This window comes from Janthinobacterium aquaticum, from assembly GCF_009208565.1.
In the GTDB taxonomy this organism is placed as follows: Bacteria; Pseudomonadota; Gammaproteobacteria; order Burkholderiales; family Burkholderiaceae_D; genus Janthinobacterium.
Map to the genome: position 1 here is coordinate 168,238 of NZ_WFLK01000009.1, position 56,836 is coordinate 225,073.

At 61.5% G+C, this 56,836-nt stretch carries 48 protein-coding genes and 1 tRNA gene (2 of these 49 running past the window's edge); 26 read left to right on the top strand and 23 right to left on the bottom strand.

Annotation, left to right across the window (positions count from 1 at the left end):
* Window positions 1-2,885 carry the 3' portion of a sensor domain-containing diguanylate cyclase gene (locus GCM43_RS15680; RefSeq protein ID WP_152245891.1) on the top strand. It extends 190 nt beyond the left edge of the window, so only the last 2,885 of its 3,075 coding nucleotides appear in the window; its start codon lies off the left edge, out of view; the stop codon is at window positions 2,883-2,885.
* On the opposite strand, the gene GCM43_RS15685 is transcribed toward GCM43_RS15680, so the two are convergent.
* Window positions 2,854-3,183, bottom strand: a complete 330-nt coding sequence (locus tag GCM43_RS15685; RefSeq protein ID WP_152245893.1) for a hypothetical protein — start codon at window positions 3,181-3,183, stop codon at window positions 2,854-2,856. The two genes, GCM43_RS15680 and GCM43_RS15685, sit on opposite strands and share 32 nt — an antisense overlap.
* A 260-nt stretch (window positions 3,184-3,443) precedes the next feature.
* Here GCM43_RS15685 and GCM43_RS15690 point away from each other — a divergent pair, with 260 nt between their 5' ends.
* Window positions 3,444-3,686, top strand: a complete 243-nt coding sequence (locus GCM43_RS15690) for a hypothetical protein (RefSeq protein ID WP_152245895.1) — start codon at window positions 3,444-3,446, stop codon at window positions 3,684-3,686.
* A 57-nt stretch (window positions 3,687-3,743) separates the two neighbouring features.
* Here GCM43_RS15690 and GCM43_RS15695 read toward each other — a convergent pair whose 3' ends face one another.
* Window positions 3,744-4,376, bottom strand: a complete 633-nt coding sequence (locus tag GCM43_RS15695; protein WP_152245897.1) for an Npun_F0296 family exosortase-dependent surface protein — start codon at window positions 4,374-4,376, stop codon at window positions 3,744-3,746.
* Window positions 4,377-4,709: 333 nt separating this feature from the next.
* On the opposite strand from GCM43_RS15695, the gene GCM43_RS15700 reads away from it, so the two are divergent.
* The gene (locus GCM43_RS15700) at window positions 4,710-5,231 is read left to right on the top strand and encodes a hypothetical protein (RefSeq protein ID WP_152246034.1); all 522 of its coding nucleotides are present in this window, start codon (window positions 4,710-4,712) and stop codon (window positions 5,229-5,231) included.
* An 85-nt stretch (window positions 5,232-5,316) separates the two neighbouring features.
* On the opposite strand, the gene GCM43_RS15705 is transcribed toward GCM43_RS15700, so the two are convergent.
* Window positions 5,317-6,840, bottom strand: a complete 1,524-nt coding sequence (locus GCM43_RS15705) for a C13 family peptidase (RefSeq protein ID WP_152245899.1) — start codon at window positions 6,838-6,840, stop codon at window positions 5,317-5,319.
* Window positions 6,841-7,014: 174 nt separating this feature from the next.
* Here GCM43_RS15705 and GCM43_RS15710 point away from each other — a divergent pair, with 174 nt between their 5' ends.
* A complete protein-coding gene (locus tag GCM43_RS15710) occupies window positions 7,015-8,958 on the top strand; it encodes a GAF domain-containing sensor histidine kinase (RefSeq protein WP_152245901.1) in 1,944 nt (647 codons plus the stop codon).
* 82 nt (window positions 8,959-9,040) lie between these two features.
* On the opposite strand, the gene GCM43_RS15715 is transcribed toward GCM43_RS15710, so the two are convergent.
* Window positions 9,041-10,546, bottom strand: a complete 1,506-nt coding sequence (locus GCM43_RS15715; protein WP_152245903.1) for a response regulator — start codon at window positions 10,544-10,546, stop codon at window positions 9,041-9,043.
* Window positions 10,547-10,950: 404 nt separating this feature from the next.
* On the opposite strand from GCM43_RS15715, the gene GCM43_RS15720 reads away from it, so the two are divergent.
* The gene (locus GCM43_RS15720; protein ID WP_152245905.1) at window positions 10,951-11,493 is read left to right on the top strand and encodes a DUF3016 domain-containing protein; all 543 of its coding nucleotides are present in this window, start codon (window positions 10,951-10,953) and stop codon (window positions 11,491-11,493) included.
* Between the two features lie 19 nt (window positions 11,494-11,512).
* Here the strand turns inward: GCM43_RS15720 and GCM43_RS15725 are convergent, their stop codons facing one another.
* On the bottom strand, window positions 11,513-11,956 hold the full coding sequence (locus tag GCM43_RS15725; RefSeq protein WP_152245907.1) for a thioesterase family protein: 444 nt from the start codon (window positions 11,954-11,956) through the stop codon (window positions 11,513-11,515).
* A 124-nt stretch (window positions 11,957-12,080) separates the two neighbouring features.
* Entirely contained in the window at window positions 12,081-13,547 is a 1,467-nt protein-coding gene (locus GCM43_RS15730) for a PQQ-dependent sugar dehydrogenase (protein WP_152245909.1), read from the bottom strand.
* A 318-nt stretch (window positions 13,548-13,865) separates the two neighbouring features.
* Between GCM43_RS15730 and GCM43_RS15735 the strand changes: the two genes are divergently transcribed.
* Both GCM43_RS15735 and GCM43_RS15740 read left to right on the top strand, forming a co-directional pair.
* Complete coding sequence (locus tag GCM43_RS15735) at window positions 13,866-14,972, top strand: S-(hydroxymethyl)glutathione dehydrogenase/class III alcohol dehydrogenase (protein ID WP_152245911.1); 1,107 nt, start codon at window positions 13,866-13,868, stop codon at window positions 14,970-14,972.
* A 113-nt stretch (window positions 14,973-15,085) separates the two neighbouring features.
* Window positions 15,086-15,319, top strand: coding sequence for a hypothetical protein (locus tag GCM43_RS15740; RefSeq protein ID WP_152245913.1), 234 nt, complete (start codon window positions 15,086-15,088; stop codon window positions 15,317-15,319).
* Window positions 15,320-15,334: 15 nt separating this feature from the next.
* Here GCM43_RS15740 and GCM43_RS15745 read toward each other — a convergent pair whose 3' ends face one another.
* Window positions 15,335-16,339, bottom strand: coding sequence for a GlxA family transcriptional regulator (locus tag GCM43_RS15745; protein ID WP_152245915.1), 1,005 nt, complete (start codon window positions 16,337-16,339; stop codon window positions 15,335-15,337).
* A gap of 122 nt (window positions 16,340-16,461) precedes the next feature.
* Here GCM43_RS15745 and GCM43_RS15750 point away from each other — a divergent pair, with 122 nt between their 5' ends.
* From GCM43_RS15750 to GCM43_RS15760, 3 genes are all read left to right on the top strand, one after another.
* A complete protein-coding gene (locus GCM43_RS15750) occupies window positions 16,462-19,671 on the top strand; it encodes a DUF6701 domain-containing protein (RefSeq protein WP_152245917.1) in 3,210 nt (1,069 codons plus the stop codon).
* 79 nt (window positions 19,672-19,750) lie between these two features.
* Window positions 19,751-20,449 (top strand): dienelactone hydrolase family protein, encoded by a 699-nt coding sequence (locus GCM43_RS15755; protein ID WP_152245919.1) that lies wholly within the window; start codon window positions 19,751-19,753, stop codon window positions 20,447-20,449.
* A gap of 108 nt (window positions 20,450-20,557) precedes the next feature.
* Entirely contained in the window at window positions 20,558-20,974 is a 417-nt protein-coding gene (locus GCM43_RS15760) for an SRPBCC family protein (RefSeq protein WP_152245921.1), read from the top strand.
* Window positions 20,975-21,123: 149 nt separating this feature from the next.
* Here GCM43_RS15760 and GCM43_RS15765 read toward each other — a convergent pair whose 3' ends face one another.
* Complete coding sequence (locus tag GCM43_RS15765; RefSeq protein ID WP_152245923.1) at window positions 21,124-22,752, bottom strand: M28 family peptidase; 1,629 nt, start codon at window positions 22,750-22,752, stop codon at window positions 21,124-21,126.
* Between the two features lie 133 nt (window positions 22,753-22,885).
* Here GCM43_RS15765 and GCM43_RS15770 point away from each other — a divergent pair, with 133 nt between their 5' ends.
* The 3 genes from GCM43_RS15770 to GCM43_RS15780 all read left to right on the top strand — a co-directional run bounded on the left by GCM43_RS15770 (window position 22,886) and on the right by GCM43_RS15780 (window position 28,000).
* Window positions 22,886-23,770: an alpha/beta fold hydrolase gene (locus tag GCM43_RS15770; protein WP_152246036.1), complete on the top strand. Its 885-nt coding sequence runs from the start codon at window positions 22,886-22,888 to the stop codon at window positions 23,768-23,770.
* Window positions 23,771-23,991: 221 nt separating this feature from the next.
* Complete coding sequence (locus GCM43_RS15775) at window positions 23,992-26,136, top strand: DEAD/DEAH box helicase (protein ID WP_152245925.1); 2,145 nt, start codon at window positions 23,992-23,994, stop codon at window positions 26,134-26,136.
* Window positions 26,137-26,359: 223 nt separating this feature from the next.
* Complete coding sequence (locus tag GCM43_RS15780; RefSeq protein WP_152245927.1) at window positions 26,360-28,000, top strand: methyl-accepting chemotaxis protein; 1,641 nt, start codon at window positions 26,360-26,362, stop codon at window positions 27,998-28,000.
* 80 nt (window positions 28,001-28,080) lie between these two features.
* On the opposite strand, the gene bamE is transcribed toward GCM43_RS15780, so the two are convergent.
* From bamE to GCM43_RS15800, 4 genes are all read right to left on the bottom strand, one after another.
* Window positions 28,081-28,371: an outer membrane protein assembly factor BamE domain-containing protein gene (bamE, locus tag GCM43_RS15785; RefSeq protein ID WP_193315635.1), complete on the bottom strand. Its 291-nt coding sequence runs from the start codon at window positions 28,369-28,371 to the stop codon at window positions 28,081-28,083.
* 8 nt (window positions 28,372-28,379) lie between these two features.
* Window positions 28,380-29,111 carry a hypothetical protein gene (locus tag GCM43_RS15790; RefSeq protein ID WP_226929506.1) on the bottom strand — a complete coding sequence of 244 codons (732 nt, stop codon included), beginning with the start codon at window positions 29,109-29,111 and terminating at the stop codon, window positions 28,380-28,382.
* A gap of 130 nt (window positions 29,112-29,241) precedes the next feature.
* On the bottom strand, window positions 29,242-29,592 hold the full coding sequence (locus GCM43_RS15795) for a nucleotide pyrophosphohydrolase (protein ID WP_152245933.1): 351 nt from the start codon (window positions 29,590-29,592) through the stop codon (window positions 29,242-29,244).
* A gap of 6 nt (window positions 29,593-29,598) precedes the next feature.
* Window positions 29,599-31,068 (bottom strand): cytochrome P450, encoded by a 1,470-nt coding sequence (locus GCM43_RS15800; RefSeq protein ID WP_152245935.1) that lies wholly within the window; start codon window positions 31,066-31,068, stop codon window positions 29,599-29,601.
* 111 nt (window positions 31,069-31,179) lie between these two features.
* Here GCM43_RS15800 and GCM43_RS15805 point away from each other — a divergent pair, with 111 nt between their 5' ends.
* From GCM43_RS15805 to GCM43_RS15820, 4 genes are all read left to right on the top strand, one after another.
* Window positions 31,180-32,049 carry a helix-turn-helix domain-containing protein gene (locus tag GCM43_RS15805; RefSeq protein ID WP_226929507.1) on the top strand — a complete coding sequence of 290 codons (870 nt, stop codon included), beginning with the start codon at window positions 31,180-31,182 and terminating at the stop codon, window positions 32,047-32,049.
* Window positions 32,050-32,155: 106 nt separating this feature from the next.
* Window positions 32,156-32,773 carry an AIM24 family protein gene (locus GCM43_RS15810; protein WP_152245937.1) on the top strand — a complete coding sequence of 206 codons (618 nt, stop codon included), beginning with the start codon at window positions 32,156-32,158 and terminating at the stop codon, window positions 32,771-32,773.
* 9 nt (window positions 32,774-32,782) lie between these two features.
* Entirely contained in the window at window positions 32,783-33,424 is a 642-nt protein-coding gene (locus GCM43_RS15815; protein WP_152245939.1) for an AIM24 family protein, read from the top strand.
* Between the two features lie 3 nt (window positions 33,425-33,427).
* Complete coding sequence (locus GCM43_RS15820) at window positions 33,428-34,165, top strand: AIM24 family protein (RefSeq protein ID WP_152245941.1); 738 nt, start codon at window positions 33,428-33,430, stop codon at window positions 34,163-34,165.
* Between the two features lies 1 nt (window position 34,166).
* Here the strand turns inward: GCM43_RS15820 and GCM43_RS15825 are convergent, their stop codons facing one another.
* From GCM43_RS15825 to GCM43_RS15835, 3 genes are all read right to left on the bottom strand, one after another.
* The gene (locus tag GCM43_RS15825) at window positions 34,167-34,967 is read right to left on the bottom strand and encodes an enoyl-CoA hydratase (RefSeq protein WP_152245943.1); all 801 of its coding nucleotides are present in this window, start codon (window positions 34,965-34,967) and stop codon (window positions 34,167-34,169) included.
* A complete protein-coding gene (locus GCM43_RS15830; RefSeq protein WP_152245945.1) occupies window positions 34,964-35,716 on the bottom strand; it encodes a DNA-formamidopyrimidine glycosylase family protein in 753 nt (250 codons plus the stop codon). Before GCM43_RS15830 ends, GCM43_RS15825 begins: the two co-directional genes overlap by 4 nt.
* A gap of 80 nt (window positions 35,717-35,796) precedes the next feature.
* Complete coding sequence (locus tag GCM43_RS15835; protein WP_152245947.1) at window positions 35,797-36,432, bottom strand: GIN domain-containing protein; 636 nt, start codon at window positions 36,430-36,432, stop codon at window positions 35,797-35,799.
* Window positions 36,433-36,577: 145 nt separating this feature from the next.
* On the opposite strand from GCM43_RS15835, the gene GCM43_RS15840 reads away from it, so the two are divergent.
* Window positions 36,578-37,135 (top strand): flavin reductase family protein, encoded by a 558-nt coding sequence (locus GCM43_RS15840; RefSeq protein ID WP_152245949.1) that lies wholly within the window; start codon window positions 36,578-36,580, stop codon window positions 37,133-37,135.
* Here GCM43_RS15840 and gdhA read toward each other — a convergent pair.
* The 5 genes from gdhA to trhP form a co-directional block, all read right to left on the bottom strand.
* On the bottom strand, window positions 37,132-38,475 hold the full coding sequence (gene gdhA / locus GCM43_RS15845; protein WP_152245951.1) for an NADP-specific glutamate dehydrogenase: 1,344 nt from the start codon (window positions 38,473-38,475) through the stop codon (window positions 37,132-37,134). The two genes, GCM43_RS15840 and gdhA, sit on opposite strands and share 4 nt — an antisense overlap.
* Before the next feature lie 144 nt (window positions 38,476-38,619).
* Complete coding sequence (locus GCM43_RS15850) at window positions 38,620-39,009, bottom strand: hypothetical protein (protein WP_152245953.1); 390 nt, start codon at window positions 39,007-39,009, stop codon at window positions 38,620-38,622.
* The gene (locus GCM43_RS15855) at window positions 39,003-39,335 is read right to left on the bottom strand and encodes a hypothetical protein (RefSeq protein ID WP_152245955.1); all 333 of its coding nucleotides are present in this window, start codon (window positions 39,333-39,335) and stop codon (window positions 39,003-39,005) included. Before GCM43_RS15855 ends, GCM43_RS15850 begins: the two co-directional genes overlap by 7 nt.
* A 312-nt stretch (window positions 39,336-39,647) precedes the next feature.
* A complete protein-coding gene (locus GCM43_RS15860; protein WP_152245957.1) occupies window positions 39,648-39,845 on the bottom strand; it encodes a hypothetical protein in 198 nt (65 codons plus the stop codon).
* 317 nt (window positions 39,846-40,162) lie between these two features.
* Window positions 40,163-41,521, bottom strand: a complete 1,359-nt coding sequence (gene trhP / locus GCM43_RS15865) for a prephenate-dependent tRNA uridine(34) hydroxylase TrhP (RefSeq protein WP_152245959.1) — start codon at window positions 41,519-41,521, stop codon at window positions 40,163-40,165.
* A gap of 314 nt (window positions 41,522-41,835) precedes the next feature.
* Here trhP and GCM43_RS15870 point away from each other — a divergent pair, with 314 nt between their 5' ends.
* The 7 genes from GCM43_RS15870 to GCM43_RS15900 all read left to right on the top strand — a co-directional run bounded on the left by GCM43_RS15870 (window position 41,836) and on the right by GCM43_RS15900 (window position 51,969).
* Window positions 41,836-42,324, top strand: a complete 489-nt coding sequence (locus GCM43_RS15870) for a sigma-70 family RNA polymerase sigma factor (RefSeq protein ID WP_152245961.1) — start codon at window positions 41,836-41,838, stop codon at window positions 42,322-42,324.
* Entirely contained in the window at window positions 42,306-43,274 is a 969-nt protein-coding gene (locus GCM43_RS15875; protein WP_152245963.1) for a FecR domain-containing protein, read from the top strand. Before GCM43_RS15870 ends, GCM43_RS15875 begins: the two co-directional genes overlap by 19 nt.
* Window positions 43,275-43,421: 147 nt before the next feature.
* Window positions 43,422-46,202: a TonB-dependent receptor plug domain-containing protein gene (locus tag GCM43_RS15880; RefSeq protein WP_193315636.1), complete on the top strand. Its 2,781-nt coding sequence runs from the start codon at window positions 43,422-43,424 to the stop codon at window positions 46,200-46,202.
* Window positions 46,192-49,005, top strand: a complete 2,814-nt coding sequence (locus GCM43_RS15885) for a M16 family metallopeptidase (protein ID WP_193315637.1) — start codon at window positions 46,192-46,194, stop codon at window positions 49,003-49,005. Before GCM43_RS15880 ends, GCM43_RS15885 begins: the two co-directional genes overlap by 11 nt.
* A 176-nt stretch (window positions 49,006-49,181) precedes the next feature.
* Entirely contained in the window at window positions 49,182-50,024 is an 843-nt protein-coding gene (locus GCM43_RS15890) for an alpha/beta fold hydrolase (RefSeq protein WP_152245969.1), read from the top strand.
* Window positions 50,021-50,428 carry a BlaI/MecI/CopY family transcriptional regulator gene (locus GCM43_RS15895; protein WP_152245971.1) on the top strand — a complete coding sequence of 136 codons (408 nt, stop codon included), beginning with the start codon at window positions 50,021-50,023 and terminating at the stop codon, window positions 50,426-50,428. Before GCM43_RS15890 ends, GCM43_RS15895 begins: the two co-directional genes overlap by 4 nt.
* The gene (locus tag GCM43_RS15900) at window positions 50,428-51,969 is read left to right on the top strand and encodes a M56 family metallopeptidase (RefSeq protein ID WP_152245973.1); all 1,542 of its coding nucleotides are present in this window, start codon (window positions 50,428-50,430) and stop codon (window positions 51,967-51,969) included. Before GCM43_RS15895 ends, GCM43_RS15900 begins: the two co-directional genes overlap by 1 nt.
* 62 nt (window positions 51,970-52,031) lie before the next feature.
* On the opposite strand, the gene GCM43_RS15905 is transcribed toward GCM43_RS15900, so the two are convergent.
* The 3 genes from GCM43_RS15905 to GCM43_RS15915 all read right to left on the bottom strand — a co-directional run bounded on the left by GCM43_RS15905 (window position 52,032) and on the right by GCM43_RS15915 (window position 55,046).
* Window positions 52,032-52,107 (bottom strand) — tRNA-Phe (locus tag GCM43_RS15905).
* A 104-nt stretch (window positions 52,108-52,211) separates the two neighbouring features.
* The gene (locus GCM43_RS15910) at window positions 52,212-54,593 is read right to left on the bottom strand and encodes a S9 family peptidase (RefSeq protein WP_152245975.1); all 2,382 of its coding nucleotides are present in this window, start codon (window positions 54,591-54,593) and stop codon (window positions 52,212-52,214) included.
* A gap of 144 nt (window positions 54,594-54,737) precedes the next feature.
* Window positions 54,738-55,046: a PsiF family protein gene (locus GCM43_RS15915; protein ID WP_152245977.1), complete on the bottom strand. Its 309-nt coding sequence runs from the start codon at window positions 55,044-55,046 to the stop codon at window positions 54,738-54,740.
* A 266-nt stretch (window positions 55,047-55,312) separates the two neighbouring features.
* Between GCM43_RS15915 and ggt the strand changes: the two genes are divergently transcribed.
* Window positions 55,313-56,836 carry the 5' portion of a gamma-glutamyltransferase gene (gene ggt / locus GCM43_RS15920; RefSeq protein ID WP_226929513.1) on the top strand. 138 nt of this gene lie beyond the right edge of the window, so 1,524 of the gene's 1,662 nt are visible here — the first part of the coding sequence; the start codon lies at window positions 55,313-55,315; its stop codon lies off the right edge, out of view.

The following is a 56,836-nucleotide window of genomic DNA, read 5'->3' on the forward strand; positions in this document are numbered from 1 at the left end:
ATATCAACCATCGCATGCGCGCCTACAGCGAAGTGCTGTACGGCGTGCAGGGGCTGTACGCCAGCTCCCGGGAAGTCACGCGCAGCGAATTTCACGCCTATCTGGCGGCGCAGGATATTGCCCGCCACTTCCCGGGCATACTGGGCATCGGCTATGTACCGCTGTTGCCCGGCGCACAGGGCATGGAGCACGAAGCCCTGGCGCGCGCGCAGGGCGTGCCCGACTACCATATCCACCCGCCGGGCCAGCGGCCCTGGCTTGCGCCGGTGACCTATCTGGAACCCGACAGCGCCGCCAACCGCAGCGCGCTGGGCTACGACCTGTGGTACGAGCCGGTGCGCCGCGCCGCGCTGGAAGAAGCGCGCGACAGCGGCCAGGTCGCGATGACCGGCAAGCTGCACCTGGTGCAGGATGGCGAGGCACGTGACACCGGCGCCGGCAGCTATGGCTTCCTGCTGGTGATGCCCGTGTATGACAATGCGCTGGCGCATGACAGCGTGCCGGCGCGCCGCGCGGCGCTGCGCGCCTGGATATTTGCGCCGTTTCGCATGGCCGACCTGATGGCCGGCGTGGGGGGCGAAGCGTCGCGCCTGCTGGACCTGGAAATCTACGACGGCGAGCAGGTTGCGCCTGCTGCGCTGATGCTTGACAGTATTGCCGATCCGCCTGCGGCGGCGCCCGCCGATCAGTTATCGTCGCAGCAGGTGATCCGGCCCGCCGGCCATGCCTGGACGGTGCGCGTGCGCGCCATGCCCGGTTTCGATGGCGATATCCTGGCGCGGCCGCGCGGCGTAGCCTGGACCGGCCTGCTGGTCAGCGTGGTGCTGGCGCTGGCCACCTGGCTGCTGGCGGCCAGCCGCACCAACGCCAGGCTGGCGCTGGCGCGCGCCAGCGAACTGGCGGCGCAACTTGAACAGGGGCAGGCCAGTGTGCTGGCAATGGCCGAAGCCGCACAGCGCAGCCAGGCCATGCTGCGCAATATCCTTGACGCCACCATCGACGGCATCCTGGTCGACAATGGCGACGGTCGCATCGTGACCTCGAACCGGCGTTTTCGCGATTTGTGGCAGGTGCCCGATGCACTGGACTGGCAAGCCGACGGGGCTGAGCTGGTGCGCCATGTGCAAAGCCAGCTGGAGCAGGCTGCGCCGTTTCTTGGCGCCGGCCTGCCACCGCCGCATGGTCATCGCGAACAGCGCGAGGTGCTGCAGCTGCGCGACGGTCGCGTCATCGAGCAATATATGCGTAGCATGCAGCTGGGCAATGAGCAGGCGCGCCTGTGGACGTTTCGCGATATCAGCGAGCGCAGCGTGGTCGAGCGGCGCGAAAGCACGCGCCGCCAGGTGCTGGAAATGCTGGCCACCGGCGCGCCGCTGGAGCGGGTGCTCGAAAGCGTGGTGCTGGCGTTGCAGGCCGAGCATCCGGCCATGCTGTGCAGCATCTTGCTGCTCGATGAAAGCCGGCACCGGCTGGTGCTGGGCGCCGCGCCTGGCCTGCCGGCGTTTTTCAACCTGGCCAGCCATGGCCATGGTCTCGACATGCTGCAGGGCGTGCATGGCATTGCCGCCCAAAGCGCGTGCAGCGGCGAACGCCTGTGCGTGTCCGACTTGCGCAGCCTGGCGCAACCGCCCGAAGCGATGGAGCTGGCCTGGCGCGCCCAGTTGCAAGCTGCCTGGGCCGAGCCGGTGCGTGGTGCTTCGGGCAAGCTGCTGGGCGTGCTGATGGCTTACCACCGCCAGCGCGCCACGCCTGGTGCTGCGCATCTGGCGCGCCTGAGCGAGGCGGCGCAGCTGGCCGGCATGGCCATCGAGCAGGCGCAGGTAGCGCTGGCGCTGCGCGCCGGCGAAGCGCGCTTTCGCAGCCTGTACGATCATGCGCCGGTGGCCTTGTGGGAGCAGGACTGGTCGGCCGCGCGCGCTGCACTCGAGGCGCTGGCGCAAGCGGGCGTGCAGGATATGGAGGCCCATTTCAAGTCGCATCCTGAAGAGCTGGTCCGCTTGGCGGGGCTGGTGCGCATTATCGACGCCAATGGCGCGGCGCTGGCGCAGGTGCGCGCCAGTGCCGACCAGCAGCGGCGCGGCGTGCTGAGCCTGGCGCAGAACTTTGACGGCAACGCCTTGTCCGGCTTTGGTTCGGCCTTGCTGGCGCTGGCCGGCGGCGCCCATCTGTACGAGTGTGAAAGCAGCTTTGTACGGCTCGATGGCGCGGTTCGGCAAAATGAACTGAGCATGCTAGTCATGCCCGGCCATGCCGATACGCTTGATTTCGTGATGCTCTCGTCGCTCGACATTACCGAACGCAAGCGCATGAATGAGGAACTGCTGCAACTGGCGACCACCGATTTCCTGACGGGCCTGCCGAACCGGCGCCAGTTCATGACCATGCTGGAAAACGAACATGCACGCCTGCAGCGCGAGCTGGCCAGCAGTGCCACCGTGCTGATGCTCGATATCGATCATTTCAAGCGCGTCAACGACGAATACGGCCATGCGGTCGGCGATATCGTGCTGCGCCACCTGGGGGCGCTGCTATGGCAGCAGTTGCGCAAGGTCGATGTGCCGGGGCGCGTGGGCGGCGAGGAGTTTGCCGTGCTGTTGCCCGGTACCGAACTGGCGCAAGCGGCGGTGTTTGCCGAGCGCCTGCGCCGGCGTGTTGCCGACAGCACGGTGGCGCTCGATAGCGGCATCGTGCTCAATGTCACCATCAGTGTCGGCATGGCCGCCATGTCCGGTACCGATGCGCATTGCGACGCCGTGCTGGCGCGCGCCGACGAAGCCCTGTACCGCGCCAAGCGTGGCGGACGCAACCGGGTCGAACAGAATCACGACGGCGCCAGCGCGGTGCTCAGCAAGTTCATGGCTGGTTCTGACGGCGATCGCGTCTGACCAGCATCCAGATCAGCGCCACGGCCAGCAAAGGCAGCAGCAGGGGCGAACTGAACACCAGCGCCAGCAGCACCAGCATGCCCAGCACGCATGCCAGCAGCAGACCCACGCCCGCCGCCACCACGCCGACCAGTATCGCCGCGCCCAGCAATGCTGCGCCCGCCACCACCATGCCGAACAGCCATTCAAAAGGTCCGTCGAGATCGTTGCCGTTGATATGCAGGTCAGCCGTGCCGACTTTGTCGAGGAACAGGCAGAGCAGCATCAGGATCAGGGCGAAAGTCAGGATTTTTTTCATGGCGGGCCTCGTTGCGTTCAAAGTGGTGATGAGGCCACTGTAGCGCTGCACCGGCATGCCTGCCAGCCGCGTGCGACAGACGGTCATTTTGCAGGAATGGAATGAATATTATCGGATGGATTGCCGGTTCGGCCTGGGTAGGTTGCCTGCCGCAACTTTCTTTTCCGGACCTTATCGTCTTGTAATACCGGCAGGGCGTTCTATACTGAATGCCTGATCCGCCGTCTTGATTCCTGCCTCAACCCAGCAAGGAGGACGTCATGCCTGTGTTTGCCGTTGCAGGGGCTCAATCGCTAGCCCCGCACCTGTTTTCCAACCTTCGTCACACGCGCCAGCGTAGCGCCGTGCAGTCCTGTGCCGAGCCTGTCGGCGCGCCATCGGCCATTCCGCCGATTATTATCAATCCTTTCAATTATCATGTGCCGCTGCCGGCCATCGATCCCCGTTGGACGCCGCCCGGACCGCCGCTGACCTGGCCGGCGCGGCCGGCCAGGTTGATGTAATGAAAATCGTGCTGCGGCCATGCGGGCCGCAGCACGATATTGCTCAGGTTTTATCGCTCAGGTTTTGCGGCGCAGCATAAAGCCCATCAGTCCCAGGCCGACCAGCAGCATGGCGTAGGTGCCTGGCTCCGGCACGGCGCTGATCAGCGCGTGGTTGTCGGTTTCAAAGGCATTGCCAGTCGAGATGAACTTTACCGACGTAATATTCTGACCCTGGCTGGCAAAGGCATTGATGTACATGCCGAGCGAGCGGTCGCCATTGGCGGGATTGCCTGCCAGTGCGGCCAGCTGCGTGCCGGTCATGGTGATGGAAGACTGGTCGGAAAAATTGTATTGCACGCTGTTATATTTGTCCGGCGAGCCCATGTAGAAGCCGAAATAGCTGAGGCCGCCGGTAAACGTGGCAATCACCGGCGAACTCTGGTTCGATGAAATGCCGGCCGACATATATGGCGAGGTATCGTTCGGCAGCGCCGCATGATTGCCGGTGGTGCCGCTGAAGATCGTGGCGCCAGAGTAGTTTGCCGGAATGATGTTGTCGTTGAAGTCGATGGTGGTGGCGCCGGCAACCGAGGTGACCAGGCCTTCGCCGGCAAGTGCGGTGCCGCCGGAGGTAAAGGTTGGGACGGCGCTGGCTGCGCCTGCTGCGGCTGCCAGTGCCAGGAAAGCCATGCTAGGCAAGAGTTTCATGTTTGTTCCCTCTGTAATGGTTATGATTTTTTGACGCAATTGCGGTATAGCGCGTGCGGCGTGCAGGGACGGGGGACGCCGGAAATTACTCTTGGCCAATTAATGTAATTATGAAACTTTTTAATATAAAAATTATAATTTTAAATTGCGTTTTTATAATAGTTCGCTTTGCGCGATATCAAAGGCAAATTGCTAGAGTCTCGCTACTAGATTGATCGCTTGCATATTTGGCGATCTCGGCTATGGCGCCATGCGCCGCGCTTTGCCAAACAGCGGCATAAGGCCCCGATTTGGACTATCATGCTAGCCCCGAACCATCTGACGAGCAGCGCCATGAGCAGCGAAATTCCCGAAGTTCCCGAACATGATTCCGAGAGCGATGTCGAGCAGCACAACGATGCGCCGATCCAGGAGCCGCGCCTGTGGGTGGGCAACGGCTGGACGGCGCGCGTGATCAAGAATGAAGAAGACGAAGGCTGGGCGGTGGCCATGATCAAGGACGGCGAGCCGGAACCGGCCCTGGTCGGCCCGTGGACCATGGGGCGCGACAAGAAAAACCCCAAGCCGCTCGATGTCAACGCCTTCAATACGCTGGTCAAGACTGCTTCCGAAGTATTGCGCCGCCACGAGCAGCAGCTGCATGCGCAGCTGCATAAAAGCCTGTATGTCGGCACCGACGACGGCCAGGTCAAGGTGATGTTCGACATCGTGCCCGACGAAGATCATCCGTACGCCGAACTGAGCGCCTACGACGCAGACGGCGAGCAGATCGCCAAGGTGCGCACTTCGGCCGCCTTCAAGTTCAACGCCACGTCGGCGGCGAACTGGATCGAAGGCGGCTATCGCAAGGTTTAAGCGGCGCTTGCCGTTGCCGGGCGCGTCGGCGCGGGCCAGGCATGGCGCCGATGACCGCGCAGGTCAGCCGCCATAGTTGCCATGCCTACCTGTTTTGTTCCCGCCAGGCCTTGAGCTGCGCGCCGATCGCCTTGCCCTGGTAGATCTGCGGCTCAGAATGCTCTTCCTCGCCCAGGCCTTGTTCCTGGAAGTCAGCTTTTTCACGCGCGCGCACCAGTGCCCGGGCCGTGTCGAAGGCAGCCGCAAAGCTGCTGCTGCCAGGCAGCGCCTGCTTGAAATAGGCTTCGCTGAAATAGGTGAAGTCGTTCTGATCGTCGCAGCCAAACGAGGTGCGGTCAGCGCGCGCGGCCGTGATGATCAGGGTATTGTCGTCTTTCAGGGCATCGATAAAGCCGCCCGCATAGCAGGCTGAAATGACGATCACCTTCCAGCGGATGGCGCTGTGCTTGAGCATGGCGGCCAGTTCGGTTGCAGGCAGGTTGTGCAGATCCATGCCGTTTTGCGCCAGCGCCAGTTCATGGCCGGGCGAGCCGTGGCTGGTCAGGAACAAAAACAGGATGTCCTGCTGCGTGTTCATTTTCGCCCCCAGCGCATCGAGGCTGGTGCGGATGCTGGTGCGGGTGGCCATCGGCTGCTGCGCTACCGTATTGCGGCTGTTGACCAGCGCCAGCGAACGGCCAAGCGTGCCATAGTCGCGGTCGAACTGCTGCTGCACGAAAGCCGTTTCACGCCGGAACACTTCCTGTGCGCCATCGCCGCCCACTGCCAGCAGGTACAGATTGATCGCCTTGGCCGGATCGCGCGGCAGCACATTGGCAAGGCTGCGTTCGAGCAGCGCCTGCTGGCCGTACAGGGCCAGCTCGATATTGTCGCGCGTGAGCTTGTCGGCCGCAGGATCGTCGAGCTGGCCTTCGACCCAGTTGCCGCTGTCGCTGGCGCGCCCGTCGGCATGGTGCAGCACGCCAGCGCCATCGAACAAACCATTGCTGAAGTGGCCTTCGTAGCGGTCACCGTCCGGCGTGCGCAGCACGCCCACGCCATCGAATTTCCAGTCTTTCAGTTCGCCTTCATAGACGATGCCGTCGGGCGTCTTGACCTGCATCGGCCCTTGCGGCTGGCCTTGTGCGAACTTGCCCTTGAAGACCACGCCGTCGCTGTCGGTCAGGATGCCGGCGCCATGTGGTTTCCAGTTGCGAAACGTGCCGACATAGCTGCCGCCATCGGGGCCGCGATAGCTGCCGGCCCCGTCGAAATTGCCGTTGACAAAGGTGCCGGCATACACTTCGCCCTTGGGCGAGGTATAGCGGCCCTGGCCATCGAAAGCACCCTGGCGGAATTGTCCTTCGTAGCGCACGCCCGACGGCTGGCGCAAGCTGCCTTGGCCGCTGAATACGCCGCGCGCAAAGCCCCCTTCGTAGTAGGCGCCGCTCGCATATTCGAGCCGGCCTTTGCCGTGCATCCTGCCGTCGACCAGCGGACCGAAATAGCGGCCGCCATCGGCTGTCTGGGCGTTCGGTGCGGCACTGGCCGCCGCTGCAAACAGCGGGGGCGCGGCCAGCAGCAGGGCGGCAAGCAAAGCGCAGCGCAAACGGGAGGGCGAGGCATTCATGGGTATCGGCCGGCAAAAAGAATCGCCTAGTCTGCCATTGTCTGGCCCGGGTGGCAAATGGCTGTTGCGGTAAAAGTGCTTTATGAAAAAACGCTGCCTTTATGTCGTGCCAGGCAGAAGGTGAACTGCTAATATTGTTTTTTGGAATCTAAGTAATCAAGGGCAAGGAACTGTATGGAAAGTCGTCTCCGCCGTCTCGAAGCTGTGCAAACTGTATTGCTGGAAATTGGCCAGCGTTCGAGCACCTGCAGCGATGTCCGCGAATTTTTGCAGGCCGTGCATGCGGCGCTGGGCCGTATCATGTATGCGGCGAACTTTTATGTGGCGCTGAGCGACCATGACGACGGCCTGGTGCGGTTTCCGTATTTTGTCGATGAATTCGATCCGGCGCCCGATCCGCAAGCCGGCGTGCGCCTGGCTAGCGCCAAGCAGTCGCCTACTGCCTGGGTGATCGTCAACCGCAAGCAGCTGGTGATGACGGCCGGTGACGACGCCATGCGCGCCATCGATGGCGGCGCCTGGGGCGGCGGCACTGCCGCCGAACACTGGATCGGTTGTCCGCTGCTCGACCAGCAGCACCAGGCGCTGGGCGCCATCGTGATCCAGAGCTACGATGCGCAACACCGCTACAGCCAGGAAGACCAGGCGCTGTTTGCGCTGATCGCCACCCATGTGTCGAGCGCGCTGGCGGGCATGCAAAGCCTGGATCGGCTGGAAAAGGCGGTGCAGGAGCGCACGGCGCTGCTGGCCCATGAAGTGGCCGAGCGGCGCCGCGCGGAAAGCCTGCAGCATGCACTGTACGAGATTGCCAACCTGTCGGCGCAAACCTCGGACGCCAGCACCTTGTACAGGAAGTTGCATGCGATTATCAGCGAGCTGGTCTCTGCCAAGAATTTCCTGATTGCCCTGTATCACCCCGATAACGCCGAGATCACCATTCCGTACTTTGTCGATGAAAAAGATGCGCAGGCGCCGGTCCAGCGCTTCGATTACGGCGTGGGCATGAGTTCGTATATTCTGGCGCGGCGCCAGGCCTGCCTGCTCGACGCCGCCAGCTACGCCGCGCTGGTGGCCAGCGGTGAAATCAATGAGCCGCTGGGCAACGCCGGCATTGCCAGCTGGATGGGCGCGCCGATGCTACTGGGCGAACGCGCGTATGGCGTGCTGATCGTGCAAAGCTATGACAGTTCGGTGGTGTATGGCCAGGCCGAGCTCGATGTGCTGGCCTTTATGGCCAGCCATGTGGCGGTCGCCATGGCGCGCATCCAGGCCGAGCACGCCAGGCGCCAGGCCAAAAAAGCGCTGGAAGAGCAGAACGCGGCGCTCAACAGCGCCTTGAGCGCGCTGCAGGAGGCCCAGTCGGAGCTGGTACGCCAGGAAAAGCTTGCTTCGCTGGGCCGCCTGGTGGCCGGCGTGGCGCATGAAATCAATACCCCGCTGGGCATCTGCGTGACCGCCACCAGCCACCTGGTGCAGGAGCTCAAACTCACGCGTGAAGACCTGGACGCCGGCCAGCTCGACGAAGACGGTCTGCAGCAGTTTTTCGAGATTATCGACCAGACCTTGCGCATCATGACCACCAATACCCAGCGCGCCGCGGCGCTGGTGCGCAGCTTCAAGCAGGTGGCGGTGGATCAGTCATCGGATGAACTGCGCAACTTCAACCTGCGCAAGTATATCGATGAGGTGCTGCTGTCGCTGCAACCGAAGCTCAAGGGCAAGCCGATCACGGTGGAGGTCGAATGCCCGCCGGCGCTGCAACTGCGCAGCTACCCGGGCGCGGTGTCGCAGATCATCACCAATATGGTGGTCAATTCGCTGGTCCATGGTTTTGCCGAAGGCGAGCCGGGCGTGATCCGCATCCATGTGCGCAGCGAAGCAGAGATGCTCGAGCTCGATTACAGCGACGATGGCCTGGGCATGGACAACACCACGCTGGCGCAGTTGTTCGACCCCTTCTTTACCACCAAGCGCGGCTCGGGCGGCAGCGGCCTGGGCGCGCATATCCTGTATAACCTGGTGACTGGGCCGCTGGGCGGCACCGTCAAGGTGGCCAGCGCGCCGGGCATGGGTCTGCACTACAAGATCCGCTTTCCGCTCGAGCCGAAGGCGGCGTAATCCGACAACATTGTTGACGCTTGTGGTGTTGTCGGATTACGCGGGCCTTGCCCCGCTAATCCGACCTACCACGTCATTCGACTCAGTCGGGGAAACGCTGGTTCAGCGCCAGCGCTTCGTCCAGGTTGGCGATCAGCAGCTCCACATATTGCGGATCGAGGTGGCTGCCGCTCACTTCGCGCAGATAGCTGACCACGCGTTCGAGCGGCCAGGCTTCCTTGTAGCAGCGCTTGTGCATCAGCGCGTCGAACACGTCGGCCACGGCGGCAATGCGCGCGTACTTGTGGATCGATTCGCCAACCAGGCCTTGCGGATAGCCGCTGCCGTCGTATTTTTCATGGTGCTGGTGGGCGATCACGGCGGCAGCTTTGAGCAGCGGACGCTGCGAGCCGTCGAGTATCGACATGCCGACCGTCGGGTGCTGCTTCATGATTTCCCATTCCTCGGCGTCAAGCTTGCCCGGCTTGAGCAGCACCGCGTCGGGAGTGGAAATCTTGCCGATATCGTGCATCGGCGCCGCGTAGCGCAACACCATGGTTTCTTCATCCGACATGCCCGACGCCTTGGCCAGCAGCTGGCATACTTCGGCCATGCGGCGCACATGGTTGCCGCCTTCGTGCGAACGCGATTCCACCACGTCGCCCAGGCGCAGGATCAGTTCGGCCTGGGTGTCGGTGATTTCCTGGGTCAGCAAAATATTGTCAAAGGCAATCGCCACGCCAGAGCAGAACACTTCGAGCAACTGCGCGTCAACGTCGGAAATCTCTTCCACCCCCTTCAGTACCAGCAACGAGGCCTTGCCGCTGCTGTTGGGGAAGTAGCCGACGTAGGTGTCGCCATGCAGGCGTGAAATCTTGTTGCTCTTGGCATCGTCGAGCTGCGACAGCAGGGCAGGGCTCAGCATGGCGTCGTCGGTGTCGCCGATCTGCGCCAGGATTTCGTAGTCCTGTTCGCCACTGATGGCGCTGGCGCCGCGCAGGCGCAGCAGCATGCTCGTTTCCAGGCGCAGCAGCGCCACCACCTGCTGCAGCAGGCCGCTGGCAAAGTCGCGCAGGTTGCGCTGCTTGAAGATATGCGCCGACGCGGCAATCACGCGTTCGAGCCCTTCGCGGTAATGCAGCTGTGCCAGGCGCGCCTCTTCGACTTTCATGATGTCGCGGTAGGCGCGCAGGGCGGCAAAGGTGGTGGTAAACAGCTTGGTGCGGTCGAGCTCGGTCTTTTCCTTGTAATCGTTGATGTCATAGTTGACGATCACGCGCTCTTCGGGCGCCTGCCCCGGCTGGCCGGTGCGCAGCACGATGCGCGTAAACTGGTTGCCCAGTTCTTCGCGCATCCAGCGCGCCACTTCCAGGCCGCTGTCTTCGCGCTCCATCACCACATCGAGAAACACCAGCGCAATGCCGCTTTCGCGCGCCAGCACCTGCTTGGCTTCTGCCCCGCTGTACGCATGCACGAAACTGAGGGCGCGTCCTTCCAGGCGGAAGCGGCTCAGGGTCAGTTTGGTGATGTCATGGATATCGGGTTCATCGTCGACGAGCAGGACTTTCCAGGGCGCTAACTTGGGCGAAGCTGAAGACAAAAATGACATAAGGGCGGGTTCCGCTAAAGGGCATAACTGACGCAAGCGCGTGGCGCAAGGGCATGACTGAGGTCACGTCACACTAGTGCATTCTGTCGATTGTAGACCGCCAGCTAAGTATTAACAACAGGCAAGAAAAATTGTCCGGTTTCCATGCAACAGTGCTTTACAGTACATAAATTACTGGATAAATGATTTTATCGCGCAAGCAATTGTGATTTGAAAGCAATACTTTATTTTTGTCAACATTTCTGCAAATTACATGAGCAAAAACTGTTGATATTGTTATCAGGAAAAGATCGTAACAAGGTATGAATTTCCTTGAGAGCTGGCGCCATGCGCGTATATTGAGACGAAGGTGGTAATCGAATTGTCCGGCATGCAGACCGGGCCATAACGTGAAAGGATGCAAGATGAAGTCGACTTTGCGAGGCGCGCTGGCCGCCGGTCTGGTGATGTTTGCCGGCAGTGGCGCATGGGCTGCTGCCCCTGCCGCCGCTGCTGATGCTGCCCAGCCGGCAGCGGTCGAGGTGCGCTATGACAAGCCTGAACAGTTTAGCGACGTCTCGTTCGATCCGCGCAAGCGCGAAGACGCCCTCACGCAACTGGCGCGGCATTTTGAAAAGCTGGGCCGTTCGCTGCCAGCCGGCCAGCACCTGAAAATCGATGTCACGGACGTCGACCTGGCAGGCAGGGAAGACCCGCGCCTGCGTGGCATCAACGATATCCGCATTCTCAACGGCGGTGTGGACTGGCCGCGCATGACCTTGCACTACGTGCTGGAGCAGGACGGCAAGGTGCTGCGCAGCGGCGATGCCAGGCTGTCCGATATGTCGTATCTGAACCGCCTGAACCGCTACAGCAGCAGCGAGCCATTGCGCTACGAGAAACTGATGATGGACGAATGGTTTGACAAGACCTTTGACATCTCTGCCGCCCGGCAAGCCAGCCGCTAGACGGCGTAGTTGAAGTGATTTAGTCGATCCAGTTCACCTGGGGAAATTTGCTGCCGAAATCCTCGGGCATGGGCACCACTTCGCTGCGCTTGTAGTTAAAAAAGACAAACCCTGATTTCGCCATGGCGATCAGGGTATTGTCGCGTGGGCGCGTGATGCGGAAGGTGATGTCGCCACCGTACTTGTTGAAGTCCATCACGCCCACTTCAAACAACAACTGGTCGCGCGCATGGGCTTCGGCGCGGTAGGTGGTGGCCAGGTCGGTCACGATAATGCCGTTGCCGTCCGCTTCCACATCGCGCACGCCGTATTCAAACAGGAAGCGGGCGCGCGCTTCTGAAATCATGGAAATCATCGAGTCGTTGCCGAGATGATTGCCGGCATTGATATCCGTGGTGCGTACCGTCAGTTGCGAGGTATAGCAATACTGGTCTTCGGGAAATTCAAGTTTCAATCGGGCCATGTGGGTCTCTTGAGCTGGGTCGCGAAGTGCGGCAGAAACTTATTTTAGCCTGTTTTTCTTTCACTTTCGCATATGGCCGAGCCGGGCGCCGCGCATGACGGCGCCCCTTGCATGCGCTCAGGTGCTATTGCCGTACTATGCGATAGACCTTGCCATTGCTGCTGAGCATATACAGTTCCTTGCGTCCATCCTGGCCAAAGGACAGGATATTGCCGACATTGCTGATGCCCCAATCCTTGACGCTAGACGCGCTGCCATTGCTGACGCTGAAGCTTTTCAGCCAGCCGCTGCAGTAATCGGAATACAGGTACTGGCCCGCCAGTTCCGGCAGCGCTGCGCCACGGTACACATAGCCGCCCGTAATCGAGCAGCCGCCCGCACTGTCATGGCCGTACTCGACCAGCGGCAGCACCAGGCCAGTCTGGCTGCAGTTGCTGCTGTTGTAGCACTGCGTGCCTTCCATGATGTTCCAGCCGTAATTGTTGCCGGCCTGGCTCACGGCGCGCACATTGACCTCTTCCACGTTGGCCTGGCCGACATCGGCGATATACAGCTGTTGCGCCGTGCTGTCGAAAGCATAGCGCCATGGGTTGCGCAGGCCGTAGGCCCAGATTTCAGCGCGCTTGCCTGCCACGCCGGCAAAGGGATTGCCGGCTGGAATCGCATACGGCTGGGCGCTGCTGCTGGCGTTGACGTCCAGTCGCAGCAATTTGCCCAATAGCACATTCTGGTTCTGTGCATTGCCCTGCGGGTCGCCACCGCCGCCGCCGTCACCGGTGCCCAGGTACAGATAGCCATCGGGACCAAAGCTGACCAGGCCGCCATAGTGATTGGTATAGGTCGGATGCGCGATCGTGATAATGACCAGGCTGCTCAGTGCGTCGGCCAGGTTGGGGTTGCCGGCGGACACCTGGCGCCGCTCGATCACGATATCGCCGGCCAGGTTGGTGTAGTACAGGAAGAAATAGCCATTGCTCGCGTATTGCGGATGGAAAGCCATCGACAGCAGCCCCCGTTCGCCGGTGGTGCTGGTCAGGTTGCTGATGTCGAGAAATGGCGTGGGCAGCAAGTTGCCGTTTTCCACCACGCGGATGCGCCCGGCGCGCTCGATAATGAACAGGCGGCTGTCGTTATCGGGCGCCGTCAGGAAGGTGGGGGCGTTCAGGCCGCTGGCCACCTCCTGCAGGCGCAGCGCCAGCGGCGCCGTGGCCGCATAGCTGACGCTGGCGCTGGCCGTGGCGCCGGCGCTGACCGTGACCTGCTGCGTCAGTGGCGTAGGAGCCAGGCTGCCGGTGCCGTTGGCAATATTGGTGGCAACGATCGTGTAGCTGCCGGGCACCAGCGCGTCGAGGGTGGCGCCGGCCGTCAGCGCGCGGCTGTAGGCGTTCGGACCGCTGACGGTCACGGCGCCGGCCAGGCCGGCCGGCACGCCGGCGATCGTGATGCTCAAGCTGCCGGTCGTGGCCGGCGGCGGCGTGTTGTCGTCATCGTCGTGGCCGCCGCCACACGATGCCAGCAGGGTCATGCAGAGCAGAAAGAACAGCGCCAGCAGGGAACGCGGCGTGGTGCCGAAGGAAGGTCGATTGCGCATGTCAGTCTCCAGATGGAACGACAGAGTCGCCTGTCATCAGGTAGATAACAGGGCCGGGCAAAAGTTCGTCTTGTCGTCTGCATGCCTGATCAGGATCAAGATCGCTGCGTGCAAGGCAACAGTGGCCAATAAGCTGGCGCCAGCTTACGCCGGCTGCCAGCGGCAAACCGTGCGCTGCTGCACACGCCCTGTCGCACCCGCTGGGCTGGCGTCTGCGGACAAAGGCAAGGCGTTTTCAGACAAGCTGGGCATTTGCACTATGGTCCTGTGCGCCGGCACGGCATAATGCCGACATCTGAAACCGCGCAGGAGCAAAGCATGAAAACCAAAGCAGCCGTGGCCTGGAAGGCCGGCGCCCCCCTGACCATTGAAACCGTCGACCTGGCCGGCCCGCGCGAAGGCGAGGTGCTGATCGAGCTGAAAGCCACCGGCATTTGCCATACCGATTACTACACGCTGTCGGGCGCTGACCCGGAAGGCATCTTCCCGGCCATCCTGGGCCATGAAGGCGCCGGCATCGTGGTCGATGTCGGCCCGGGCGTGAAAACGCTGAAAAAAGACGACCATGTGATTCCGCTGTACACACCGGAATGCCGCGAGTGCAAGTTCTGCCTGTCGCAGAAAACCAATCTGTGCCAGAAAATCCGCAGCACCCAGGGCCGCGGCCTGATGCCCGACGCCACCAGCCGTTTCTCGCTCGACGGCAAGCCGTTGTTCCACTACATGGGCACGTCGACCTTTTCGAACTACATCGTGGTGCCGGAAATTGCTCTCGCAAAAATCCGTGAAGATGCGCCGTTCGACAAGGTGTGCTATATCGGTTGCGGCGTGACCACCGGCGTGGGCGCAGTGCTGTTCTCGGCCAAGGTCGAGGCTGGCGCCAATGTGGCCGTATTTGGTCTCGGCGGTATCGGCCTCAATGTGATCCAGGCTGCGAAAATGGTCGGTGCCGACAAGATCATCGGTATCGACATCAATCCGGCGCGCCAGGCCATCGCGCGCAAGTTCGGCATGACGCACTTTATCAACCCGAACGAAGTGGAAAACGTGGTTGACGCCATTGTGCAGATCACCGACGGCGGCGCCGATTACAGTTTTGAATGCGTCGGCAACACCACGCTGATGCGCCAGGCGCTCGAGTGCACCCACAAGGGCTGGGGCAAGTCCTTCATTATCGGCGTGGCGGCGGCCGGCCAGGAAATTTCCACCCGTCCGTTCCAGCTGGTGACGGGACGCGAATGGCGCGGTTCGGCCTTTGGCGGCGCGCGCGGGCGCACCGACGTGCCGAAGATCGTCGACTGGTATATGGAAGGCAAGCTCAATATCGACGACCTGATCACGCATCGCCTGCCGCTCGAACGCATCAACGAGGGCTTTGACCTGATGAAGAGCGGCGAATCGATCCGCTCGGTGGTGCTGTACTAAATCAGCAACACTTCCGGGGCCGTTTCAATCCCGTTTCAAGCGTGCGCTGTACTTGGCAGGCCGCCCCTGCTAACGTGGGGGCATCGTCATCCACTTTGAACGGGGAGGCCCCAATGTTTGCTACTGCCTATCTGCTGACCCTGCGCCGCATGCTGCCGGTGTTTATCGGTGGCGCCCTGGCGTCCCTGCTGGCGCTGTGGTGGCGCGATGTGGCCATCCTGGCGACACCGGCCATCTGGCTCGGCTTGCTGGCCACCTATCTGCTGGCGGCGCTGGTATTTACGCCACTGGCCTGGCATCGTCACCAGTTGGCGACGCGCCATGTACGCACCGGCAAGTCGCGCTAGCTAATTACCTCTTTCTTACGCCGCCGTGCTGGAAAAGCGCGCGCGGTAGTCGCGCGGCGTAATGCCCAGCTTGCGCTGAAACAGCCGGCGCAGTCTTTCTTCGCTCTGCAGGCCGGTTTGCGCGGCAACCTGCTTCAGGGATGTCATATTGTCTTCCAGCAGCCGCCGCGCCGCTTCAAAGCGCGCCGTTTCAATAAATTCGGTCGGGCTGGCGCCGGTTTCGCGCTGGAATACGCGCGTAAAGTTGCGCTCGCTCATGGCCAACCGCGACGCCAGCAGCGGCACGCCCAGCTCCTCGGCCAGATGCTCGATAATCCAACCCTGCAGCTGGCGGATGGTCGGGTGGGTGGTCATCTGGCTCGACAGATGCACTGAAAACTGCGACTGGCCGCCTGGTCGCTTCAGGTACACCACCAGGTCGCGCGCCACTTCGAGCGCAATGTCGCGGCTGAAATCTTCTTCCACCAGCGCCAGCGCCAGGTCGATGCCGGCCGTCACGCCGGCCGAGGTCCAGAATTTTCCCTCGCGGACAAAGATGGCATCGGCATTGACCTCGATCTGCGGATAGCGCCGGCGCAGGCTGTCGACCGCGCTCCAGTGGGTGGCCGCGCTCTTGCCGTTCAGCACGCCAGCCTCGGCCAGGAAAAAGCAGCCGGTGCACAGCGCCGCCAGCGTATCGATGCGCGGTGCGGCTTCCCGCACCCAGGCGGCAATCGCCGGTATGTCTTCCAGCACCTCTTCCACGTTATGGCAGCCGACGATCACAGCCAGGTCCGGCAGGCGGTTGACGTCGAGCGCAGCGGTGGCCTGCAGCGACATCAGCGTGTCCGACTCGACCGGGCCGGCAGCGGTTGACACAATACGCACATCGTAGCCGCCCGGCAAATTGCGCAGCCGCAGATGGGTATTGGCGTAATCAAACACCTTCATGGCGCCGATCGCTTCGAGCGCCTTGAAGCCGGGGTAGACAATAATATCGACGCTGCGCAAGGGAACTTGTTGCTGGGTATGCTTGATCATGCGGAATATGAGAAGGCGGAAAATGCTTTGATAATGCAACAACGTGAGACAATGTTTGCGTATCAGCTTAGCATGAATCACTCCGGCCACTCCTGGCCTGATCTCTTACCTGGTCGTCCATCGTGCGCATCCACCTCACTATCGCCGGTTTCTTCCTCCTGTTGTGTACCAGCCTGGTGCAGGCGGCCAATATCAATTTCAACGGCAATGACGTTGCTGGCTGTAGCCGCAGTGGCAATCAGTACACCTGTTCGTCATGGAACACGGTCGACCTGTACAACATCTCCAGCGGCAACAGCGTCACGGTCAATAGCGCTGTTTCGCTCGACTATAACCAGAGCCTGACCATGAGCGGCAGCGCAGCGCTGAACGTCAAAGGAAATTTTGGCAGCAATACCCCCAACTTCAAGGTCAGCGGCGGCAGCATTGTTGTTGATGGCGGCACCTTCAGTATCGGCTCACAGGGTGGCATGGAGATTGTTGCCAATATTACTGCCAGTGGCATCAAGCTTGGCGGCACGCCGGTCAAGGTGACGGGCAATCTGACGGCCAGCGGCGATATCGATATTTCCTATGGCTCCTCGATTTCCGGCAATATCAAGGGCGGTTCGGTCACCCTGAGCTCCAATACCACGGTGACCGGTTCGATCGTCAGCGACGGCACGCTCAGCATCAATACCAATTCCAGCGTATCGGGCACGCTCAAGGGCGGTAACGTCACGGTGGCTTCGGATGTCACGATCGGCAGCAGCATCACGGCCACCGGCAATCTCAATATCGGTTCGCGCACAGTGGTTTCGGGACCCGTCAGCGGCGCCACCGTGACCGCCAATTCGGATGCAAAAATTACTGGCGGCATCACGTCGCAAGGCGCGGTGAAGCTCGAATCGCGGGTCAATGTCACAGGTCCAGTCACCGGCACCGTGATTGACGCCAATTCGGGCGTGACCCTGACCGGCAATGTCACGGCCAGGGATTCATTCAGCCTGGGCTCGGCCAGCACCATGAAAGGCACCATCAAGGCGCCGGTAGTCAATATCCAGGCCTCAAGCAGCAAGCTGGAGGGCGATATTACTGCCAGCACCTCCTTGTCGCTCGGTTCGGACACCAAGCTTAAAGGCAATATCGACGCCGGCGAAGTCACGCTGGGCGCAACCGGTGCGTATATCGACGGCAATGCGCTGGTCAATCACATTACGCTGAACTGGGACACGCGCGTGATCAATACGATTACCTGCAAGGCGTTTACGCCAGCCGACCCCTGCAGCTGCGTGAGCAATAACAGCGGCTATCCTGCCGGCAGTGTCAATGGCCCCAAATGCGGCCCCGGCGTGCAGTCCGGCCCGCATCATTTCCAGATCACCCATCCGGCCGAGGCATTAAGCTGCGCGCCGCAAAAAGTCACCGTGATGGCCTGCGCCGATGCCAGCTGCAGTACGCCGTATACCAGTAGTGCCAAGGTGACGCTGACGCCTGGGGGTACGGGGGAAGTATCGATCGACTCCAGTGGCACTGTCGAGAGCACGGTCAGTAACTATGCCGGCGGCACGGCGAGCCTGAGCCTGACCAGCACGCCATCGACCACCGGCGCGCTGGTGTGCAAGAACAGCGTCAATGGCAGCAATACCAATTGCCAGATGAACTTTGCCAGCAGCGGCCTGACGATCAGCGGCGATCCGCGTTACGCCGAAGAATCGGGTGCGCTCAATATCAGTGCAGTGCAGGCCTCGAGCAGCAATCCGCAAGCCTGCGTGCCGTTGTTTGCCAATCTTGAAAAAACCATCAAGCTCAAATGCAGCTATGCCAATCCGTCTTCCGGCACGCTGCCGGCACGCTTGCTCAACAAGGACAATGCCTATGTTGCGCTGGCTGGCAGCGAGACCAGCGCCTGCAGTGCGGCCGGTGTCGATGTGATGTTGAAATTTGGCGTCACTGGCGTTGCCTCGCCGGCCATGGTGTATGCCGACGCGGGACAACTCGGCATAACCGCCACCTACACCTCAACGACTGGCGCCGACAAGGGCCTGGTGATGAGCGGCAGCGGCAATGTGATCGTGGCGCCCAAGAGCTTTGTCATGACACAGCTGGCCTCGCCGCAGCGCGCCGGCCTGGCCGTGCTGCCGGTCTCGCCGGCCACCGCCATTACGGTCTCGGCCCTCAATGCCAAAGGTGCGGTGACCCGAAATTTTGGCCGCGAGTCGACCGAGCAGAAAGTGATCCTGAACGGTACATTGCTGGCGCCGATTGTCCCCAATGCCAACAATCCGACGGCGATCGGCGCGCTCAATTTTGTGAACAACAATGGCGTCGCCACGGCTCCGGCAATGATCTGGCCCGATGTGGGACAGGTACAATTTTCCGCCAGCCTGCAAAGCGCTTATCTGGGCGGCACGCTGTCGACCACCGGCACCAGTGCCAATGTGCTGTTCATCCCCCATCATTTCACCACCGCATGGCTTGACCCCGGCACCGCTCCTGCCATGACGCCGATGGTGTGCGTGGCGCCTTTATCCTGCGTCAACAATCGCGCCGTCTATTCACGCCAGCCTTTTACGTTGAGCGTGACGGCGCAAAACGCTGCCGGCGCCACGACCGTCAATTTTGACAGCGGCTATACGGCCATCAAGGATCAACAAGTGCTGTTGCGCGGTGTCGATGCCGCTACGGGCAATACCAGCTTTCCACCGGCGACGCCGGCGGGCAGCAGCCTGACCGACGGCGCTGCGTCGCCGGCCAGCGTGAGCGCGATCACTGTGTCGGCCTTCAGCAAAGGCGTAGCTTCGCGCAATATTGCCTACAGCTTCCCCAATGCTTATGCCAATCAGCAGGCAACGCAGCCAGCGCTGGCGCCACCGACCGATATCGCGCTGCGCGCCAGCTACAGCAATGCTGGCCTGGTGGTGACCTCGGCGCTGGCAGACCAGGGCGTGGAAGGCAAGCTGACAATACTGACGGGGCGTATCCTGATGTCGCATGGTTACGGCTCTGAAAGATTGCCGATGCGCCTGCCGGTACAAGTCCAGTACTGGGACGGTAGTACATGGCGCACCAACCTTGGCGACAGCATCAGCGCCTTCAGCAGCAACCAGGTGGCGTTTGCCAACTGCACCAAGTCGCTGGTTTGTTCTGATCTGGTTGCCGCTGTTGCAAGCTATCGCTTCAATGCCGGCCAGTTGCCAGTGGCCGGACGCTTGAGCTTGCAGGCGCCAAATCAGGCTGGCAGCGTCGATGTGTCGGTTGTCGGCCTGCCGTATCTGCCCAGCACCATAGGTCGTGTGGTGTTCGGCATTGCCAAGTCCGGCCCGGTACTGTATTTGCGCGAGGTGTACTGATTGCGCTGTGCGAGGGCAGGCAGCGGAAAAAAACAGTAAGATGCTTTTCTGTTTGCCACCCCTCACAACTGGAGTCTTGATGGATATTACTACGCAGTGGATCGATATTGCCGGTGCCGAAGGCACCTTCCAGGCCTACCTGGCCGTGCCGCATGTCGGCAAGGGTCCGGGCATCGTGTTGTTGCAGGAAATTTTCGGCGTCAACGAGCATATCCGCTCGGTGGCTGAGCAGTACGCGGCCGACGGCTATGTGGTGCTGGTGCCGGATCTGTTCTGGCGCGAAGGCGCGCATATCGAACTGGGCTATGACGGCGAAGGCTGGAAGCGTGCCGTTGAACTGATGCAGCTGACCGACAATGAACACGCCGTGGCCGACGTGGCCGCTACCGTCAAGGCGCTGCGCGCACGCCCCGAAGTCGACGGCAAGATCGCCTCGGTCGGCTACTGCTTCGGCGGGCGGCTGTCGTTCCAGTCGGCTGCAGCCGGCCTGGTCGATACGGCGATTGCCTATTACGGCGGCGGCATCCAGAACAAGCTGGAGCTGGCCGATCAGATCAAGGTGCCGGTGCTGATGCACTTCGGCGGCCAGGACAGCCATATCCCGCCGGAAGCGGTGCAGAAGATCGCCGAGCGTTTTGAAGATCGCGAAGAAGTGGAAATCCATATCTATCCACAAGCCGAGCATGGTTTCAACTGCAGCCACCGCGACAGCTACAACCAGCGCGCCGCAGCGCAGGCGCATGGCAATTCGTTGGTTTTCCTATCGGAAAATCTGTAAATACCACAGTTGTTCCTGCTGCTCGCTCGGCAGCAAAGCCGCACGGGCGCTAAAATAGCGCCTGTGCCGGGCACCTCCGGCAAACCTGGATGAGGAACCGGATTAAAGATGGCCCAAGTAATTGTTTCTGTAACACTGGCAGCAAGCGCCGAGCGCGTGTGGGATTTTATTGGCGGCTTCCAGTCGCTGGCTGAATGGTCGAGCTCGATCAAGACCAGCTTGTCCGAACAGGGCGGGCGCGTGCGCCGCCTGAAGACCACGGACGGCGCCATTATCGCCGAGCGTCTGCAGAGCTTTAGCGAAGCCGATAAAAGCTACAGCTACACCATCGTCTCCGGTCCGATTCCGGTCAAAAACTACCGCTCCACGCTGCGCGTGAAGGGCGAGCCGGGCGGCGCCTCCTGCGTGGCCGAATGGTCGAGCGAGTTCGACGCCGCCGAAGGCGTGGAAGAGGTGATGATCGGCGCCTTCCAGCACCTGTATGAAACGGCTTTTGCCGATCTCAAGCGGATTATGGCGATTTAAACCCTAATGCCGTTAAACTTGCGCATATCACGTAGGTCGGATTAGGCTCCGAAGGGGCCGTAATCCGACAACATTGTTGGCGCCTGCGGTGTTGTCTGCGGGTGTTTGTCGGATTACGGCCTGCGGCCTAATCCGACCTACGCAGGGTTCTACCGCTTTACCTCTCCAAACGCCTCACCCTTGTTCCACGTCGGCATGGCCTTGTCGTTGGCCACTTCATAGCCGAGATTCAGCGTGAACTGCGCTTGCTGCACCATGCCCGACAGGTCCCAGGCCGGGTTGTATTCGTCCGTCAACTGGTGGTAGTCTTTCTTGAAGGCGACCAGGCGCGCGCTGGAACCTTGCGGGTCGTTGACGAAGTCGAACGAGCCGTCGCCCGAGAACACGGCCGAGCCCACGTTAAAGGCGGGGATGCCGGCCTTGGCAAAGGCAAAGTGGTCGGCGCGGTAGAACGCGCCGGACAGGTCGGGAATGGCGGGCGCCAGGCGCAGGCCCATGCGCTTGGCCACTTTGGCGGCGCTGGCGTAGAGGCTGCTGCGCTCGGCGCCGGCCACGCCGATATCGCGCGTCTTGCCGACAAAATTCATGCTGTCCAGATTCAGATCGGCTGCCGTTTTCGCCAGCGGCCATAGTGGTGCGCGCACATAGGCGTTAGCGCCCAGCATGCCGGTTTCCTCGCCGGCCGGCCACAGGAAAATCTGCGTGCGCCGCGCCGGGTGCTTGACGGCCACCTGCGCCATCGCCAGCAGCGCTGCCGCGCCGGACGCATTGTCGATCGCGCCGTTGTAGATATGGTCGCTCTGGCCGGCGCGCGTGCTACCTTCGTCGTCCTTGCCCAGATGGTCCCAGTGGGCCGAATAGATCACGGCCTGGTCTTTCAGTTTCGGGTCAGTGCCTGGCACGATGCCGGCCACATTGAACTGTTCGACCTTGCGGATGGTGCTGTCGAGCTTGACGTGCACGGTGGCGTCCAGCGCTACCGGTTTGAATTCGCGCGTCTCGGCCTGGGCGCGCAGGGCGTCGAGATCCTGGCCGGCGGCTTTGAACAGCGCGCGCGCCGTGTCTTCCTGCAGCCAGCCTTCCATCGCGTTACCGCTGCCGGCCAGGCTGAAGCGCTCATGGCCGAAGCCGTTGGCCGGCACGCTCCACGGATACGAGGCCGACTCCGTGGTATGGATCAGCAGCACGCCGGCCGCGCCCTGGCGCAGCGCCTCTTCATATTTGTAGACCCAGCGGCCGTACCAGGTCAGCGACTTGCCGGCAAAGCGGTTCGGCTCGGTAGCCGTCGGTTGCGGATCGTTGACCATCATGATCACCAGCTTGCCTTTCAGGTCGGCGCCCTTGTAGTCGTCCCAGCGCTCGTCGGGTGCGTTGATACCGTAGCCGGCAAACACCACCGGCGCATCGAACGCCACCTTGGGCTGGCCGTTGGAGGCACCAAACACGATGCCTTCACCAAACTTGGGCGCCAGCGTCTGGCCGCCGGCGCTGAAGGCAACGCTGCTGCCCGGCAAGGCCTTGCTGCCGACAATGGTCAGCCCCTGGCGGTAAGTGCCGTCCTTGAGCGGCTGCAGGCCGATCAGGGCAGCCTGGGTTTCCAGGTAGCGCACGGCCAGGTCGCCGCCGCGCTGGCCGGTGCCGCGCCCTTCGAGCAGGTCGTCGGCCAGGAAGGCCAGGTGGGCGCGCAGCGGCAGCTCGGCAACCACAGGCAGGGTTTGGGCATGGGCCAGATTGCCCAGCAGGGCCAGGCTGGCGGCGAGAACGACAGGTTTGAACATGACAACTCCAGAATGAAAAAAGCTAAATCAACTGCAATCTTACTCTACGGTCATGTTGCCTCAAGGTAGCGCGCGGCATGCGCAATGCAAACCGGGCCACAATAGGGCATCTGACATGAAACAGGAGAGCGGCATGATCGAAGTACAGCAAACGGGGCAGGAGCAAACCGCGGGCAACACTTTGCGCACGGCTGACGGCAGCACGCTTTACTACAAAGACTGGGGCAGCGGCGCACCGGTGGTATTCAGCCATGGCTGGCCGCTGTCGTCGGACGCCTGGGAAGACCAGATGTTTTTCCTGGCCAGCCACGGCTATCGCGTGATCGCGCATGACCGGCGCGGCCATGGCCGCTCCAGCCAGCCCTTCGAGGGCAATGACATGGATACCTATGCCGACGATCTTGCCGAACTGATCAATGCGCTTGACCTGCAGGGCGCCACGCTGGTTGGCCATTCGACTGGCGGGGGCGAAGTGGCGCGCTATATCGGCCGTCATGGCACCGGCCGCCTGGCCGGCGCGGTGCTGGTGGGCGCGGTGCCGCCGCTGATGCTGCAAACGCCCGACAATCCGCAAGGCTTGCCGAAAAGCGCGTTTGACGAGATCCGCACCGGCGTGCAGGCCAACCGCAGCCAGTTCTTTATGGACTTGAGCGAGAAATTCTACGGTTATAACCGGCCCGGCGCCAAGCCGTCGCAGGGAGTGCGCGATGCGTTCTGGCGCTTGGGGCTGCAGGCTGGCATGCCGGCGTCTTACCTGTGCATCGCGCAGTTTTCCGAAACCGACTTTACGGCCGACCTGGCCAAATTCGATATTCCCTCGCTGGTGATCCATGGCGACGATGACCAGATCGTGCCCATTGAGGCTTCGGCGCGTCGCACGGCGGAGTTGATCATCGGCAGCGAGCTGCTGGTCTACCCGGGCGCGCCGCATGGCCTTGCCACCACGCACAAGGACCAGCTGAACGCCGACCTGCTGGCTTTCCTGCGCCATGGCGGTAACGAAACGGCCTTGCCGTGAAGTTGCCTCAAGGAATTTGATCGCCGACTATGATATTGCTATCCATTCAATGTTGACGTCTTGTTGCACCAATTGCGTGCAGATCGCCGACTTTTATGCGTTTCAGGGCGTAAAAAACGGCGTTCTGCGCGTGGCTTTTACCCGGTGAGTGCCAGTAAAGAGTAAACTAGCGGATACACTCTTTCGCATTGGGCGATACGAGCGAACTTGTGAGTGATTTCATGTCCGATACACCAATTACCTTATTTTCCGACCTCAACCTGAGCGAGGCGCTGGTGCGCGCGCTCAAGGATGTCGGTTACGAAGCGCCGTCGCCTATCCAGGCCGCGACGATTCCATTGCTGCTAGCTAACCGCGACGTACTGGGCCAGGCGCAGACAGGCACCGGTAAAACCGCTGCTTTTGCCTTGCCGATCCTGTCGCGCATCGATCTGAAACAAAGCTCACCCCAAGCCCTGGTACTGGCGCCGACGCGCGAACTGGCGATCCAGGTCGCCGAAGCCTTCCAGGTATATGCCGCGCATATTCCTGGCTTCCATGTGCTGCCGATCTACGGCGGCCAAAGCTATGGCCCGCAGCTGTCGGCATTGCGCCGCGGCGTGCATGTCGTGGTCGGTACGCCAGGGCGCGTGATCGACCATCTGGACAAAGGCTCGCTTGACCTGTCCAAACTGAAAACGCTGGTGCTCGACGAAGCCGATGAAATGCTGCGCATGGGCTTTATCGACGATGTCGAACGCATCTTGCAGGAAACCCCTGAAGGCCACCAGACAGCGCTGTTCTCGGCCACCATGCCGTCGGTTATCAAGCGCATCGCCACCACCTACCTGGACAAACCGGCCGAAGTTACGGTGGCTGCCAAGACCGGTACGGCCGACAATATCCGCCAGCGCTACTGGCTGGTATCGGGCATGCACAAGCTCGACGCGCTGACCCGCATCCTGGAAGCGGAAGTGTTTGACGGCATGATCATCTTTGCCCGCACCAAGCTCGGTACGGAAGAGCTGGCCGGCAAGCTGCAGGCACGTGGTTTCTCGGCTGCCGCCATCAATGGCGATATCCAGCAGGCACAGCGCGAGCGCACCATCCAGCAACTGAAAGACGGCAAGATCGACATCCTGGTGGCGACTGACGTGGCCGCCCGTGGCCTCGACGTCGAGCGCATCAGCCACGTGGTCAACTACGATGTGCCGCACGATCCGGAAAGCTATACCCACCGTATCGGCCGCACCGGCCGCGCCGGGCGCAGCGGCGAGGCGATCCTGTTCATTACGCCGCGTGAAAAGAACTTGTTGAAAGCAATCGAACGCTCGACCCGCCAGCCGATCGGCATGCTTGAACTGCCGACCATCCAGGCCGTCAACGATGTGCGTATCGCCAAGTTCAAGGACCAGATCACCGAAACGCTGGCGCTGGGCGAACTTGAACAGTTCCAGTCGCTGATCGAAGACTACGAGCGCGAACAGAATATTCCGGCGATTGAAATCGCTGCCGCGCTGGCCAAGATGGCGCGCGGGAATGTACCGCTGCTGCTCGACAAGAAACAGCGCGAGCAATCGACCTGGCAGGACGAGCGTCCGGCGCGCCAGGACCGCTTTGAGCGCAACGACCGCCCGGAACGTGGCGACCGTTTTGACCGCAATGACCGTTTCGAGCGCAGCGAGCGCCCGGCCTTCCCGAAAAAGGAACGCATCGTGCGTCCGGCCGACGCCGGCATGCAGACCTTCCGTATCGAAGTGGGCCATCAGCACGGCGTCAAGCCGGGCAATATCGTTGGCGCGATCGCCAACGAAGCGGGACTCGATTCCAAGCATATCGGCCGCATTGAAATCTACGACGACTACAGCGTACTGGACCTGCCGGACAGCATGCCGAAAGAGCTGCTCGACCAGCTCAAAGGCGTGTGGGTCGCCGGCCAGCAGCTGCGCATCAGCCGCGACGGCGATGCCCCTGACCTGGCACCGGCTGGCGCACCACGCAAGCAGGCTGCCAAGGCAGCACCCGAGGCGTCGTTCAGTGCCCCGGCTGCCAGCGACGCGCCGCGCGCGCCGAAAAAGGAACGTGGCCGTCCTGCATTCACGACCTACCGCATTGAAGTCGGCCGTGAGCACGCTGTTACGCCGAGCAATATCGTTGGTGCGATTGCCAATGAAGCAAACCTGGAAGCCAAGCATATCGGCCGCATCGATATCTTTGACAATCACAGTGTGCTCGATCTGCCGGAAGGCATGCCGCCGGAAATCCTCGATCACCTGAAAACGGTATGGGTGGCTGGCCAGCAGCTGCGCATTACGCTCGACGACGGCAGCACCGAGCGCAAACCGCCTCCGCCACGGCCGAAAGCGCCGCGCAAGACCTACAAATAAAAACGGGTCGGTAACAATTGAAAAAGCGCCTTCGGGCGCTTTTTTTATGATTATAAAAAACAAATAAATTGCCATTATTAAAATTATTATTAAATAATTTAATGGTGATTATTGTATTTTTTTGATGTTGCTCATTAATCCCTGGCGATATGTCCTGCCACATTGATGTGGTATATTGTTTTTATAATTTTATTATGCTAATTAAAAAAACAAGGGGATGGTAATGCGGTTGAATACACCAGTCACGCAGCAGGAATATGTGCTGAATGACGGCATGACGATTGTTTCCACCACGGATTTGCAGGGGAACATTAATTACGCGAATCAGTATTTTATTGAGGTCAGCGGTTTCTCCGAATCTGAATTGCTGGGTGCGCCACAAAATATCCTGCGTCATCCCGATATGCCCGCCGAGGCGTTTGCCGACCTGTGGGACACTATCAAGACCGGCATGCCGTGGACCGGCATGGTCAAGAACCGCTGCAAGAACGGCGACTTTTACTGGGTGCTGGCCAATATCACACCCGTGATTGAAAACGGCCGCCCGATCGGTTATATGTCGGTGCGCACCAAGCCCACGCGCGAGCAGGTCGCCGAGGCAAGCGCGCTGTATCAAAGCTTCAAGGACGGCAACAGCGCACGCCTGGCGATCCGCCATGGCCGTGTGGTCGGGCAGGGCTGGACCGCCAAGCTGGCTGCCTTGCGCAAGCTGAGCCTGGCGCAGGACATTGCCTTTCACGCTGTGCTGTTTTGCGCCATCGTGGCCATGCTGGGCGCAGCCGTATGGGGCATCGATGGCAATACCAGCACGGTTACCCGCGCCTGGCTGAGCGGTGCGGCCGCCGTGGCGGTAGCGCTGATGCTGACCTTCTGGGCACATTTGCACACTTCGCTTGCCGTGCCGCTCAACGACGCCGTCAAGGTGGCGCGCAAGATGGCCGGCGGCGACCTGACGGGTGTGATTGAAAAAGTACGCGACGACGATATGGGCGAACTGATGTCGGCGCTGCGCCAGACCAATATCAATCTGCATAGCATTATTGGCGATGTGCGCGCCAATTTCGAGGATATCCGCGTGACCACGTCCGAGATCGCGACCGGAAATATGGACCTGTCGAGCCGTACCGAATCGCAGGCGTCGAGCCTGGAGCAGACGGCCGCCAGCATGGAGCAGTTGACGTCCACTGTGCAGAACAGCGCCGATCATGTGGACACTGCCAACAAGCTTGCCGCGCAGGCGTCCAGCGTGGCGGCCAGGGGCGGCACCATCGTCACGGAAGTGGTGACGACGATGGACGAGATCAGTAGCAGCTCGCGCAAGATTCTCGATATTATTGGCCTGATCGACGGGATTGCCTTCCAGACCAATATCCTGGCGCTGAACGCGGCCGTGGAAGCGGCGCGCGCCGGCGAGCACGGCCGTGGTTTTGCGGTAGTGGCCGGCGAGGTGCGCAGCCTGGCACAGCGCTCGGCCACAGCCGCCAAGGAGGTCAAGCAACTGATCGACCATTCGCTGGCCACCGTCAACGCCGGCACCGCGCTGACCAGCAACGCTGGCGCCACCATGACCGAAGTGATCGCCTCGGTAGCGCGCGTGACGGAAGTGATGGACGAGATCTCCTCGACCACGCGCGAGCAGAACCAGGGCATCGGCCAGGTCAATCAGGCGGTGATCCAGATGGACGGCATCACCCAGCAAAACGCCGCACTGGTCGAACAGGCCGCCGCCGCCGCGTCCAGCCTCGCGCAGCGCACCGACAGCGTGGCCAAGTCGATCAGCATCTTCAAGCTCAAGCCGTCGCCCAAGCGCGCCAGCGGAAAATCGGGGTCAGGTCGGCCAATGCTACACAAGCTCATCAGTTGAGCTGAAAGCTTTCATCGGTTGGCTTGCCTGCCAAGGCTGAGGCCGTGTAGCAATGGCCGACCTGACCCCGGTATTGCGGACTACTTCACCCGATACACCGCGCCGCTGCGCACCTTGCGGACCAGCCCGTCCGGGCCGAACCAGATGACATACTCGCCCTGCACGCCGCTGGCGTCGGGGTAGGTATACATCCATACGCTGTTGCCGTTGTCAAAACGAATCGCTGTACTCTCGCCCAATGTGGCGCGCACCAGTTCCTGGCTGCTGCCAACCTGTACTGTCTGCGACAGGGTCGCGTAGGGGACGTCCTTGCTGGCCTGCAGCGCGCGCGTGCCTGAGCAGGCGGCCAGCGCCAGCAGGATGGGCGTCATCAGCCATCTCATGGCGCCACCTCGCGCTTGTCGCCATCATCCATATAGTCAAATTCCAGCAGGGTATCGTCGGGCCAGCTGTTGTCCCACAGCGGCGCGTAGTAGCTGCGGTCGAGCAGCACCTGGCAGTCGCAATAAGGCAGCGAAGCGGGCGTCTGTTCGCCGCCGGCATACAGCATCTTGAACGGCAGATGGACTCGCCGCTCGCCATGCACCAGGGTCACGCCCAGCAGCGGCTTGTCGGTAAAGAACAGGTAGTTGCCGTCTGGCTGGGAGCAGACTTTATCGGTGCTGTAGAGCATGCTCGATAACCAGGAAATAATCGCCGGGTCGTTCGAGATCAGCCCGGAATCCATGCCGGCGCGGCATTCGAGGCGCAAATCGCCCAGGCGGCGCGTACCGGGCGGCAGGCCGGGGGTGATGACCTGCGCGCGCCAGCTCATGGAGCTGGCCTTGCGGTTGGCCAGCAGCACGGCGTCTTCGCGCAGTGCCTGCTCGTTGCGCACCGGGGCAAAACTGTTGTCTTCAGACAGGGGCAGCGGCACGCTGACCGTGTCGCCGGCAATACGCAGCTTGACGCCCTGCATGTCGACGTCCGGCTGGCGCGGCAGCAGACGAAAACGCAGCACGGCCTGCGGCGCCAGCGCATGGTCGCGCTCGAAGCGTTCCACGCCCTGCATCATCTTGCGATAGGACTTGTCGACCGGGTCGCGCGTGGCCCCCACTTTCACCTGTTGCACGCTGCTCTCCTGCGCCAGCACAGCAGGGGCGGGGCTAAGCAGTAGCGCCAGCATCAGTAATGGAAGAAATAATCGCATGGCGCCATGCTACTGCGTTCCCGGCAATGGCCTCGCACGGTTCAGTACCGGTTCAGTACTGTGTCGACTTGCGTGCGTCGCCGCGCACCTGATCGGCCGGATATTTTTCTGCGTTCAACAGCATTTTTTCCAGCACTGCCGCATGCAGGTCGACCCCGCTCTTGTCGGCCAGGCGCACCAGATACATCAGCACGTCGGCCAGTTCGTGGCGGATGCCGGTACGGGCCGCTTCAGTCAGTTCGGCATCGACGCCGGTGGCGAGCCACTGGTAATGCTCGACCAGTTCGGCTACTTCCACCGACAGCGCCATGGCCAGGTTCTTGGGCGTATGGAACTGGTCCCAGTCGCGTTCTTGCGCAAAGTCGCGCAGGCGCGCGCGGATATCAAGCAGGCTGTCAGTCATGTCGGTTCAAATCAGCGATGGTATCACCAGCCGGCTGGCCAGCCGCATCGACAGGCCCACCGGCGACATCACGAATTGCAGCAGTTCGCGCGCCTCGCCGCCATCGGGCGTATCGACGCCGGCAATATCGAAACTGCCCAGCAGCATGGCCATCGCGATCTTGATTTCCAGTAGCGCCAGGTAGCGGCCCGGGCAGGTGCGCAGGCCGGCGCCGAATGGCAGCGACGCGCGTTTGTCATCGTGCTGTCCGCTGGACTCGAGCCAGCGTTCCGGACGAAACGCCTGTGGGTCGGCAAAATGCGATTCCGACACGCTGTCATGGCGCAGCACGCACCATACCAGCGTGCCTTGCGGCACGGCCACATCGCCCACCACCGTATCGCGCAGTGCTTCAAGCGGCAGGAACGGTGCCACCGGTTTCAAACGCATCGCTTCGCTGGCGCAGGCGTTCAGATAGTCGAGGCTGTCCATCTGTTCGATCGAAAAGCTGGCCACGTCGGGCGCCACGCGCTGCACTTCCTCGCGCGCACGGGCCATCGCATCGGGATGGCGCTGCAGCAGATAGATCATCCAGGAAATCGTGTTGGCGGTGGTGTCTTCGCCGGCCAGCAGCATGGTCAGCACATTGCCGACCACGGCGCGGTTGTCGACGCCGCTGTCGGGCTGGTCGGCCGCCACAATCATCGCTTCGAGCAGGTTGGGCGGACGCGCGCGGCGCGCCTCATCCCGTGCCAGGCGCTCGCGTGCCTGCTGCACCAGCGTGGCCACGGCCGTATCGAGTGCGGCCACGTCGCGTTCAAGCCGGCGGTCCGATGGCAGCTTGACATAGCGCCAGTAGGGAATCATGGCAAAGCTGCGCCGCCCCACGGCGGGCAGGATGGCGTCCAGGTGGCGCTGTATCACGTCTTCGCCCGCTTCGAGCGTATTGACATCGCTGCCAAAGGCCAGTCCGGCAATGATATCGACCGTATAGCGTTTCAGATCGTCGTCGAGCGTAATGGCAGCGCCGTTTGCCGCAGCCTGCTGCCAGCGCCGCTGCAGCCGCTGCGCCACCGTCACCAGCGCCGGAAAGTAGGCCTTGACGGCGCCTGGCGCCAGGCCTGCCATCACCATGCGGCGCTGGTTGCGCCACTCGGCCCCTTCGGCCAGGAACAGGCCGGGCGTGCCGCCCATCTCCTCGGACACGATATAGCTCGACAGCGGGCGGCGGAAACCGTCAGGCCGGTCGCGCATGACGTTTGATACCGCCTCGCTGTCGGCCACGATCAGCACCAGTGTGCGGCCAAACCAGGCGCGCATGAAGGGGCCGTAGCGGCGTACCCAGCCTTCCACGTCGCGGTGGATGCGCGGCACGCGCAGTTGCAGGCTGTTGCCCAGGATCGGCAGCGCGAACGGGCCGGGCAGCTGGCGAATCTGGCGCAGTTGGCGAAGTTGCCCAGTGGCAGCAGGGGCGGCAGTTTGGTCGAGTGGCGGCATGCAGGACTCCGTGGCAGGAATAATGGTGACATGACTGTAGCGCCGTCTGCGCACCCTGTATTGAACGTATACGACATCGCGCAGGGAACAAAGTGCCGCTACAATCGAAGCATGCCGACCAACAACCAAGCCGCAGCACGTCCGATCACGCGCCTGATTGCGCCGCGCCTGGCGCTGGCCTCGTGCGTGCGCGCCTTCCTGGTGCGCGACACCACCGGCTGCGCGCCGCTGACGCCGGGACAAAGGCTGAACCGTTTCCCGGCCGCCCCCATGTGCAGTGTGGTCTGGACCATCTCGGGCGAGCTCGAGGCCGCAGCGCCTGGCCTGACGCTGGCTGACGTGCGCATGCCGTCTGTACTGTTCGGCGGGCCGCGTTCGCTGCCCTTGGTCAGCTACAATCCGGGCCCCGTGCACTCGTTCGTGCTGATGTTTTATCCGTCTGCACTGCATGCGCTGACCGGCATCGCCATGGGGCCGCTGCTCGACCAGTTCCAGCTGTTCGAGGTGCTGTTCGATGCCGAATGGCAAGCGCTGTCGCAAGCGGTGCTGGCTGCGCCTGACGATGAAGCGCGCGTGGCGCTGGTAGAGAGCTTTCTGGCACCACGCTGGCAGGTGGCGCGCCAGCGCGACGATCAGCCCGCCAGCGCGATCCAGGACTGGGTACGCCGTCTCGGTGTGCAGGCCGCGTCGAATGGCCTGGCCAGCGGGGCGCGCAATATCGAGCGGCGCATCAAGGCCTGGGCCGGCCAGCCGATGCGCACCTTGCTGCGCATGCGCCGCGCCGAACAGCTGTTCCTCGACGAGCGCGACGCCATGCTCAAGGGAAATATCTCGTGGTCCGACATCGCCGCCCAGGGCGGTTATGCCGACCAGGCGCACTTTTGCCGCGAAGTGCGCGATATTACCGGCCTGAGCCCGACCGAACTGGCGCGTGCCAGCCGCGACGATGAAAGCTACTGGATCTACCGCATCTGGTCCTAGGCGTACCCCCGCGCACGATAGCAATAGTGCTTGCATGGCATGAAAGGCAACGGTATCGTCTCGATCAGCCAGGGCGTTGCGCCGTGGCATTTTTGGGGAGTCGCGCGTGACCAGTTTCCGCAACAATACCGACCGCCTGCTCGAGGTGCACCTGCAAAATGAGAAAGTGCTGGCAATTGCCGGCGCCATGGTCGCCTACACGGGCAGCATCAAATTTGAAAAGTCCCTGCTGGGCGGCGAAGGCATCTTCGGCGCGCTCAAGCGCAAGGTCACCAACGAGGGCATGCAGCTGATGCAGACCTCGGGCACCGGCACCGTGTTCTTTGCCCAGGACGCTGCCGAGATCACCGTGCTGGCGCTGGCCGGCGAAAAGCTGACCATCGAGAGCAGCAGCTTGCTGGCCTATGACACCAGCCTGAAAACCGGCACCAGCTTTGCCGGGTTGCGCGGCGCAAGTTCAGGCCAGGGCCTGTTTTCCACCACCGTGGAAGGGCACGGCAATATTGCCGTCATTTCGCAGGGCAACCTGATCATGCTGGAAGTGACGCCGTCGACGCCGCTGCGGGTCGATCCGGACGCCTTTATCGGCTTCAAGGGCGATATCCGCCAGGAGTTCGTGTTCGACGTTAACTGGCGCACCATGATCGGCCAGAGTTCGGGCGAATCGTACCAGCATAAATTCACAGGCAACGGCGTGGTGTTTATCCAGCCGGCCGAACGTTAGGAGCGCGCCATGCCTGTCTATCAGCAGATCAATGAAAAAATGCTGCAGGTCACACTCAGCAATGAAGAGGTGTTTGCGCGCAAGGGTGCGATGGTGTCCTACCAGGGCGACGTGCAGTTCAGCCGCTCGTTCCTGGCCGGGCAGGGCGTACAGAGCCTGGCCATGCGCGCCGTCACCAGCGAAGGCTATGCACTGATGCTGGCCAAGGGCAGCGGCAGCGTCTACTACGCGCAGGGCGGCCTGTTCGTGACCATCATCCCGGTACGCGGCGAAACGCTGTATGTGGAAAGCGACAGCCTGTTGGCGTTTGACGCGCGCCTGACGGCCGGCACCATGTTTCTTGGCAACCAGGGCGGCATCCAGGGCATGGTGCGCGGCGCCGTGTCGGGGCAGGGCTTGTTTACCACCACTTTGCAGGGTACGGGCGAAGTGGCGATTTTGTCGGACGGTAACGCAATTGGCCTGCCGGTCACACCCGATGTACCGGTGTTTGTCGACCCGCAGGCGTATATCGGCCATGTCGGGCAATTGAGTTCCAGTATTGTGACCGACCTGAACTGGAAGACCTTTGTCGGCCAGGCGTCTGGCGAGTCCTATCAGGTGAAATTCATGGGCCAGGGCACGGTCTATATTCAAGCAAGCGAAAGGTAAGCCATGACTGTCTACAACCCCGCCACCTTGCCGAAAAACGATAACCTGAACCGCTTTTCGTATGTGATCGACGTCAAGGAACAGATTTTCATTCGCAAGGGCAAGATGATTGCCTTCTACGGCGAGCTGCGCTTTGAAGCCATGGGCAGCAGCGTGCTCGACCTGATCGTGCGCACCGCCTTCAATGCGCCCAAGTATGTCCATCACTTCGTGGTGGCGCACGGTAATGGGCAACTGATTCTTGGCGACAACGGCAACGACCTGGCCTGCTATGACCTGGACAACGCCAACATGACCATCCGCGCCCAGAATCTGCTCGGTTTTACCAAGGATGTCGTCTGCCAGGAATCGACCCTGCCCGGTTATCTGACCATGATCGGTACCGGCAAGGTGATCGCCTCGTCGAACGGCCCCGTGCATTTCCTGGAATTGCCATGCCGTGTCGACGAGCAGGCCGTGCTGGGCTGGGCCGATTGCCCGAGCCCGTCGTATCACTACGACTACGCGCATGTGCAGGGCTGGGCTTCGGCGGCAGGCGCGCTGACCGGCTTTACCTTGTCCGGCGAGGAAAAGCAGATCGACTTTACCGGTGCCGGTACGGTGCTGGTTCAGTCGTCCGAGCTCAATACCGAAAACAGTTCGACCCTGTCGCATCTGCTGTCCCAGTTGCCGATGCTGGGCAAGGATGAACTGAGCAAGCTGAGCTTGTCGGCTCAGCAGCAGATGAAGGAAGAACGCTAGTTCATTGCGGCCGCTGCCACTGCGGCGGCCGTTTCTCCAGGAATGCCGAAACGCCTTCGCCGGCGTCTTCTTCCATCATGTTTTTCGCCATCACTTCACCCGCATAGGTATAGGCTTCAGCCAGCGCCATCTGCCGCTGGCGGTAGAACATCTGCTTGCCATAGCGCACCGCTGTCGGGCTCTTGTCCATAATGCTTTGCGCCAACAGCGCCAACTGGTCGTCGAGCGCATCGTCGGCCACCGCCTGGTTGACCAGTCCCCAGTCCGCCGCCGTGGCTGCATCGATAAAGCGCCCCGTGACCAGTATCTCGAAAGCGCGCTTGGCCGAGACATTGCGCGACAGGGCCACTGCTGGCGTGGCGCAGAACAGGCCCACATTAATGCCCGAGACGGCAAAGCGCGCCGACTCGCCGGCAATGGCCAGGTCGCAGCTGGCCACCAGCTGGCAGCCTGCTGCCGTGGCAATCCCATGCACGCGGGCAATCACCGGCACCGGCAATTCCTGGATCGTGCGCATCACGCATGAGCACTGCGCAAACAGCTGCTTGTAATAGTCGAGTTCGCGCGTGGCCTGCATTTCGTGCAGGTCGTGGCCGGCGCAAAATGCGCGACCCTCGGCCGCCAGCACCACGCAGCGCACGTCGGGATCGTCTGCCAGTGCATCGAACTGGGCCTGCAAGGCCGCCAGCATGGCTTCGGACAGGGCATTGAACTGCTGCGGCCGGTTCAGTCGCAGCGTGACCAGGCCGCCGGCATTGCTGCGCAGAACCAGTGGGGCGTCGATATGAGTTTCCGTATTCATGCTGTCTCCTTGTGTTCGTATTGTTTCTGGCAACGCGTGCAGAAAAAACTGCGCCGCTGTGTCTTGCCCAGGCTGGCCTTGTGCAAGGCAATATGGCAGCGTGGACAGATTTTTTTGGCATGCGCCAGCCAGTGCGCCTTGAGCGTATAAGCCTTTTTCCATTCAAGAAAGTCAAAACTGTATTGCCGTGCTTCCTGCACCAGCGCGCGCAGCTTGGGCGCCGGCAGCGCGCCGATGGTCGAGAGCGGATGGACGCGTATGCGAAACAGCACCTCGTTCTTGATGATATTGCCTACGCCGGCAAAAATATCCTGATCGAGCAGGGCGTCGCACACCAGCATGTCGGGCCTGGTGCGCAGTTTCTTGCGCGCCAGCGCGGCGTCCCACTGAGCGTTCATCACATCGCCGCGCCAGTCGTAGACGGCGTCCAGATCGGCGTCGACCGGCTTGACCGAACAGGCATAGAAATTGAGCTCGTCGCCATCGTCAAACGTCAGTTGCAAACGTGGTACGGCATCCTTGCGCTCGTTGATGCGGTAGCTGCCGAACAGCAGGAAATGGATGCGCAGCGACAGCGTGGGCAGGCGCAGCAAAAAGTGCTTGTCCCAGCTGGCTACCTGCAGCAGCGGCTGACCTTCGAGCGCGGCCATGTCGATGGTCTTGCTGTTGCCGCTGGCGTGCGCAATAGTCTTGCCGGCAAACGGCTCGGCCAGTTCGCGCAGGATCACGATCGATGGACCTTCGGGCATGCTGCACCTCCGTGGTTGGCTGGCGCCATGCCAGCTTGACCACTTCAGTGTCGGCAAAAATCAGAAACCGCGGCGCACGCTTATTTGGCGGCGTTGACGCTGCCGATGCCCGATACCGACTTGTGCACCACCTTGGGATTGCCGTAATACACCAGTTCGCCCATGCCGCGCACCACGGCATTGAGTTCGCCCGAGGAATACACCTTGACCGAGCCGATGCCGTCGAAATTGACGTCGACATTTTTTGCTTTCAGTTCGTGCGTGTCAACTTCGCCTACGCCTTGCGCTTTCAGGCGCAGCCAGTCGACCTGGCCGTCGGCCAGCAGCCGGCCGGCACCTTTGTAGCTGATATCGACGCGTGGACCGCTCAGTTTGGTCAGGATTTTTTCGCCGGCGCCTTCGGCAATCAGCTTGCGCAGTTGCGGCATGGTGACGATCACGCGCGGATCGTTCTCGGCTTTCTTGCTGTCCTTGTCCTTGAGGGAAATGCGCAGCTCGCCGTCAACGACTTCCGTGACGGCATTGGCGAGAAATTTCTGGTCGCCGCGCAGCGTGACGCTATGCTGCTTGCCGGACTCGACTTCAATGCTGATCGCACCGCGGATATCGATGGCGTTAAATGGCGCGGCCGCGCGTTTCTGTTCATCAGCATGGGCCAGAGTCGATACAGCCAGGCAAGCAAAGGATACGGCAGCAAGCAGGGGCAGCGGGCGCATAACGGTTTCCTTAGATAGTTGATAAGTGTATTCTAGAGCGCAACATCGTCCTTGGGGAAAAAACCGTCGCGTCGTCGCGGCCAGCCGCGCGCCCTGCGTGACACTGCTGGTCTATGCTGTTGCGATCAGTATCTTGGGAGCAGGAATGAAAAATTATCAGAAGGAAGATTACCCGGTCGCCAATATCCGCCGTTTTCTCGAACCCGGTCCGGTGGTGCTGGTCAGTTCAAGCTGGAAGGGTGAGCAGGGCATCATGACCATGGGCTGGCATATGCTGATGGAATTTACGCCGTCGCTGCTGGGCTGCTTTATTTCCGAAGCCAACCACAGCCATGAAATGATCAAGCGCAGCATGGAGTGCGTGATCAATCTGCCGACGGCCGATATGGTTGACCAGGTAGTGGCGATCGGCAATTGCAGCGGTGAGGATACCGACAAATTCGCCGCTTTCGGCCTGACGGCGCAGCCGGCCGAGCAGGTCGGCGCGCCCCTGATCGCCGAATGCTACGCCAACTTCGAATGCAAGCTGGCGCAGGTGGCAGGCAACCCGCGTGGCGGCTTCTTTATCTTCGAGTGCGTGAAAGCCCATGTGGCCACCTCGCCCAAGCTGCCTGAAACGCTGCATTACCGGGGCGATGGCGAGTTCATGGTATCGGGCCGCACCATCAGCCGCAAGAGCCTGATGAAGCCTGAAATGCGTTAGATCACGCCCTGCGCCAGCATCGCGTCAGCCACCTTGACGAAGCCGGCAATATTGGCGCCGTCGACATAGCTGACGGAGCCGTCGGCGCGCGTGCCGTATTGCTTGCAGGCGGCATGGATGCCCTGCATGATCTGCAGCAATCGCGCATCGACTTCTTCGCGCGGCCACGAGATACGTTCGGCGTTCTGGCTCATTTCCAGGCCCGAGGTCGCCACGCCGCCGGCATTGCTGGCCTTACCCGGCGCATACAGCACGCCCGCTTCTTCAAACGCCTTGGCCGCTTCGATGGTGGTGGGCATATTGGCGCCTTCAGCCACGCACAGCACGCCATTGGCAATCAGCGTGCGGGCGTCTTCGATGCCCAGTTCGTTTTGCGTGGCGCACGGCAGCGCGATATCGACCGGCACCTGCCACGGCGAGGCGCCGGCCTCAAAGCGCGCGCCGGTGCGCGCGGCGTAGTCGCTGACGCGGCCGTACAGATGGTTTTTCACTTCCATCAGGATCGCCAGTTTTTCGGGTGTAAAGCCGTCTTCCTCGATCACCGTGCCGCTCGAATCGGACACCGTCAGCACCCTGGCGCCCATGGCCATGGCTTTTTCCACCGCGTACTGCGCCACGTTGCCCGAGCCGGAAACCGACACGCGCAGACCCTTGAACGAGCGGCCGCGCGTTTTCAGCATTTCCTGCGCAAAATACACCGTGCCGTAGCCGGTCGCCTCAGGGCGCATCAGCGAACCGCCAAAGCTGATGCCCTTGCCGGTAAACACGCAGTCGGCACGGTTGCTGAGCTTTTTCATCATGCCGGCCATATAGCCGACCTCGCGCCCGCCGACGCCGATATCGCCAGCCGGCACGTCTGTGTCCGAACCGACATGGCGGAACAGTTCGCTCACAAACGCCTGGCAGAAACGCATCACCTCGCCCGAACTTTTGCCCTTCGGATCGAAGTCGGAGCCGCCCTTGCCGCCGCCCATCGGCAGGGTGGTCAGCGCATTCTTGAACGTCTGCTCGAACGCCAGGAATTTCAATACCGACAGGTTGACGGACGGATGGAAACGCAGGCCGCCCTTGTACGGGCCGATGGCCATGCTGTGCTGGATGCGGTAGCCGCGATTGACCTGCACCTGGCCATGGTCGTCCACCCACGACACGCGAAACATCATCACGCGCTCCGGCTCGACCAGGCGTTCCAGCAAGCCTTGCTCCGCATACTTCGGATGTTTCTCCAGGAACGGCCACAAGCTCTCCATCACCTCCGTGACAGCTTGAATGAACTCCGGTTGACCAGGATTGCGGGCGGCGACTTGTTGAACGTACTCGTGAGCAGATGCGTATTTCATCAAAATTCCATGGAGGTAAACGATTGATCGAGCAACTATCTTCGCATAATTTTGCACGAAAATGGTGCGGAAATTTGGTTGGTGAAATTTTCTGCTACAAAATGTGGCGAAAAGAGGGTGTCAGACGAGGGGGTATAGGGTTTTTCAGTTGCACAGGAACGGCTTGGCTAAACCACCAATACTCAGGCCAGTCGACAGATCGAAGCCAAAATGGCATCGGTAACCATTTTGTTTGTTGTACGTACAGAGCAGCATGTCACGCTGGCGCAACCGCAGCGATTGGGAAGGGCAGGCGTCTTTCAGGTCAGGGCCGAGCATGTCAAACAGTTCTTTGGCTGATCGATCCCTGATTTCAAAAGCGATCTTGTTGTCGCCCGTGACCGGTGCCACCATGTCGTCCTGATAGCCGCCATACAGCAAGTATTTACCTGCAAAATCGCGGTAGATCAGTTGCAGGATGGCCAAGCTGTCTGTTGCGAGCAGGCACGCCGCCACGACAGCAATGCCAGACCACACGTACTTTAGCGTCAGCATATGCTGCCTCCGATACTGCGCCCGCTCTGCAAGTCGAAACCGAAGTTGCAGCTGTAGCCATCACGCTTGTGGCTCATGCAGACGATCTCAGCGCGCTGACGTATGCGTTGTTCCCCGTCTGCCCCACAGACATTGCGCAGATCGGGGCCGATGGCGTTGAATATCTTTTGCGCGACATCTCCTTTGATCCGGTATGCAATGTGCTTGTTGCTGCTGGTAGGCGTATAGGGATCTCCAAGTCCACCGCCATAAATCAGATAGCGGCCTTGAAACGGTTGATAGGAAAAGGTCCATCCTGAGGCAGGGCGTGCCAATGCCGCAATCATAGTTAACGCTATCACCATCATCAACGCCCTATGCATTTTTAGTAATCCTGATTTTTTATGGTCACGTGAAAATGATCATCATGCCGCATCAGAGGGCGAACCCGTGGGATGGCCGTATCATTAAAGTAGATGACTCGAATATAGGTAAAATTAAAAAAAAGCGCTATCAACCTGGCTGTGGCATTTTGATCATATTGCGCATCAAATCTGTTTACAGGCTGTTGTAATTGATCTTTCCGTAAAGGTCGAACGTCAAGGTCCAAACCACTGCGGTGACTTCTGTGTCCTTCATATGCAGCGCCTGAGGCAAGACTAATATTGCCAAAGCCACTTTCTGCTGTCGATTTGTTGCCATAATTGCTCAACCTGCAATATTAATGACAGTAATTTTGGATGGCCATATTGGCCTGCGCCATTGGGAGGCGTGCCGTAGGTGTAATAAGCGGCTCCTTCAGGCCTTTGTGGAAGGTTAAAGTAGCCACGCGTATCCATTGGTTGTAGCTCAAGCATGCTATTGCCTGTCATTGTGATATGGGTGCAGTTGATCGTCTTTCAGTGATTTTTGTCCTTGGGAGATTTTAAATATTGCGGTGGATTAAGGCTGATGCATTTTGTGTTTTGAGCGTCGTCACCGGAGTTGGAGCCGTGCGTGTATTCCTGGCACGGCCAGTGCGGCTGCTGGTGTGGAGGTACAGCCTCTTCTTTCTTTATGCCACGGTAGTTCCCCTCGACGTATGCCTGCTACGCAATGCCGGGCATAGCTGCTCAAAAGGACAGCAATTGATGGCCGTGCTTGTCCAGTGCCGCATCTGACATCGCGTTGATCTTTACAGATACCGCGCCAGCATCGCCCGTTCCAGCGCTGCATCGAGTTCGATACGCACGAAGTGGCCGCTGCCTGGCGCCACACTGATTTCCTCGCCGCTATCGGACAGCATGCGCGTGACGACGATATCGCGGTTGCCGGCCGGGTGCATCGCTTCGAGGCGGTCGCCCACGCTGAAGCGGTTCTTGACGTCGATCCGGGCCCAGCCGTTTTCCACCGCCAGCACATCGCCGACATACTGGCTGCGGTTCAGTTCCGACACGCCGCGCATATAGTTCTGGTGGGCTTGCGTATGGTGGCGCTGGTAGAAGCCGTCGGTGTAGCCGCGGTTGGCCAGGCCTTGCAGCTGGCCCAGCAGGCCGGTGTCGAACGGGCGGCCGGCGACGGCGTCGTCGATGGCCTGGCGATATGCCTGCGCCGTGCGCGCCGCGTAGTACAGCGACTTGGTGCGGCCTTCCACCTTCAGCGAATCGACGCCGATTTTCACAAGCCGCTCGATATGCTCGATCGCGCGCAGGTCCTTGGAATTCATGATGTAGGTGCCGTGCTCGTCTTCCATGATCGGCATCATCTGGCCTGGGCGCTGGGCTTCCTCGATCAGGTAGGCGCGGTCGGCCAGCGGGTGGCGCGGCTGCTGGTGCAGCGCCGAAAAGGAATTGTTGGCCTCTTCCAGCGCCTGCTCGAAGTGTAGCGGCACCACCTGCATGGGCGCGTAGTCGCCGGTGGCGTCTTCGGCCGCATCGCCAACCTTGTAGTCCCAGCGGCAGGAATTGGTGCAGGTACCCTGGTTCGGATCGCGGTGGTTAAAGTAACCCGACAGCAGGCAGCGGCCCGAGTAGGCGATGCACAGCGCGCCATGGACAAACACTTCGAGTTCCATTTCCGGGCAGCGCTGGCGGATTTCCTCGACCTCGTCGAGCGACAGTTCGCGTGACAGGATCACGCGCGTCAGGCCCATGCGGTGCCAGAACTTCACGTCGGCCCAGTTGACGGCGTTGGCCTGCACCGACAGATGCACGGGCACCTCGGGCCACTTGTCGCGCACCATCATGATCAGACCCGGGTCGGCCATGATCAACGCATCGGGGCGCATGGCAATCACCGGCTCCATGTCGCGCAGATAGGTTTTCAGCTTGGCGTTATGAGCAAAGATATTGCTGGCGACAAAGAATTGCTTGCCGCGCGCATGCGCGCCGTCTATGCCTTCCTGCAGCGACTGCAGCGAAGAAAAATCATTATTGCGCACGCGCAGGCTGTAGCGGGGCTGGCCCGCGTAGACGGCGTCGGCGCCGTAATCAAAGGCAGCGTGCATTTTGGCCAGGGAGCCGGCAGGGAGGAGCAGTTCGGGAGCGCGTAGCATGGTGGAGGCGGGCAAAGCTTTTGATGGTAGGGGGCTTGTGCGGGTTTTGCATTGATGCGCGTCAAGGATTTGGGTTTTGGAATTACCCCGAACGGCGAAAGGCTGGGATCGGATGCGGGCGCCCACCCCCTCAGGGTTCGACCCCAGTTCTGCTGGTGGGTTAAAAGACCTTGGAAAGTGTTGCACTCCAGCCACGCCACATCAACCCTCCAGCCCCTGCAAGCACTACTGATACTCGCCGCCAGCAAACGAAGACTTGTTACAATCCTATTTTTAAATGATAATAGTTCTCATTTAAATCTGAGGCGTGCATTGTGGATGTGAGTTACGAGAGTCTGTATCGGGAACACCGCTCCTGGCTGATCAGCTGGATGCGAGCCAGGCTCGGACATTGCTCCGACCGCGCTGCCGACTTCGTACACGACACCTTTGTACGCATCCTGCAGTCCGGTACGCAAGCTGCCGATATTGCCCAGCCGCGCCCCTATCTCACCACGATCGCTCGCGGCCTGATGGTTGACCATTTTCGCCGCAACGACCTTGAAAAAGCTTATCTGGATGAACTGGCGCACATTCCCGAAGCGCTGCAGCCGTCACCGGAAGAGCGCGCCATCCTGCTGGAAACTCTGCTGACGATCGACCGCATGCTGAACGGCCTGGGACCGAAAGTGCGCCAGGCTTTCCTGCTGGCGCAGATCGACGGCCTTGACTATGCAACAATTGCGCAAGAACTCGATGTATCCGTGAGCAGTGTCAAACAATATATGCGAAAGGCCGTCTTGCAATGCCTGAAATGTCTGTAAGCCAGGCAGAGCTGGAAGACCTGCATCTGGAAGCGGCCGCCGACTGGTTTGTGTCGCTGTCAGAAGAAGGTAGCGCAGAGGCGCGTCGACGCTGGCAGGCCTGGCACGATGCGGCGCCGGCGCACCAGCAGGCCTGGGAAAAGGTCGAGCGATTGCAAAGCCTGCTGGCCGGCGCGCCATTGCAGGCTTCCCACGTGCTGCGGCAACCCTCGCGCAAGCCGGAACGCAAGTCGCGGCGCCAGCTGATGTCGTTTATCGGCGTGGCGTTTGCCGCTGGCATGGGATCGGTGTTTCTGCCCACCGCACCGCAGCGACCGGCCACGCGCTGGATCGCTACCGCACGCGGCGAACGGCGCAGTGTGACGCTGCCGGACGGCGGTCGCGTCTGGCTGAGTTCAGGCACCCGCATCGGCATCGCCTACGATGGACAGCATCGCGATATTTATCTGGCGCAAGGCGCACTACAATTGACCAGCGGCAGCGATCTGCGTCGTCGTCCTTTGCGCATTCTGTCGCGCGATGGCGTGGTGCGCCCGCTTGGCACGCGCTTGACGGTGACCCAGTTTGCCGCGCACAGCGTACTGGCAGTGCAGGAGCATGCGGCTGAAGTGCTTACGCATAACGGCCACGATGATCCGGCCGTGCGCCTGAAGGCTGGCCAGCGCGTGCGCTTTTCCAGCAGCGCGTGCGGCCGCGTGCACAATTCCAGCTTTGGCGACGACGCCTGGACGCGCGGCCTGCTGATGGCGATGGACTTGCCGCTGCCCGAATTTGCCGCCCAGTTTGCGTTGTACTCGGGGCAGTCGGTCGAAGTGGCGCCGGCGCTGGCCAGCCGGCGCGTGTCCGGCACCTACCAGATCGATGCGCCGGGACGTTCGCTGCAGACGCTGGCCGATGTGCTGGCGATCCGCGCCGAGCGTACGGAGATGGGCTGGCGCCTGCGGCCGTAAAAACAGGCCATAAAAATATTTAAAAAAGTCTGTCCTTTTCCGCTTCTGCTTCGGCCTACAGATAAGCCCATTATTTGTAGACGAAAAATGAATCCTGTTGCCAATAACGCTGTCCCTTCTTCTGTTTCCCGCAAGCGCGGCCTGCGCATGCGTCCTGTGTTGGCTGCCATGCTGGCCGCTGGCGCGATCCTGCCGGTCTTTGCTGCCGAGCCTGCCGTGCGTGCGATGCCGGCCAAAGTCTATGCGCTGCCATCGGCGCCGCTGGCCGATGTGCTGAACCGCTTTGCCGCCGAGTCCGGCGTAGTGCTGGTGTTCGACGCCGACCAGTTGCGCGGCGTGCAATCGAAGGGACTGCAGGGCAAATACGATGTGTCGTCCGGTTTCCAGGCGTTGCTGGCCGAGTCGAAATTTGAAGTAGTGATGGGCGCGTCGGGCGGTTATATGCTGCGTGCGCGTCCTGCGCCGGTACGCGACGAGCAGGCGGCGCTGGAGCGCCGCGGCTCGCATACCCTGTCGGAAATCACCGTGGAAGCGTCCACGCTGCCGACGGTGGAGCGCCTGGACCGCGAAATGATCCGCAATATGCCGGCCATTAACGGCGACATGACCAGCCAGCTCAAACTCAACCCGAATATCCAGTTCGACGAATCGGCACTGGCCGCTGCCACCGGTGGCGAGATTGCACCGGCTGAAATCAGCATACACGGCGCCAAGCCCTACCAGAATGAAATCCTGGTCGACGGCATTTCGATTTCCAATGATATCGATCCGGGCAACAAGGTCACGTCCACCAGTGTCGACCAGATTCCGGGCGCCTCGCAGGCGCTGGCGATTGACAGCAGCATCCTGTGCGAAATCGATGTCAAGGATTCCAATGTATCGGCCGAATACGGCCGCTTTACCGGCGGCGTCGTCAGTGCGACGGTCTGCTCGGCACGCAAGAAGTTTGGCGGCAATGTCTCGGTCGGCTATACGTCGTCGGACTGGAGCAAGCTGTATATCGATCCGGCCCGGCAGGAAGAATTCGAGAACTCGTCCAGTGACCAGTTGCAGCCAAGGTTCAGGAAGTGGACTTACAAGACTACCGTCGAAGCGCGTCCGAGCGAAGACTGGGGCGTGCTGATGAACGTGGTGCGCCGCAAGTCGGAAATTCCGCTCAAGCGCTTCTCGACTGAAAACGCCAATACCACCACCAGCCGCGAAGTAACGCAGACGCGCCAGCAGGACACCTTGCTGGTCAAGGCTGACTACACGCCCGCAGGCAGCCGCCACAAGGGCGAGGTCACGATGGTGTACGCGCCATCGTCCAATACCTACTTCATGGAAAACTACCGCGACAGCAATTACACCATCGACAGCGGCGGCCTGAACCTGAGCGGCAAATGGGAATCGCGCTATGACCTGGCAAAGCTGACCCACCAGGTATCGTATTCGAAGAACGAACAGTCGCGCCGCAGCGATGTGGATTACTACCGCGCATGGCGCTGGTCGGATGACAAGAACTGGGGTGACCCGACCCGCACCAATCCGACCAGTGGCGAAGGCGCGCGTGGCGATATCGACCAGGAAGTGCGTACCGTGGCCTACAAGTTCGGCGCCGCTTTCATGCCATTTAACCTGGGCAGTACAAAACACCGCGTCAACGCCGGCCTGGAACTGCGCCGCCAGGATGCCGATTACGAGCGCCTGCGCGATCACTTTTACTACCTGACGCCTAGCAACCTGCTGACGACCGGCAACTCTTCGCGCTGCATGATGCCCGATGGCACAGTCGATACGCAAGCCTGCTCGACCACCCGGCCGCTGCGTTATACCGCAGGCCAGTATTTCGGCCGCCTGATGACCTATCGCGCAGGCAAATTTGATGTGAGTAACAATTCCTGGGCCGCTTATGCGGAAGACGAAGCAACCTGGCGCGACCTGTCGCTGCGCGTCGGTGTGCGTGGTGACAGGGACAGCCTGGCTGGCGGCACCAATTTTGCGCCGCGCCTGCGCCTGGGCTGGCAGGCAACCGACCCGCTGTCGCTCGATGTGGGGGCCAATCGTTACTATGGCCGCAGCATGTTTGCCTTTGCCCTGCAGGAAAAAGCCAACACGCTGCTGGCAACCCAGACGCGTACCAGCAACCTGGTCTGGGGCACTCCTGTTATCAGCCGCCCGCTTAATCGACTGGAAGACATGAAGTCGCCGTACGACGATGAATTCACGGTAGGCGGTACCTATGAGTCCCAGGCGCTGGCGGGCCCGGTCAGCCTGCGCTTTACGCGTCGTACCGGCAAGGATCAGGTAGTACGCCTGGTGCGTTCGGGCCAGGCCGACTGCAATGGCGGCACCTGCTACATCTTCAGCAATGATGGCGGCAGCGTCAGCAAGGACGTGACCCTGAGCTGGTCGAACTCGCGTGCCTTCAAGATCGGCGATGTGGCCAACCGCATGTGGGTGGCCGTCAACAAAAGCGATGTCGAGTCCAACTACGCCACCTATGCTGAAAACTATGGCAATGCGATGCTGCGCGACGACCTGATCCGCTACGACGGCAGAATCATCCGCAACTCCGAGCGTCCGGCCGAAAACTACAACCGTCCGTGGACGCTGCGCATCGGTGCCATGAGCACCTGGCCCGCACAAAGCCTGACGGTCAGCAATATCCTGCGCATCCGTGGCGGCTACGAAAAAATCCTGCGCAACGGCAGCTATGTATATGAGGGCGCGTCGCTGGAGAATTACGAGAAAACCCGCCTGCCGCAATCGAATGCCATCGATACCGTGGTGAACTGGAATCCGCGCGTCTACCGCAGCCAGCGTCTCGATGTAAAACTGACGATTGAAAACATCACCAACCAGAAAAACAAGATGACGGTCAATGACACCTATGCCAGCTACGAGCGCGGCCGTACCTTTGCGCTGGAAATTGGCTATGGCTTCTAAGTTGACGTCGCCACGGCGCTGGCTGGCCGCCGGCGCAGCGTTGGTGCTGGCGGTGCTGGTGCTGCCGCAGGCGGTGATGGCAGCAGACGCGTTTCGCTGGAGCAAGGAAGTCCAGCGCGGCCAGCTCGACAACGGCCTGAACTACTACATCATCAATACCGGTGATGCTGGCAAGCAGGTCTCGCTGCAGCTGTTGGTCAAGGTCGGCTCGCTCGACGAGCGCGACGACCAGTCCGGCGTTGCGCATATGGTCGAGCATATGGTGTTCCACGCCACCCGCAAGTATCCGGCTGGCCTGAAGCAGCATATGGAAAGCCTGGGCTGGCGCATCGGCGTGAACTACAACGCGCAGACCAACTTCGAGCGCACGCTGTATATGCTGACTACCGACAGCAAGGCGGGCAGCGTGGAAGCCGGGCTCGATGTGCTGGCGCAGTTTGCCGGCGGCGCGTTGATCCCGGCCGATGCGCTGGAGCCGGAACGCCAGATTATCCTGGAAGAGTGGCGCACCAAGCTCGGCGTGCGCGAGCGTATGGACCGCCAGCGCCGCGCCTTGCTGCGCGCCGGCTCGCTCTACCCGGAACGCCCGACCATCGGTACTGAAAGCAGCATCCGCCAGCAGCCGGCGCAAACCCTGCGCCGTTTCTACAGCGACTGGTATCGTCCCGGCAATATGGCTTTGTTGGTCGTCGGCAATGTCGATGCCAGCGCCTTGCAACCGCTGATCACGCAGTACTTCAAGGACCTGGTGCCGGCCGCTTTGCCGACGCGCAATTCACCCGATCCCGAGCTGCATGATCAACTGCGCGTCGCTCAGTTGCAGGACCCCGAAAACAGCGCCAGCCAGGTCGGCTGGCTGCTGCGTTTTCGCGAAGACAAGCGCCAGGACGTCGACGGCATGCGCGCGCGCCTGATCGACCGCATTGCCGAGCGTGCCCTGCGTAGCCAGGTACGCCGCCTGGCCGTCAAGCTGCCAGCTGGCGTCAGCTCGCTCAGCAGCAGCCGTGGCGGCCTGGGCGAGTCGACCGGTTCGCTGGGCTTTGTGGCCAGTGTCAGCGTCGATGGTCATCAGGCCGGTTTGCAGCAATTGCTGCTGCTGCAGGAGCGCCTGCGCCGAGATGGTCTCAATGCCGGCGATATTGCCAGGGAAATGGCCGAAGTGCGGCGCCTGAATGACAAAGGCCCGTCGCAGCAGGCCGACCGCGAACTGAACGGCTGGCAGGCGATGCTGGCCGACGCCGTGCAGGCCGATCGCATCCTGCAGGACCCGCTGCAAAAGCAGGAGCAGATCAGCGCTATCGTGCGCGAGCTGAAGCCGGCCGATATCAATGCACGCCTGCAACAGTGGCTGGCTGCGCCTGATCGCCTGCTGTTTATGCTGGCACCTGGCATGAGTCCGGTCAAGCTGCCAACAGCTGCGCAGGTGCTGGCGCAACAGAAGAAGCTGGCCACGGCTGCCTTGCCGCCCTTGCTTGCCGATAAAAAAGCCGCAGCCGCACCGGCCAGCCTGCCCGAACTCGACAGCAGCGGCGCCATCGTGCGCGAGGACGATCTGGGTCACGGCGTGCAGCGCTGGACGCTGGCCAATGGTGATGTGGTGGTCTGGCAGCCTCAGCCGAAAGAAACCGTGATGCGCTTTGCCGCGCATGCCGGCGCCGGCTACCGCCTGCCTGGCGCGCCGACCTGGCAATGGCAGCTGGCCGCGCAACTGGGCAATGAGTCGGATCTGGCCGGACAGCAGGAGGGCGAACTGGCGCGCTGGAGCACGGCGCGCAAGGTGAAACTGTCGCAGCAGCAAAGCGAGACACAGCTGATCTACAGCGCCGGCGTGCCGGCTGCGCAACTGGAAGACCTGCTGCGCCTGTATGCCGCGCGCCAGTCGCAGACCGGGATCGCATTGCCAGCCTTGATCTCCGCGACCGATCAGCTGGCGCGCCAGATGGCGCGCCGTCCCGATACCGCCAGCGAACAGGCCAGCGCGCAACTGAGCAAGCTGCGCTATGGCGAGCTGCCGCTGGACCAGTATCCGGATGAAGCTGCCTTGCAGGCGCTGGCCACGCCAGCCGGGCTGGCAACGGTGGGCCAGCAATGGACGCAGCTTGGCGCCTATCCGGTGACGTATTTCATCAGCGGTCCGGCCGACAGTGCGCAGATGAAAGAGCTGGCTGCGACCTGGCTGGCCGGCATTGCCCGCAAGGCCGGCAGCCAACCGGCCCAGCCGCTGGTGCAGGCCGATGGCTACCATGAAGCGCGCCTGGCGGTCAGCCTGGAGCCGCAAGGCAGCGTGCGCGCTGTGGCCAGCCAGGCCATGCCCTGGTCGCCCGAGCGCGCTGCGCAGACGGCCATTTTGTCGCGCATCGCTTACCGCCAGCTGCGCCAGGAACTGCGCGAGAAAGAGGCTGGTATTTACCGGCTCAATTACAAGCTCAGCCTGGACCCGCAAAGCCGTCTGCAAAGCGAGCTGTCGTTTACCTCGGCGCCGGAACGCCTCGATGCGCTGTGGAGTGCGGCCCTGCGTGTGCTAGAGCGCCTGCCGTCCCAGCTCGACACGGCCATGCTGAACGAGGAAATCGCCCGCCTGCGCAGCAGCGAAGCCCAGCGCACCAGCGACGCCGGCACCCGCTTTGCCCGTTTGCAATTGAGCTACACGCAATACGGCGATGCCCGTTACCTCGATGACAGCAAGCAACTGCTGGCCGGCGTGACTGCCGACAGCGTGCGCGCACTGGCGCAGGAGTTCCACCTGGCGCGCGACCTGGCGGTGGTCAAGGTAGTGCCGAAGGAGGGTGGTGCGAGCCACTAGACTGCAGACGTTCATGAAAACGCCAATCTTCGGATTGGCGTTTTTTTTAACCCGAACGGCGAAATGCAGGCGGCTGATCCCGGTCCTTGTCTTCGAGTTAACAATAACCTTGCTCACCTGCTACAAATGTGGCATGCTACAAATGTAGCTACCAACCACATACTCAGGGAAGATCAATGAATACACGCGCTTGGACGTTGAAACTGGCCGGCTTGCTGTGCGCCGCTTTGTGCATGGTGTCGGCTGCGGCTGCAGACTTCGACGGCATGGTCAACGTCGGCAAGGGCCAGTTGCATGCGGTGAAAACCGGTGAAGGTGCCGCCACGATCGTGTTTGAAGCGGGCTTTGCCAGTGATCTGTCGACCTGGCGCAAGGTAGTGCCGCTGGTTGCCGGCAAGGCGCAGCTGGTCACTTATTCGCGCGCCGGCTACGGCAAATCGCCGTCACGCGCGCAAACGCTGTCGATGGCAGACAGCGTGGCCGAGTTTTCCGAGCTGCTGGCGCAACTGAAGGTGACCGGGCCGGTCATCCTGGTTGGCCATTCATATGGCGGCTTCCTGATCCGCGCGTTTGCCGCCAGCCATCCACAGCAGGTGGCTGGCATGGTGTTTGTCGATCCGGCCGATGAAGGGCTGGAAACGGTGTTGCGCGGCATCGATCCGGTACGCCTGCAGCAGGATCAGCGCATGCTGGTCGACAATATTCCCGCCAAATGGCAGGGCGATTTGCAAATGATCCAGTCCATGCTCGATGCCGGCAAACTGCCTGCGATGGCCGCGCTGCCTGATGTGCCGGCGGTATTGATTACTTCCGTGCGGGCACGCGCCGGTTCCGACTTTTACCAGGAAACGCCAGAGGTGATCCGCATCAAGCGCGAGCGCCATGGTGCCTTTATCAATCAATTCTCCAACGGCGCCCATCTGTTTACGTCGCGCAGCGGCCACGCGATACAATCGCAGCAACCCGAACTGGTGGCGTCCGCCATCGATCAAGTGCTGGCCAGCCAGGTCAAACCATGAAAAAAACAACTGAAACCAACCCTGCCATCGGCCTTGAGGCACTGGCGCCGCGCGAGCGGCAAGTGGTCGAATGCGTCTACAAGCTGAGCGAAGCGACGGCTGCGCAAATCCAGGAAAGCATCGGCCCTGAATTGAGCAATTCGGCGGTGCGCGCCATGCTGACACGGCTCGAATCGAAAGGCGTGCTGTGCCACCGCGTTGACGGCCAACGCTACCTGTACAGCGCGGTGGTGCCGCAGCAGCAGGTGCGCGAGTCGGCGCTCAAGAAACTGGTGGGCACGTTTTTCAACAACTCCACCGCCAGCGCCGCCACGGCCTTGCTGGGCATGTCTGACAAGCTCAGCAGCAAGGAACTCGACGCTATCGAAGCGATGATCGCCAAGGCGCGCAAGGAAGGGCGCTAGTGGCCGGTACCGATCTTGCGCTGCTGCTGTTGAAACTCACAACAGTGGTGCTGGTGGTGCTGCTGGTACTGCGTCTGATGCAGGGCGCCTCGGCCGCGCGGCGCGTCTTTGCCAGCCGCTGCGCGCTGGTGGCGCTGTTGTTGATGCCGGCGATCTGGCTGGCCATGCCGCCGATGCCGGTACGGGTGCCACTGGCCGTATCGGCGTTGATCGATCCACCGCTGGTGATGCCGGCCGATATCTCTGCCATGCCCTTGCCGGCAGCTTTGCCGGCAACTGAGCAGGCCTTTGACGCGCCACAGCGCGCTGCCTGGCTGGGCCGTTTGCTGCTGGCGCTATACGCGGCTGGCGTGCTGCTGCATGTATGCCGGCTGGCGTTGAATCTGCGCCAGTTGAGACAGGTCGCTGCTGGCGCACAGCATGTGACGCTACCGAACTGGCAGGCCGCGCTACAGCGCTTGCACCCGCTAAATGCCAGGCGACCAGTACGCCTGCTGGTATCCGATACAATCGCTTCGCCATACAGCTGGGGCTGGCGCAACCCTGTGATCGTGCTCGACCCGCACAGCCTGGCGCAGGCCGATCCCGACGCCATCCTTGCCCACGAACTGGCGCATATCGGCCACCATGACTGGCCCGTGCTGATGCTGGCGCGTTGCCTGCTGGCGCTGTACTGGTGGCATCCGCTGATGTATCTGCTGGTGCGCCAGCTCGAACACGACACCGAATGCGCGGCAGACAACGCCGTGCTGGCAGCCGGCATCGCACCCTCGCATTATGCGCACGCGCTGGTGACGGTCTCGCGCCACGCTTTTGCCCAGTCGGCAACCCTGGCCAACCGCATTGCGGCACGCGGCGCCGCTTTGATGGCGCGTATTGCCGCGCTGCTTGAAGCGCACCGGCCGCGCGGGCGCGTGACTGCCGGCCAGTGGTGGGGCGGGGCGCTGGCCACCTTGCTGCTGGTTACTGTTGTTGGCAGTCTCAAGGTGCGCGGCGAAGAAGTGATCTGGCCCAGCCATTTGCTGCAGGCAGGCGCTGCCAATGGCGCCAGCGCCACCGAATTGCTCGACGCGCTCGATAACCCCAACTTCACCCAGCTGGCCACAGCCATGCGCGCACGCGATTTTGCACAGCGCCACGCGGTCGATATTGAATCGTTCCGCCAGCGCGCCGCCATTCCCGCACTGCTGCTGGCGCTGCGCGACCCGCACCCGCAAGTTCGCCGCCTGGCCGTCTGGGCCTTCTCCGAAATGCGCTTCCCCGAAACGGCCGCCGCCGTTGCCGTGCAGCTGGCCGATCCCGACCCCGGCGTGCGCGCCGAGGCCGCCGGCGCTCTTGGCGATATGGACGAACGCCGCTGGCTGAGCGCCATAATCGCCTTGCTGAACGACGAGCATGCCTACGTGCGCCAGCGGGCAGCGCACGCACTGGGCGACCTGCAGGCAATTGCCGCCGTCCCGATGCTCGAAGCGCGCCTGCTCGACCACGATGAGAAGGTGGCAAGCGAGGCGAAATGGGCGCTGAAAGAAATACGCGAATAGTGGTAGAAGCGCAAACAACAACGCCACCCGAAGGTGGCGTTGTTGAATATACTGCTTATTCTTGGTGGCCCGGGGCGGAATCGAACCACCGACACAAGGATTTTCAATCCTCTGCTCTACCGACTGAGCTACCAGGCCAAGGCGGCGAATTATAGCAGAGGGTTGGGCGACTTGACCAGTGCTGGCTGTGTCTAAACGCAACAAGCCGCCCAAAAGCGTGTTTTCCACACGCTTGGCTTGCCTTACTTCAGTGTACGCAGGAACAGTTCGTTGATGCGGCGGTACTGGTCGTACCAGGCTTCCGGCTGCACGAAGCCGTGGCGTTCCATCGGGTAGCTGGCCATTTCCCATTTGCTCTTTTTCAGCTCGATCAGGCGCTGCGACAGGCGTACCGAGTCCTGGTAGAACACATTGTCGTCGATCATGCCGTGCGCGATCAGCAGGTTGCCGGTCAGCTTGTCGGCGTATTCGATCGGCGACGAGATGCGGTACGCCTCCGGGTCAACTTCCGGTGTATTGAGGATATTGGCCGTGTACTCGTGGTTGTAGGTGGTCCAGTCGGTTACCGGGCGCAGTGCGGCGCCGGACTTGAATACTTCCGGGGCGCGCATCAGGGCCATCAGGGTCATGAAGCCGCCATAGCTGCCGCCGTAGATGCCGACGTTGCTGATGTCGCCCTGGTGCTGGGCGGCCAGCCAGTTCGCGCCGTCGATAAAGTCTTCCAGTTCCGGGTGGCCCATCTGGCGATAGATGGCCGTGCGCCAGGCGCTGCCGTAGCCAAGCGAGGCGCGGTAGTCGACATCAAGCACGATAAAGCCCTGCTGCACCAGCAGGTTATGGAACATCTGCTCGCGGAAGTAAACCGGATAGCGTTCGGTCACGTTTTGCAGGTAGCCGGCGCCGTGCGCAAACATCACGATCGGATAGCGCTTGCCTGCTTCCAGCTGGGCCGGGCGATACAGCTTGGCCCAGATCGGCGCCGCGCCATGGGTGGATGGTACCTGCACCAGCTGCGGCAGGGTCCAGTTGCGGGCCTTGAAGGCGTCGCTGCGGGTATCGGTCAGTACGGTGGCCTTGCCGCCCGAGACCGGTACGGTAGCGAGCTGCGCTGGCAGATAGCTGGCGGAATAGCGCACCAGCAGCTTGCCGCCATCGGGCGACAGGCTGTAGTTTTCCACGCCTTTCAGGCTGGTCACTTCGCGCGCGCCGCCGTCTTTGGCGCTGCTGGCGCACACTTCATAGGTGCCAGGTGCCTGCGGGTTGCAGACAAAATAAGCGTGCTTGCCGTCGCGGCTCCACTCGACATCGCTGACCTCCCAGTTACCGTGGGTCAGGGCGCGCGCCGGCGCTTCGCCGGTTTTGGCGTACAGATGGGCGTAGCCGGTCTCCTCGGACAGATACCACAGCGTGGCGTTGTCGGGTAGCCAGCCGAACTGGTCGGCGCGGCGGTTGACCCAGGCTGCGTCGCTGATGCGGTGCTCCGGCACCAGCGTGCTGTTGGCCAGATCGACCGTGGCGATCCAGCGGTCCTTGTTGTCGATGGCGCGCACGCGCACGGCGGCGCGGTTGCCGTCGTCGCTCCAGGCGATGCCGTCGCGCAGCGCGTCGATGCGTACCGGGCGGTTGCCCTTGAGCGCAGGTAGTTTCTGTTCGGCGCGCAGGGCGGCCAGCGGGTCGATGGCGATGCCGGGCAGGGTGTCAAAAGCAATGTCGCGTACGCTGCCGGTGCGCAGGTCGGCCAGTTTCAGGCTTTGCGCGACCGGCATATTGCGGCCCACGCGCGTGCGTTCGTCGTCCGCTTCCGGGTAGCCCGTTTCGGTGACGTAGCGTGCCAGTTTGCCCAGCTTGCCTTTATCGGCGCTCTTGTCTTGCGTGACGAACAGCAGCCAGCGGCCGTTCGGCGAGAGCACGCTGCCGGAAATGGTGACTTTTTCACCGAGGTAAATCGGCTCGGGGGCGCGGGTCGGATCGAGGCGGCGCTCTTCATGACGGCGATCGAGGCTGGTTTCGCGGTCGGCTTTCTGGCGGGCCAGGTTGACGATCAGGCGCAGCTGCAGTTCGCGCTGGGCGTCGGCTTCGGGTTTGGCGTCGGGATCTTTTGCCGCGCGCAGCAGCGCCACCGGGGCGCTCAGTCGGTCGACGCGGTTCCAGCTGAACCAGTCGCTGCCGCTGCGGTACTGCACCGCGCTGCCGTCGCTCGAATATTGCGGATCGCTGATGGCCGACACGCCGCGCGTAATCTGCGTCAGCACACCGCTTTTCAGGTCGCGCTCGAACAGGTCGCCGTTGCGCAGCAGGATCGCACGCGTGCCGGCGCGGTTGACGACAGTCTGCTGGCCGTCCAGGTTGGCCAATTGCGCATCATCGATCTTTTTAGCGCTGTTCAGTTTGTTGCCGGTGACCTGGAAGGTGTCGCGCAACGGCGAACCCAGGCGTTTTTGCTTGTAGTAAATCTGGCCGTTCCAGCCCCACCATGCCGCCTCGACGGGCGTGCCGATCCAGTCGGGGTCGGCCATGGCCTGGTCCAGCGTGATCGGGGTGGGTGGCGCCGGCGTATCAGCGCTGGCTGCTGGCAGGACTGGGGCGAACAGGGACAGGACAAGAAGAGGAAGTACCGGACGCATCGGAGGTCACTTTAAAAGGAGGCAAGACCGGTATTCTAGTGGAGTAGTTTCGTGGGGGAAATAGCGAAAAGCCAATGCAGCGTTGCAACCGGCAAACAAAAGCGCCAGCGTGCAAGGCTGGCGTTGGAAGAGGGCTGTCGCCGCTTATTTTTTCGGTGCGCTCAGGCATTCTTTCATGAACGCCTTGCGCGCATCGCCTTTCATATCCTTGGCGTCGGCATTGCAGGTTTTCATCTTGGTTTGCTGGGTAGGCGCAGGTGCTGCCTTGGCGCTCAGGCACTCTTTCATGAAAGCCTTGCGCTCATCACCTTTCTTGCCGCTTGCGTCAGCGTTGCAGGTTGCCATCTTCGATTGCTGGCTGTTGGCTGCCTTCGGTGCGTCGGCCGCAACCGCTGCGCTGCAGCATACAGCGAGAAGGGTGGCGGCAATGCTGGCGGTGAAAACGGTTTTCATGGCGTATCCTTTGGGATGGCGAGGGTTGTAGGGTGGTGCAATGGCAATTAACTATATGCATTTTCAGCATATTGCGCCACTGATATCGGTGGACTGATGCTTTTTTTCATCACACTCACAAGCCTGCTTTTTTACCAATGTTTATAGCAAGGAAAATTATGTTGAAGACCCCTACTTTCACGCCCCTGAAGGCGACCATCCTGGCGCTGGCCCTGGCGGGCAGCGCCCAGGCTGTGTCCCTGCCGGCTGTCGAAGCGCAGCACGGCATGGTGGTATCGTCGCAGCACCTGGCCAGCCAGGTCGGCGTCGATATTCTGAAAATGGGCGGCAATGCGGTCGATGCGGCGGTGGCGGTTGGCTATGCGCAGGCAGTGGTCAATGCCTGCTGCGGCAATATCGGCGGCGGCGGCTTCATGACCATCCACCTGGCCAACGGCAAGGATACCTTTATCAATTTCCGCGAAAAGGCGCCGGCGGCCGCCAGCGCCGATATGTATCTCGATGCGGACGGCAAGATCAAGCCCGGCGCCAGCCTGCACGGCTACCTGGCTGTGGGCGTGCCAGGCACGGTGGCCGGTTTCGAGCGCGCGCAGCGCCAGTACGGCAAGCTTACGCGCGCCCAGGTGATGGCGCCGGCCATCAAGCTGGCGCGCGAAGGCTATATTCTCAACCGCGGCGACACCGACATTATCGACACCACCGTGGCCTACTTCAAGAAAGACCCGGAAGCGGCGCGCATTTTCCTGCGCAAGGACGGCACGCCGCTTCAGCCGGGCGATCGCCTGGTGCAGAAAGACCTGGCGCGCACGCTCGAATCGATTGCGCGCCACGGCCCGGACGCCTTCTACAAGGGCGCCATTCCGGCCGCTGTGGAGAAAGCGGCTAAAGCAGCTGGCGGCATCATTACGGCGGCCGACTTTGCGGCCTATACCACCACCGAGACGGCGCCGTTGACCTGTACCTATCGCGGCTACCAGTTTGTGTCGGCGCCACCACCGAGTTCGGGTGGCGTCACGCTGTGCCAGACCCTCAATATTCTGGAGGGCTACGACATGAAGTCGTTTGGCTACCAGTCTGCCGCCAGCATCCATTACATGACCGAAGCGATGCGCCATGCCTACAAGGACCGCAACAGCTATCTGGGCGACCCGGATTTCATCAACAACCCGGTCGAACACCTGCTCAGCAAGTCCTACGCCGCCGAGATCCGCAACAAGATTTTGCCGGACCGCGCCACCGCGTCGAGCGAAGTGCCGCCCGAGACCATGCAGCGCGAAAAACCGGAAACCACGCATTACTCGGTGCTGGACAAGGACGGCAACGCCGTTTCGACCACCTACACCGTCAACGGCCGCTTTGGCGCGGTGGTGATTGCCCCAGGCACCGGCTTTTTCCTCAACGATGAAATGGACGACTTCACCAGCAAGATCGGCGCCAAAAACATGTATGGCCTGGTGCAGGGCGCCAGCAATGCGATTGCGCCGGGCAAGCGGCCGCTGTCGTCGATGGCGCCGACGCTGGTCAACAAGGACGGCCAGACCTATATGGTGCTCGGCTCGCCCGGCGGCTCGCGCATTATCAGCATCACGCTGCAGTCGGCGATCAATGTGATCGACTTCGGCATGGCGCCGCAGGAGGCGGTCGACGCGCCGCGCATCCATCATCAGTGGCTGCCTGACCAGGTGTATTACGAACGGCGCGGCGTCTCGCCCGATACGCTGGCGATCCTGAAAAACATGGGCTACACCATGACCGAGCAGACGCCGTGGGGCGCCACGGAGCTGATCCTC

What these genes read in the sequence shown, in the direction of transcription:
- GCM43_RS15695 (WP_152245897.1), bottom strand. Translation starts at nt 4,376, where the DNA reads ATGAAACTCTTGCCTAGCATGGCTTTCCTGGCACTGGCAGCCGCAGCA.
- GCM43_RS15895 (WP_152245971.1), top strand. Translation starts at nt 50,021, where the DNA reads ATGAAAAAAACAACTGAAACCAACCCTGCCATCGGCCTTGAGGCACTG.
- GCM43_RS15855 (WP_152245955.1), bottom strand. Translation starts at nt 39,335, where the DNA reads ATGATTGCGGCATTGGCACGCCCTGCCTCAGGATGGACCTTTTCCTAT.
- GCM43_RS15725 (WP_152245907.1), bottom strand. Translation starts at nt 11,956, where the DNA reads ATGGCCCGATTGAAACTTGAATTTCCCGAAGACCAGTATTGCTATACC.
- trhP (WP_152245959.1), bottom strand. Translation starts at nt 41,521, where the DNA reads ATGCTACGCGCTCCCGAACTGCTCCTCCCTGCCGGCTCCCTGGCCAAA.
- GCM43_RS15685 (WP_152245893.1), bottom strand. Translation starts at nt 3,183, where the DNA reads ATGAAAAAAATCCTGACTTTCGCCCTGATCCTGATGCTGCTCTGCCTG.
- GCM43_RS15710 (WP_152245901.1), top strand. Translation starts at nt 7,015, where the DNA reads ATGGAAAGTCGTCTCCGCCGTCTCGAAGCTGTGCAAACTGTATTGCTG.
- GCM43_RS15860 (WP_152245957.1), bottom strand. Translation starts at nt 39,845, where the DNA reads ATGCTTGAGCTACAACCAATGGATACGCGTGGCTACTTTAACCTTCCA.
- GCM43_RS15825 (WP_152245943.1), bottom strand. Translation starts at nt 34,967, where the DNA reads ATGAATACGGAAACTCATATCGACGCCCCACTGGTTCTGCGCAGCAAT.
- GCM43_RS15770 (WP_152246036.1), top strand. Translation starts at nt 22,886, where the DNA reads ATGATCGAAGTACAGCAAACGGGGCAGGAGCAAACCGCGGGCAACACT.
- bamE (WP_193315635.1), bottom strand. Translation starts at nt 28,371, where the DNA reads ATGACGCCCATCCTGCTGGCGCTGGCCGCCTGCTCAGGCACGCGCGCG.
- GCM43_RS15830 (WP_152245945.1), bottom strand. Translation starts at nt 35,716, where the DNA reads ATGCCCGAAGGTCCATCGATCGTGATCCTGCGCGAACTGGCCGAGCCG.
- GCM43_RS15775 (WP_152245925.1), top strand. Translation starts at nt 23,992, where the DNA reads ATGTCCGATACACCAATTACCTTATTTTCCGACCTCAACCTGAGCGAG.
- GCM43_RS15880 (WP_193315636.1), top strand. Translation starts at nt 43,422, where the DNA reads ATGCGTCCTGTGTTGGCTGCCATGCTGGCCGCTGGCGCGATCCTGCCG.
- GCM43_RS15690 (WP_152245895.1), top strand. Translation starts at nt 3,444, where the DNA reads ATGCCTGTGTTTGCCGTTGCAGGGGCTCAATCGCTAGCCCCGCACCTG.
- GCM43_RS15850 (WP_152245953.1), bottom strand. Translation starts at nt 39,009, where the DNA reads ATGCTGACGCTAAAGTACGTGTGGTCTGGCATTGCTGTCGTGGCGGCG.
- GCM43_RS15795 (WP_152245933.1), bottom strand. Translation starts at nt 29,592, where the DNA reads ATGACTGACAGCCTGCTTGATATCCGCGCGCGCCTGCGCGACTTTGCG.
- GCM43_RS15730 (WP_152245909.1), bottom strand. Translation starts at nt 13,547, where the DNA reads ATGCGCAATCGACCTTCCTTCGGCACCACGCCGCGTTCCCTGCTGGCG.
- GCM43_RS15740 (WP_152245913.1), top strand. Translation starts at nt 15,086, where the DNA reads ATGTTTGCTACTGCCTATCTGCTGACCCTGCGCCGCATGCTGCCGGTG.
- GCM43_RS15835 (WP_152245947.1), bottom strand. Translation starts at nt 36,432, where the DNA reads ATGCGCCCGCTGCCCCTGCTTGCTGCCGTATCCTTTGCTTGCCTGGCT.
- GCM43_RS15910 (WP_152245975.1), bottom strand. Translation starts at nt 54,593, where the DNA reads ATGCGTCCGGTACTTCCTCTTCTTGTCCTGTCCCTGTTCGCCCCAGTC.
- GCM43_RS15800 (WP_152245935.1), bottom strand. Translation starts at nt 31,068, where the DNA reads ATGCCGCCACTCGACCAAACTGCCGCCCCTGCTGCCACTGGGCAACTT.
- GCM43_RS15840 (WP_152245949.1), top strand. Translation starts at nt 36,578, where the DNA reads ATGAAAAATTATCAGAAGGAAGATTACCCGGTCGCCAATATCCGCCGT.
- GCM43_RS15885 (WP_193315637.1), top strand. Translation starts at nt 46,192, where the DNA reads ATGGCTTCTAAGTTGACGTCGCCACGGCGCTGGCTGGCCGCCGGCGCA.
- GCM43_RS15765 (WP_152245923.1), bottom strand. Translation starts at nt 22,752, where the DNA reads ATGTTCAAACCTGTCGTTCTCGCCGCCAGCCTGGCCCTGCTGGGCAAT.
- GCM43_RS15760 (WP_152245921.1), top strand. Translation starts at nt 20,558, where the DNA reads ATGGCCCAAGTAATTGTTTCTGTAACACTGGCAGCAAGCGCCGAGCGC.
- GCM43_RS15815 (WP_152245939.1), top strand. Translation starts at nt 32,783, where the DNA reads ATGCCTGTCTATCAGCAGATCAATGAAAAAATGCTGCAGGTCACACTC.
- GCM43_RS15700 (WP_152246034.1), top strand. Translation starts at nt 4,710, where the DNA reads ATGAGCAGCGAAATTCCCGAAGTTCCCGAACATGATTCCGAGAGCGAT.
- GCM43_RS15735 (WP_152245911.1), top strand. Translation starts at nt 13,866, where the DNA reads ATGAAAACCAAAGCAGCCGTGGCCTGGAAGGCCGGCGCCCCCCTGACC.
- GCM43_RS15805 (WP_226929507.1), top strand. Translation starts at nt 31,180, where the DNA reads ATGCCGACCAACAACCAAGCCGCAGCACGTCCGATCACGCGCCTGATT.
- GCM43_RS15875 (WP_152245963.1), top strand. Translation starts at nt 42,306, where the DNA reads ATGCCTGAAATGTCTGTAAGCCAGGCAGAGCTGGAAGACCTGCATCTG.
- gdhA (WP_152245951.1), bottom strand. Translation starts at nt 38,475, where the DNA reads ATGAAATACGCATCTGCTCACGAGTACGTTCAACAAGTCGCCGCCCGC.
- GCM43_RS15915 (WP_152245977.1), bottom strand. Translation starts at nt 55,046, where the DNA reads ATGAAAACCGTTTTCACCGCCAGCATTGCCGCCACCCTTCTCGCTGTA.
- GCM43_RS15720 (WP_152245905.1), top strand. Translation starts at nt 10,951, where the DNA reads ATGAAGTCGACTTTGCGAGGCGCGCTGGCCGCCGGTCTGGTGATGTTT.
- GCM43_RS15715 (WP_152245903.1), bottom strand. Translation starts at nt 10,546, where the DNA reads ATGTCATTTTTGTCTTCAGCTTCGCCCAAGTTAGCGCCCTGGAAAGTC.
- GCM43_RS15745 (WP_152245915.1), bottom strand. Translation starts at nt 16,339, where the DNA reads ATGATCAAGCATACCCAGCAACAAGTTCCCTTGCGCAGCGTCGATATT.
- GCM43_RS15705 (WP_152245899.1), bottom strand. Translation starts at nt 6,840, where the DNA reads ATGAATGCCTCGCCCTCCCGTTTGCGCTGCGCTTTGCTTGCCGCCCTG.
- GCM43_RS15755 (WP_152245919.1), top strand. Translation starts at nt 19,751, where the DNA reads ATGGATATTACTACGCAGTGGATCGATATTGCCGGTGCCGAAGGCACC.
- GCM43_RS15820 (WP_152245941.1), top strand. Translation starts at nt 33,428, where the DNA reads ATGACTGTCTACAACCCCGCCACCTTGCCGAAAAACGATAACCTGAAC.
- GCM43_RS15780 (WP_152245927.1), top strand. Translation starts at nt 26,360, where the DNA reads ATGCGGTTGAATACACCAGTCACGCAGCAGGAATATGTGCTGAATGAC.
- GCM43_RS15890 (WP_152245969.1), top strand. Translation starts at nt 49,182, where the DNA reads ATGAATACACGCGCTTGGACGTTGAAACTGGCCGGCTTGCTGTGCGCC.